At 47.6% G+C, this 55,315-nt stretch carries 64 protein-coding genes and 10 tRNA genes (1 of these 74 cut by a window edge); 6 read left to right on the top strand and 68 right to left on the bottom strand.

All coding sequences use genetic code 11. The annotated features are described in order from the left end of the window. The 4 genes from DW677_RS09520 to DW677_RS09505 form a co-directional block, all read left to right on the top strand. On the top strand, positions 1 to 692 hold the 3' portion of the coding sequence (locus DW677_RS09520; RefSeq protein WP_015553811.1) for an Nramp family divalent metal transporter. The gene continues 550 nt to the left of window position 1, outside the view; the window shows 692 of its 1,242 coding nt (coding positions 551-1,242); its start codon lies beyond the left edge, outside the window; its stop codon occupies positions 690 to 692. 39 nt (positions 693 to 731) lie between these two features. Continuing rightward, complete coding sequence (gene glsA / locus DW677_RS09515; protein WP_117470165.1) at positions 732 to 1,664, top strand: glutaminase A; 933 nt, start codon at positions 732 to 734, stop codon at positions 1,662 to 1,664. 118 nt (positions 1,665 to 1,782) lie between these two features. Continuing rightward, positions 1,783 to 2,775: an agmatinase family protein gene (locus DW677_RS09510; RefSeq protein ID WP_117567043.1), complete on the top strand. Its 993-nt coding sequence runs from the start codon at positions 1,783 to 1,785 to the stop codon at positions 2,773 to 2,775. A 130-nt stretch (positions 2,776 to 2,905) separates the two neighbouring features. Then, the gene (locus tag DW677_RS09505; protein WP_117567041.1) at positions 2,906 to 3,376 is read left to right on the top strand and encodes an L-2-amino-thiazoline-4-carboxylic acid hydrolase; all 471 of its coding nucleotides are present in this window, start codon (positions 2,906 to 2,908) and stop codon (positions 3,374 to 3,376) included. A gap of 256 nt (positions 3,377 to 3,632) precedes the next feature. On the opposite strand, the gene tsaB is transcribed toward DW677_RS09505, so the two are convergent. From tsaB to DW677_RS09480, 5 genes are all read right to left on the bottom strand, one after another. Continuing rightward, the gene (gene tsaB, locus DW677_RS09500; protein ID WP_117567039.1) at positions 3,633 to 4,346 is read right to left on the bottom strand and encodes a tRNA (adenosine(37)-N6)-threonylcarbamoyltransferase complex dimerization subunit type 1 TsaB; all 714 of its coding nucleotides are present in this window, start codon (positions 4,344 to 4,346) and stop codon (positions 3,633 to 3,635) included. Next, a complete protein-coding gene (tsaE, locus tag DW677_RS09495; protein ID WP_117514264.1) occupies positions 4,347 to 4,772 on the bottom strand; it encodes a tRNA (adenosine(37)-N6)-threonylcarbamoyltransferase complex ATPase subunit type 1 TsaE in 426 nt (141 codons plus the stop codon). Further along, positions 4,769 to 5,263 carry a YcxB family protein gene (locus tag DW677_RS09490; protein WP_117567037.1) on the bottom strand — a complete coding sequence of 165 codons (495 nt, stop codon included), beginning with the start codon at positions 5,261 to 5,263 and terminating at the stop codon, positions 4,769 to 4,771. Before DW677_RS09490 ends, tsaE begins: the two co-directional genes overlap by 4 nt. Beyond that, positions 5,260 to 6,450 (bottom strand): MalY/PatB family protein, encoded by a 1,191-nt coding sequence (locus DW677_RS09485; protein WP_117567035.1) that lies wholly within the window; start codon positions 6,448 to 6,450, stop codon positions 5,260 to 5,262. Before DW677_RS09485 ends, DW677_RS09490 begins: the two co-directional genes overlap by 4 nt. A gap of 96 nt (positions 6,451 to 6,546) precedes the next feature. Then, on the bottom strand, positions 6,547 to 8,697 hold the full coding sequence (locus DW677_RS09480; protein ID WP_117567033.1) for a Tex family protein: 2,151 nt from the start codon (positions 8,695 to 8,697) through the stop codon (positions 6,547 to 6,549). Positions 8,698 to 8,947: 250 nt separating this feature from the next. Between DW677_RS09480 and DW677_RS09475 the strand changes: the two genes are divergently transcribed. Next, positions 8,948 to 9,568 (top strand): DUF4190 domain-containing protein, encoded by a 621-nt coding sequence (locus DW677_RS09475; RefSeq protein WP_117470159.1) that lies wholly within the window; start codon positions 8,948 to 8,950, stop codon positions 9,566 to 9,568. Positions 9,569 to 9,850: 282 nt separating this feature from the next. Here DW677_RS09475 and DW677_RS09470 read toward each other — a convergent pair whose 3' ends face one another. The 63 genes from DW677_RS09470 to DW677_RS09160 all read right to left on the bottom strand — a co-directional run bounded on the left by DW677_RS09470 (position 9,851) and on the right by DW677_RS09160 (position 54,063). Beyond that, positions 9,851 to 10,387, bottom strand: a complete 537-nt coding sequence (locus tag DW677_RS09470; protein WP_015553821.1) for a L17 family ribosomal protein — start codon at positions 10,385 to 10,387, stop codon at positions 9,851 to 9,853. 145 nt (positions 10,388 to 10,532) lie between these two features. Then, positions 10,533 to 11,495, bottom strand: coding sequence for a DNA-directed RNA polymerase subunit alpha (locus tag DW677_RS09465; protein WP_117470158.1), 963 nt, complete (start codon positions 11,493 to 11,495; stop codon positions 10,533 to 10,535). Positions 11,496 to 11,607: 112 nt separating this feature from the next. Beyond that, entirely contained in the window at positions 11,608 to 12,201 is a 594-nt protein-coding gene (gene rpsD, locus DW677_RS09460) for a 30S ribosomal protein S4 (RefSeq protein ID WP_015553822.1), read from the bottom strand. Between the two features lie 15 nt (positions 12,202 to 12,216). Further along, on the bottom strand, positions 12,217 to 12,618 hold the full coding sequence (gene rpsK, locus DW677_RS09455) for a 30S ribosomal protein S11 (RefSeq protein WP_015553823.1): 402 nt from the start codon (positions 12,616 to 12,618) through the stop codon (positions 12,217 to 12,219). 87 nt (positions 12,619 to 12,705) lie between these two features. Continuing rightward, positions 12,706 to 13,074: a 30S ribosomal protein S13 gene (gene rpsM, locus DW677_RS09450; protein ID WP_015553824.1), complete on the bottom strand. Its 369-nt coding sequence runs from the start codon at positions 13,072 to 13,074 to the stop codon at positions 12,706 to 12,708. 108 nt (positions 13,075 to 13,182) lie between these two features. Further along, entirely contained in the window at positions 13,183 to 13,296 is a 114-nt protein-coding gene (gene rpmJ / locus DW677_RS09445; protein ID WP_003022746.1) for a 50S ribosomal protein L36, read from the bottom strand. A gap of 232 nt (positions 13,297 to 13,528) precedes the next feature. Next, the gene (infA, locus tag DW677_RS09440; protein WP_015553825.1) at positions 13,529 to 13,747 is read right to left on the bottom strand and encodes a translation initiation factor IF-1; all 219 of its coding nucleotides are present in this window, start codon (positions 13,745 to 13,747) and stop codon (positions 13,529 to 13,531) included. 5 nt (positions 13,748 to 13,752) lie between these two features. Further along, positions 13,753 to 13,926 carry a hypothetical protein gene (locus tag DW677_RS18305; RefSeq protein ID WP_015553826.1) on the bottom strand — a complete coding sequence of 58 codons (174 nt, stop codon included), beginning with the start codon at positions 13,924 to 13,926 and terminating at the stop codon, positions 13,753 to 13,755. A gap of 11 nt (positions 13,927 to 13,937) precedes the next feature. Beyond that, positions 13,938 to 14,702 (bottom strand): type I methionyl aminopeptidase, encoded by a 765-nt coding sequence (map, locus tag DW677_RS09435; RefSeq protein ID WP_015553827.1) that lies wholly within the window; start codon positions 14,700 to 14,702, stop codon positions 13,938 to 13,940. 4 nt (positions 14,703 to 14,706) lie between these two features. After that, entirely contained in the window at positions 14,707 to 15,351 is a 645-nt protein-coding gene (locus DW677_RS09430; protein WP_117470223.1) for an adenylate kinase, read from the bottom strand. Positions 15,352 to 15,458: 107 nt separating this feature from the next. Continuing rightward, positions 15,459 to 16,781: a preprotein translocase subunit SecY gene (gene secY / locus DW677_RS09425; protein ID WP_117470157.1), complete on the bottom strand. Its 1,323-nt coding sequence runs from the start codon at positions 16,779 to 16,781 to the stop codon at positions 15,459 to 15,461. Position 16,782: 1 nt separating this feature from the next. After that, positions 16,783 to 17,223 carry a 50S ribosomal protein L15 gene (gene rplO / locus DW677_RS09420; protein WP_015553829.1) on the bottom strand — a complete coding sequence of 147 codons (441 nt, stop codon included), beginning with the start codon at positions 17,221 to 17,223 and terminating at the stop codon, positions 16,783 to 16,785. Positions 17,224 to 17,249: 26 nt separating this feature from the next. Beyond that, positions 17,250 to 17,432: a 50S ribosomal protein L30 gene (gene rpmD, locus DW677_RS09415; protein ID WP_015553830.1), complete on the bottom strand. Its 183-nt coding sequence runs from the start codon at positions 17,430 to 17,432 to the stop codon at positions 17,250 to 17,252. A gap of 15 nt (positions 17,433 to 17,447) precedes the next feature. Next, positions 17,448 to 17,957, bottom strand: coding sequence for a 30S ribosomal protein S5 (gene rpsE, locus DW677_RS09410; RefSeq protein WP_015553831.1), 510 nt, complete (start codon positions 17,955 to 17,957; stop codon positions 17,448 to 17,450). Positions 17,958 to 17,975: 18 nt separating this feature from the next. Continuing rightward, positions 17,976 to 18,344: a 50S ribosomal protein L18 gene (gene rplR, locus DW677_RS09405; protein ID WP_015553832.1), complete on the bottom strand. Its 369-nt coding sequence runs from the start codon at positions 18,342 to 18,344 to the stop codon at positions 17,976 to 17,978. An 18-nt stretch (positions 18,345 to 18,362) separates the two neighbouring features. Then, on the bottom strand, positions 18,363 to 18,905 hold the full coding sequence (rplF, locus tag DW677_RS09400; RefSeq protein WP_015553833.1) for a 50S ribosomal protein L6: 543 nt from the start codon (positions 18,903 to 18,905) through the stop codon (positions 18,363 to 18,365). Between the two features lie 165 nt (positions 18,906 to 19,070). Next, positions 19,071 to 19,472 (bottom strand): 30S ribosomal protein S8, encoded by a 402-nt coding sequence (gene rpsH, locus DW677_RS09395; protein WP_117470156.1) that lies wholly within the window; start codon positions 19,470 to 19,472, stop codon positions 19,071 to 19,073. A 251-nt stretch (positions 19,473 to 19,723) separates the two neighbouring features. Continuing rightward, entirely contained in the window at positions 19,724 to 19,909 is a 186-nt protein-coding gene (locus DW677_RS09390; protein ID WP_008396318.1) for a type Z 30S ribosomal protein S14, read from the bottom strand. Positions 19,910 to 19,925: 16 nt separating this feature from the next. After that, on the bottom strand, positions 19,926 to 20,465 hold the full coding sequence (rplE, locus tag DW677_RS09385) for a 50S ribosomal protein L5 (RefSeq protein WP_021905519.1): 540 nt from the start codon (positions 20,463 to 20,465) through the stop codon (positions 19,926 to 19,928). Positions 20,466 to 20,488: 23 nt separating this feature from the next. After that, the gene (rplX, locus tag DW677_RS09380; protein ID WP_015553835.1) at positions 20,489 to 20,794 is read right to left on the bottom strand and encodes a 50S ribosomal protein L24; all 306 of its coding nucleotides are present in this window, start codon (positions 20,792 to 20,794) and stop codon (positions 20,489 to 20,491) included. Between the two features lie 14 nt (positions 20,795 to 20,808). Continuing rightward, positions 20,809 to 21,177, bottom strand: a complete 369-nt coding sequence (gene rplN, locus DW677_RS09375) for a 50S ribosomal protein L14 (RefSeq protein ID WP_015553836.1) — start codon at positions 21,175 to 21,177, stop codon at positions 20,809 to 20,811. A 25-nt stretch (positions 21,178 to 21,202) separates the two neighbouring features. Beyond that, positions 21,203 to 21,457, bottom strand: coding sequence for a 30S ribosomal protein S17 (gene rpsQ / locus DW677_RS09370; protein WP_021905520.1), 255 nt, complete (start codon positions 21,455 to 21,457; stop codon positions 21,203 to 21,205). 107 nt (positions 21,458 to 21,564) lie between these two features. Beyond that, complete coding sequence (rpmC, locus tag DW677_RS09365) at positions 21,565 to 21,774, bottom strand: 50S ribosomal protein L29 (protein WP_021905521.1); 210 nt, start codon at positions 21,772 to 21,774, stop codon at positions 21,565 to 21,567. After that, positions 21,764 to 22,201, bottom strand: a complete 438-nt coding sequence (gene rplP, locus DW677_RS09360; protein WP_015553837.1) for a 50S ribosomal protein L16 — start codon at positions 22,199 to 22,201, stop codon at positions 21,764 to 21,766. The genes rpmC and rplP overlap by 11 nt, the downstream gene beginning before the upstream one ends. Further along, complete coding sequence (gene rpsC / locus DW677_RS09355; protein ID WP_015553838.1) at positions 22,201 to 22,857, bottom strand: 30S ribosomal protein S3; 657 nt, start codon at positions 22,855 to 22,857, stop codon at positions 22,201 to 22,203. The genes rplP and rpsC overlap by 1 nt, the downstream gene beginning before the upstream one ends. Before the next feature lie 12 nt (positions 22,858 to 22,869). Then, positions 22,870 to 23,256: a 50S ribosomal protein L22 gene (gene rplV / locus DW677_RS09350; protein ID WP_015553839.1), complete on the bottom strand. Its 387-nt coding sequence runs from the start codon at positions 23,254 to 23,256 to the stop codon at positions 22,870 to 22,872. A 29-nt stretch (positions 23,257 to 23,285) separates the two neighbouring features. Next, positions 23,286 to 23,567 (bottom strand): 30S ribosomal protein S19, encoded by a 282-nt coding sequence (gene rpsS / locus DW677_RS09345; protein ID WP_015553840.1) that lies wholly within the window; start codon positions 23,565 to 23,567, stop codon positions 23,286 to 23,288. Between the two features lie 18 nt (positions 23,568 to 23,585). After that, positions 23,586 to 24,431: a 50S ribosomal protein L2 gene (rplB, locus tag DW677_RS09340; protein WP_117470154.1), complete on the bottom strand. Its 846-nt coding sequence runs from the start codon at positions 24,429 to 24,431 to the stop codon at positions 23,586 to 23,588. Positions 24,432 to 24,506: 75 nt separating this feature from the next. Continuing rightward, entirely contained in the window at positions 24,507 to 24,806 is a 300-nt protein-coding gene (gene rplW / locus DW677_RS09335) for a 50S ribosomal protein L23 (protein WP_117470153.1), read from the bottom strand. Beyond that, entirely contained in the window at positions 24,806 to 25,426 is a 621-nt protein-coding gene (gene rplD / locus DW677_RS09330) for a 50S ribosomal protein L4 (protein WP_117470152.1), read from the bottom strand. Before rplD ends, rplW begins: the two co-directional genes overlap by 1 nt. 27 nt (positions 25,427 to 25,453) lie before the next feature. Next, the gene (rplC, locus tag DW677_RS09325; RefSeq protein ID WP_117470151.1) at positions 25,454 to 26,089 is read right to left on the bottom strand and encodes a 50S ribosomal protein L3; all 636 of its coding nucleotides are present in this window, start codon (positions 26,087 to 26,089) and stop codon (positions 25,454 to 25,456) included. Between the two features lie 222 nt (positions 26,090 to 26,311). Next, positions 26,312 to 26,629, bottom strand: a complete 318-nt coding sequence (gene rpsJ, locus DW677_RS09320; protein WP_015553845.1) for a 30S ribosomal protein S10 — start codon at positions 26,627 to 26,629, stop codon at positions 26,312 to 26,314. A gap of 485 nt (positions 26,630 to 27,114) precedes the next feature. Further along, positions 27,115 to 28,512, bottom strand: coding sequence for a S41 family peptidase (locus DW677_RS09315; protein ID WP_117567031.1), 1,398 nt, complete (start codon positions 28,510 to 28,512; stop codon positions 27,115 to 27,117). Positions 28,513 to 28,646: 134 nt separating this feature from the next. After that, positions 28,647 to 29,879, bottom strand: coding sequence for a M23 family metallopeptidase (locus DW677_RS09310; RefSeq protein WP_117567030.1), 1,233 nt, complete (start codon positions 29,877 to 29,879; stop codon positions 28,647 to 28,649). A 13-nt stretch (positions 29,880 to 29,892) separates the two neighbouring features. Then, the gene (locus tag DW677_RS09305; protein ID WP_117514248.1) at positions 29,893 to 30,807 is read right to left on the bottom strand and encodes a permease-like cell division protein FtsX; all 915 of its coding nucleotides are present in this window, start codon (positions 30,805 to 30,807) and stop codon (positions 29,893 to 29,895) included. Then, complete coding sequence (ftsE, locus tag DW677_RS09300) at positions 30,797 to 31,483, bottom strand: cell division ATP-binding protein FtsE (RefSeq protein WP_015553848.1); 687 nt, start codon at positions 31,481 to 31,483, stop codon at positions 30,797 to 30,799. The genes DW677_RS09305 and ftsE overlap by 11 nt, the downstream gene beginning before the upstream one ends. Positions 31,484 to 31,486: 3 nt before the next feature. Next, positions 31,487 to 32,575 carry a helix-turn-helix domain-containing protein gene (locus tag DW677_RS09295; RefSeq protein ID WP_015553849.1) on the bottom strand — a complete coding sequence of 363 codons (1,089 nt, stop codon included), beginning with the start codon at positions 32,573 to 32,575 and terminating at the stop codon, positions 31,487 to 31,489. 216 nt (positions 32,576 to 32,791) lie between these two features. Continuing rightward, positions 32,792 to 33,892, bottom strand: a complete 1,101-nt coding sequence (locus DW677_RS09290) for an ABC transporter ATP-binding protein (RefSeq protein WP_117567028.1) — start codon at positions 33,890 to 33,892, stop codon at positions 32,792 to 32,794. Between the two features lie 340 nt (positions 33,893 to 34,232). Beyond that, the gene (locus DW677_RS09285) at positions 34,233 to 34,607 is read right to left on the bottom strand and encodes a RidA family protein (protein ID WP_015553851.1); all 375 of its coding nucleotides are present in this window, start codon (positions 34,605 to 34,607) and stop codon (positions 34,233 to 34,235) included. A 22-nt stretch (positions 34,608 to 34,629) separates the two neighbouring features. After that, positions 34,630 to 35,472, bottom strand: coding sequence for a S1-like domain-containing RNA-binding protein (locus tag DW677_RS09280; RefSeq protein ID WP_117503166.1), 843 nt, complete (start codon positions 35,470 to 35,472; stop codon positions 34,630 to 34,632). Between the two features lie 29 nt (positions 35,473 to 35,501). Beyond that, a complete protein-coding gene (locus DW677_RS09275) occupies positions 35,502 to 36,221 on the bottom strand; it encodes an acyl-ACP thioesterase domain-containing protein (RefSeq protein WP_117567026.1) in 720 nt (239 codons plus the stop codon). A 189-nt stretch (positions 36,222 to 36,410) separates the two neighbouring features. Beyond that, positions 36,411 to 36,483: transfer RNA gene (locus tag DW677_RS09270), tRNA-Gln, on the bottom strand. Positions 36,484 to 36,526: 43 nt separating this feature from the next. After that, a tRNA-Gln gene (locus DW677_RS09265) sits at positions 36,527 to 36,599 on the bottom strand. Between the two features lie 72 nt (positions 36,600 to 36,671). Further along, positions 36,672 to 37,964 (bottom strand): hypothetical protein, encoded by a 1,293-nt coding sequence (locus DW677_RS09260; RefSeq protein WP_147324950.1) that lies wholly within the window; start codon positions 37,962 to 37,964, stop codon positions 36,672 to 36,674. Beyond that, complete coding sequence (gene truA / locus DW677_RS09255) at positions 37,961 to 38,728, bottom strand: tRNA pseudouridine(38-40) synthase TruA (protein ID WP_117484616.1); 768 nt, start codon at positions 38,726 to 38,728, stop codon at positions 37,961 to 37,963. Before truA ends, DW677_RS09260 begins: the two co-directional genes overlap by 4 nt. Positions 38,729 to 39,054: 326 nt before the next feature. Further along, a complete protein-coding gene (locus tag DW677_RS09245; protein ID WP_181968337.1) occupies positions 39,055 to 41,709 on the bottom strand; it encodes a cation-translocating P-type ATPase in 2,655 nt (884 codons plus the stop codon). Positions 41,710 to 41,801: 92 nt separating this feature from the next. Beyond that, positions 41,802 to 43,523 carry a single-stranded-DNA-specific exonuclease RecJ gene (gene recJ / locus DW677_RS09240; protein ID WP_117484615.1) on the bottom strand — a complete coding sequence of 574 codons (1,722 nt, stop codon included), beginning with the start codon at positions 43,521 to 43,523 and terminating at the stop codon, positions 41,802 to 41,804. 39 nt (positions 43,524 to 43,562) lie between these two features. Further along, the gene (locus tag DW677_RS09235; RefSeq protein ID WP_117567023.1) at positions 43,563 to 44,111 is read right to left on the bottom strand and encodes a SprT family zinc-dependent metalloprotease; all 549 of its coding nucleotides are present in this window, start codon (positions 44,109 to 44,111) and stop codon (positions 43,563 to 43,565) included. A 113-nt stretch (positions 44,112 to 44,224) separates the two neighbouring features. Then, positions 44,225 to 44,298 (bottom strand) — tRNA-Arg (locus DW677_RS09230). Positions 44,299 to 44,474: 176 nt separating this feature from the next. Beyond that, positions 44,475 to 46,082, bottom strand: a complete 1,608-nt coding sequence (locus DW677_RS09225) for an ABC transporter substrate-binding protein (RefSeq protein WP_181968336.1) — start codon at positions 46,080 to 46,082, stop codon at positions 44,475 to 44,477. A gap of 51 nt (positions 46,083 to 46,133) precedes the next feature. Beyond that, the gene (locus tag DW677_RS09220) at positions 46,134 to 47,852 is read right to left on the bottom strand and encodes a M28 family metallopeptidase (protein WP_117567020.1); all 1,719 of its coding nucleotides are present in this window, start codon (positions 47,850 to 47,852) and stop codon (positions 46,134 to 46,136) included. Between the two features lie 299 nt (positions 47,853 to 48,151). Then, positions 48,152 to 49,588, bottom strand: a complete 1,437-nt coding sequence (locus DW677_RS09215) for a M20 family metallopeptidase (RefSeq protein WP_117470219.1) — start codon at positions 49,586 to 49,588, stop codon at positions 48,152 to 48,154. 170 nt (positions 49,589 to 49,758) lie between these two features. Then, a complete protein-coding gene (locus DW677_RS09210; RefSeq protein ID WP_117470139.1) occupies positions 49,759 to 51,195 on the bottom strand; it encodes a M20 family metallopeptidase in 1,437 nt (478 codons plus the stop codon). Between the two features lie 119 nt (positions 51,196 to 51,314). Beyond that, a complete protein-coding gene (locus DW677_RS09205; RefSeq protein WP_165860002.1) occupies positions 51,315 to 51,797 on the bottom strand; it encodes a pyridoxamine 5'-phosphate oxidase family protein in 483 nt (160 codons plus the stop codon). 281 nt (positions 51,798 to 52,078) lie between these two features. Continuing rightward, positions 52,079 to 52,402 (bottom strand): branched-chain amino acid transporter permease, encoded by a 324-nt coding sequence (locus tag DW677_RS09200; protein WP_117567019.1) that lies wholly within the window; start codon positions 52,400 to 52,402, stop codon positions 52,079 to 52,081. A gap of 143 nt (positions 52,403 to 52,545) precedes the next feature. After that, complete coding sequence (locus tag DW677_RS09195) at positions 52,546 to 53,238, bottom strand: AzlC family ABC transporter permease (protein WP_165860003.1); 693 nt, start codon at positions 53,236 to 53,238, stop codon at positions 52,546 to 52,548. Between the two features lie 113 nt (positions 53,239 to 53,351). Next, positions 53,352 to 53,435, bottom strand: a tRNA-Leu gene (locus DW677_RS09190). A 37-nt stretch (positions 53,436 to 53,472) separates the two neighbouring features. Beyond that, a tRNA-Val gene (locus DW677_RS09185) sits at positions 53,473 to 53,545 on the bottom strand. Between the two features lie 35 nt (positions 53,546 to 53,580). Continuing rightward, a tRNA-Asp gene (locus DW677_RS09180) sits at positions 53,581 to 53,654 on the bottom strand. A gap of 40 nt (positions 53,655 to 53,694) precedes the next feature. Further along, positions 53,695 to 53,768: transfer RNA gene (locus DW677_RS09175), tRNA-Ile, on the bottom strand. A 17-nt stretch (positions 53,769 to 53,785) separates the two neighbouring features. Further along, positions 53,786 to 53,858, bottom strand: a tRNA-Thr gene (locus DW677_RS09170). Between the two features lie 7 nt (positions 53,859 to 53,865). After that, a tRNA-Glu gene (locus tag DW677_RS09165) sits at positions 53,866 to 53,937 on the bottom strand. Positions 53,938 to 53,990: 53 nt separating this feature from the next. After that, positions 53,991 to 54,063: transfer RNA gene (locus DW677_RS09160), tRNA-Asn, on the bottom strand. A gap of 433 nt (positions 54,064 to 54,496) precedes the next feature. Here DW677_RS09160 and DW677_RS09155 point away from each other — a divergent pair. Next, a complete protein-coding gene (locus DW677_RS09155) occupies positions 54,497 to 55,084 on the top strand; it encodes an HD domain-containing protein (protein ID WP_015553866.1) in 588 nt (195 codons plus the stop codon). Positions 55,085 to 55,315 lie beyond the last annotated feature (231 nt).

Below are 55,315 nucleotides of genomic sequence, written 5' to 3'. Positions count from 1 at the left end.
GCGAACTGCTCCGAGGCTGCATCCCGACAGTCCCGAAGGGCGGACTGATGACATGTCTTTCCCTCATCGGAACGACCGTTGTTCCGTACAACATGTTCCTGCATGCTGCAAGTGCCCAGAGAACATGGCATACAAAGGAAGAACTTCCGCTCTGTATGTTTGGCACAACCGTACCGATGATCATCGGCGGTGTTATCACAGGTTCCATTATGATCACATCCGCAGTGGTTATGCGCGGCATGAGCGTTAACAACGCAATGGATATGGCTGTACAGCTTGAAGGTACACTCGGACGTTTCGCTCAGCCTTTCATGGCATTAGGACTTCTCTCCGCAGGTATTTCCAGTGCGCTCTGCTCTCCGATCAGTGTCTCTTACGTATTAGCCGGACTTTTTGACTGGAAGACAGACGGCTCCGATAAACGTTTCTTAGGAACAAGCGCAATCATTCTGATCGTCGGAATTATTATTTCCGCAATTGGCACCAACCCGTTAGCACTGATCATGACTGCTCAGGCTGTAAATGGAATCGCACTCCCGGTCGTTGTAGGTGTTACTCTTTACCTTGCAAGCCGTCAGAGAATTATGGGTGAATATAAGAACTCCATGCTCCAGAACATTATTGGCCTGATGATCTTTGCGATCTCACTGATCCTTGGTATTTCAAGTTTTATTGGTGTTTTTGCCGGTTAAAGCATTAACACATACATGCACATGAGAGGAGGTGAATATATGCTGGAGGAAGTTGCGAAAGATGCCTGGGAGTATGGGCGAAAATTTCTGCTGCAGGGAAAAGTCGCAGATTATATCCCTGAGCTTGGGAAAGCAAATCCAGTACATTTTGGACTATGTATTAAAACAGAAGATGGCCGTCATATCGAATTTGGCGATTCCGAATGCCGTTTTACTATACAGAGTATCTGTAAAATTGTTTCCCTCGCAGCAGCACTGCAATACATCGGTGAAGAAAAGGTCTTTAAGAATGTGATGATGGAACCGTCCGGGGATGCGTTCAATTCAATTTTAAAGCTTGACACAGCGAGCAACCGCCCGTTCAATCCAATGATCAATGCTGGGGCCATTGAAGTTGTAAGTCTTCTGGCAGGGCGTTTCTCTTTCGAGAAGATGCTGGAATTTATCCGCACCTTATGTAATGACAATGAAATCGTTCTGGATGAATCCGTCTACCGCTCCGAAAAAGCGACCGGCGACAGGAATCGGGCGATCGGATATCTGTTAAAGAGCAAGGGCGTGTTAAAGGGGGATGTTCTCCAGACTCTGGATCTCTACTTTAAGCTTTGTTCCTTAAGTGTAAACGCCAGATCATTATCCGAATTAGGTCTTCTTCTTGCAAACGGAGGTATTTCCACCACTACCGGAAAACGCCTTCTCGACAAAAAAGTCGTCCGAACATTAAAAACCCTTATGCTGACCTGCGGCATGTACGACCGTTCCGGAGAATTTGCCGTTCGTGTGGGAATCCCATCCAAAAGCGGTGTCGGCGGCGGAATCCTGTCCTGCGTGGGAGGCCGTATGGGAATTGGAATCTATGGACCGGCACTTGACGAAAAAGGCAACAGCATCGGCGGCGGATATACACTGGAATATCTCTCTGAACATTTGAATCTTCACATCCTTGATTCCGCCGATGCAAAAGAAGCATAAAATTAAGTCTTTTAATGCGACATATACAGTTTTCATGTAACTGTTGACTGCTTCATAACCATAAGTAAAAAATTGCCCTCGACAATGGGGCAATTGAGCAAAGAAAGGAAATGACATTATGAAAAACAGCAAACCAACTATTTATGATCCGGCATTTTTACCAAACAACATTTACAGCGGAGTTCCGTCCTGGCTGAATCTTCCGGTTCTTGAAAATGAAAGTGAACTTTCCTCCATGGATGCCGTTGTCACCGGTGTTCCGTGGGAAGGCGGATGCACGATCGGCGGATACTCTTCCTGCACAGAAGGACCGAAAGCAATCCGTTCTGTATCGATCCGCTATACCGGCTATCTTCCGGACTTTGACCTTGATGCATTCGATTACTTAAAAGTCGGTGATTTCGGCGATGTCGCATGCAGAAACGGCGACTATCCGCTCACCTTTGAAGCGATCAGAGAGAGGATCGGCCAGATTGAAGATGCCCACGCACTCCCGATCACATTCGGTGGTGACCATGGAATCGCTTATCCGATCATCAGTGAGATTGCAAAGCGTCATCCGAAACGCGTAGGTGTTCTCCACATTGACGCTCATCTCGACAACTACTCCATCTTCGGCGACGATGAATACTCCAGATGCTCTCCATTCTATCAGCTTTACAACGATCCAAACATGGACTCCACAAAGATCGTCCATATCGGTATCCGTGGTCCGCGTAACCATAAGGAAGAATTCGCAAACGCAAAGAAATACGGTGCAACTGTCATTCTTGCAAGAGAAATTAAAGAGAATGGCTGGAAAGAGTCCATCCGTAAAGCAATCGAGATTGCATCAAAAGATACTGATCTGATGTATATCACTGTTTGCGCTGACTGTCTTGACGCAGCAAGCATGCCGCAGGGACCGCAGGATATGTGCGGATTAACATCTTATGAATTATGCATGATGCTTCACGAGGCCGGACTCGCAGGTGCAAAAGGCATGGATTTCGTGGAGATCTATCCAGATACTCTGAGCTACCAGACCGCCGCACACGATGCATGCTGGGCAACTCTCTATTACCTGAATGGACTTGCAGAGAGAAAGAAAAACGAGGGCGCACAGAAATAGCTTCTGAAAGACGCAGCAGTTCAGCCAATCCCTGGTCGGACTGCTGCTTTTTTATAAAAAGAAACAAAAAATTAATTTTCTTACCGGTCTGTAGCAGCCGGGACTATGTACACATGAAGGAGGAAACCACATGAAGACAATTTACGATGTACCGATCATTTTGAGAAGAGAAATTGAAGCGCTTATGGTCAAGCCATTTATCGACGCGTTTGAAAAGGAACTCGGACATGAAAAAACATATGAGATCGTAAAAAAAGTCATCTACGACATCGCCTTTAAGGAAGGTCAGGAATATGCGGAGCTCTTCGGAAGAAATGACCTGCAGGCGATCCGTATGCAGATGGAACCCTGGTCCTCGAACGGTGCCTTAAAACTTGCATGGAGTGGCGATGGTAAAAAACATCTTTGTGAAGATGTTCTGGAATGTCAGTATGTTGCCATGTATGAACGTATCGGGATGAAGGATCTCGGAGCTGTCTTATCCTGCGGACGCGATGAACCGTTTTATAAAGGCATGAATTCCAAGATCAAAATGACAAGAACAAGAACTCTGATGGAGGACGGTAAATGCTGTGATTTTGTATTTGATCTGGAGGAATAGCTGTGGACGTTCTGAAATTCGTAAAAGCGAAAAATGACTATCTCGGCAAGATCGAGGGCGGTGGACTTTCTTGAAAATTCAAATAACGAATGACATCATATTCCCCTATATCCCCCATTCCTTGCTGGGGAAATTTTCAGAATTCCATGACAGTTAAAAAGTGGGACTACTCACCGACGCTTTGCTCGCCGGACAGCAATCCCACTTTTTATTTATTGATTTCTCTGTATATGATTTTTATTATTTTTGCGAAATATCAGGCGTTCTTTTCCTTCTCTTCTCTCTCCTCGCGCTCCCGCTCCGCCTGGGACTTTCTCAGGTAGTCCGGCTTATGCTCCATGGCAGTCTCCGTCTTTCCCTCCGCAAAATAGACAGCACCGAGAGCGGCCACAGATGCGGCTCTCTGGCGGTTTACATGCGCCGGGGCAAGATCATAAGGCACGGTCATCTTCTCCGCGATCTGCTTCTCGTAAACAGGCACACCGTCACCTAAGAAGATCACGCGCTCGCCCATCGCGTTCAGTTTTTCGATCAGCTCGCCCATATCCATCGCATCCTGATCCATCACGGTCTCAAATTTCTTCTCAAAGCGATAGATTCCCGTGTAGACCTGGTTTCTTCTCGCATCCATGATCGGACAGATCAGTCCGGATGCACCGAACAGGTTGTACGCTGTCGCGTCAAGCGTCGGAACATGGATCAGCGGCTTATTTAATGCCAGTCCAAGTCCCTTCGCAGTCGCAGAGCCGATCCTGAGTCCCGTAAAGGATCCCGGACCGCCTGACACCGCGATCGCATCGATCGTGTTCAGATCGATCCCGACAAATTTTACCATCTCATCGATCATCGGCAGCAGAGTCTGGGAGTGGGTCATCTTGAAATCCACCGTATACTCCGCCATCGTGATCCCGTCCTCATAGATGGCCGCCGATGCCACCAGTGAGGAGCTCTCAATTCCTAAAATCCGCATCTATTTGTCCTCCACCGTGATCTTTCTGTAATCAAAACCTTTCTCCAGGTTCTTTTCGATGGTGACAGTCTTCACATGTTCCGGCAGGATCTCCTCGATCATGTTTGACCACTCGATGAGCGTCACGCCTTCCCCGTAGAAGCAGTCTTCGTATCCGACTTCATCCATCTCGCTGATGTCGCCGATCCGGTACACATCGAAATGGTACAGCGGCATTCTTCCGCTGTCATACTGCTGGACGATCGTGAAGGTCGGGCTGTTTACCGGCTCCGTGATTCCGAGTCCCTCAGCAAAGCCCTTCGTAAAAACTGTTTTCCCGACGCCAAGATCACCGTTCAGGCAGATCACTTCGCCTGGCTTTGCCTGTTCCCCAAGCATTTTTCCAAAGGCGAAGGTCTCCTCCGGTGCGTTTGTTTCCTTTATCATACCTTTAATCCTTTCGTCTTCTTCGGCGGAAGATTCCGCTTGCAGAAATCGACAAACTCCTGTTTTCTCCCTTCAATGGACCGGAATGGCACAAGATATCCGTTTGTCGGTCCGACCTTGATGATATACATATTCGGGATCCGAACGACTTTCCAGATCTGATCCCATTTCAATTCTCCGGTCACACCGGCCTGTTCAACCCCGATCTGCTCATCCGAAACGTCAAGATTGATCGGCGTTGAGTATCCGGTCGTTTTCGCATGCGCCTTTGCCTTCATCCAGATCATGATCGGCTGGACAAACACAAAAAGGATGATACAGCCCAAAAGCATGACTCTCTGCATCACCGCCACCGAGCTCCATGCGTATCCGAGGATCCCGATGACCAGGATCAGGAACACGAATGTAAAGATCCCGGCAAATCCCGAATACGCGCTGTACATGGAGAAATCAAAAATATCTCTCGCTGTCATTTTTACCTGAATTTTCATACCAGTTTTTCCTCTTCAAATGCCGTCCGGATCCGGTTCATACACTCCTCGATGACGCTGCGCGGGGAAGCGACGTTGATACGCTCAAATCCGCGTCCCTCCTCACCGAAGATATATCCCTCATCCAGAGCGACCTTTGCTTTCTTCTGCATCAGTTCTTCCAGTTTTTTCTCATCCCGGTCAACGTATCCGTTGAGATCAAGCCACGCGAGGTAGGTTCCCTCCGCCTTGACGAGATGGGCCTTCGGAAGGTATTTCTTTAAATATTCGTCGATATACGCGAAGTTTCCATCCAGATAGTCCTTCAGCTGCTCCAGCCACTCTTCCCCCTCTGTGTAGGCCGCGATCATCGCCGTCATACCCAGAGCGGAAGCGCCATCCATGGACAGGCTGCCATTCACATAGTCTTTCCATTTTTTCTGAAGCTCTTTATTGTGGATCACAATGTTGGAGGTCTTCATTCCGGCAAGGTTGAAGGTCTTGCTCGGCGCCGTGCAGACAACGATACGGTCCGCATACTCCGGAGCTACATTCATGATCGGTGTGAAGGTCACGCCGCGGCGGATGAGATCGCAGTGGATCTCATCGCAGATGATCCATTTGTCATATTTTTTACAGATCTCAACCGTCTTTTTAAGCTCATCTTCTGTCCAGACACGGCCTGTCGGGTTATGCGGGCTGCAAACCACGAGAACCTTGTTTGCCGGGTCCGCCATCTTTCGATCGAGATCTTCAAAGTCGATCCGGTAAGCGCCGTTCTCATAGATCAGGGCATTGTCCACCGGAATGCGGCCGTTGCTGTTGGCCTTATTCGTAAATGGATAATAGATTGGGCGCTGGAGGACGATCCCGTCCCCCGGTTCCGTGAGGAGGTTGATGAGCGCTGCATAGGCAGCCACAACGCCCGGACAGAAGAACAGGTTCTCTCTGCTCTCATTCCAGCCGTAGCGCTTTTTCATCCAGCCTGTCACCGCATCCATGCACTCGTCCGCATCGTACATGGTGTATCCGAAGATTTTCCGGTCGATCCGCTCATGGAGAGCCTTTAAGATCGGTTCTGCGCAGGCAAAATCCATATCCGCGATCCAGAGGGAGAGTGAATCCTTGTCCGCTCCCTTTGGCAGGCGCTCAACCTTCACTGCATGGGTTCCTTTACGGTCGATCACTTCATCAAAATTATACTTCATGAATGACTCCTCCATTTCTTCGGCTCGCCGGAATATTCTCCGTCTGGCCCGTGTATTCCGTCAACTAAACGTTCCTTCGTATCGATAGTTTAAAATTTATTCCTCATCCAATATCATAGATAAGGAAATCCTCTTCTTCGCCATATCCACTCCGAGAACCTTCACCTCAACGATATCCCCTACGCTGACCGCCTCAAGCGGATGCTTGATGTACTTCCTGGAAAGCTGGGAAATATGCACCAGACCATCCTGATGGACACCGATATCCACGAAAGCACCGAAATCGATGACGTTTCTTACAGTTCCCTTCAAGATCATTCCCGGCTTTAAATCCTTCATATCAAGGACATCGGTCCTTAAGACCGGCTTCTGCATCTCCTCACGCGGGTCGCGGGCCGGTTTTTCCAACTCTTTCACAATATCCTTTAAGGTCTCCTCACCGACTTCAAGCTCCTCGGAAAGTTTCTTGTAATCTGTGATCTTTTTGCTGATTCCGGCCGCGCCGCCCTTCGCGATCTCCTCCGGTTCAATCTTTGCACGCTTTAATAACTCCAGCGCTGCCTTATAAGACTCCGGATGTACAGAGGTTCCGTCAAGCGGATTGTCCCCGCCTGCAATTCTCATAAATCCGGCACACTGCTCAAATGCCTTCGGGCCAAGCTTTGCGACCTTTAAGAGCTGGCGGCGGTTCGTAAACGCGCCGTTCTCCTCACGGTATGCGACGATGTTCTTCGCGATCACCTTGGAGATACCGGAAATATACTCTAAAAGAGATGCGGACGCCGTATTTAAGTCGACACCCACCTTATTTACGCAGTCCTCAACAACGTTTCCAAGAGCCTCGCTCAGATGTTTCTGGTTCATATCATGCTGATACTGGCCGACACCGATGGACTTCGGATCGATTTTTACGAGCTCCGCAAGCGGGTCCTGGAGACGTCGTGCGATGGAGACGGCACTTCTCTGTCCCACGTCGAATTTCGGGAATTCCTCTGTGGCAAGCTTGCTGGCAGAATATACGGAAGCTCCTGCCTCATTTACGATCACGTACTGGACGTGTTCCGGGATCTCCTTGATAAACTCCGCGATGATCTGCTCGGACTCTCTGGAAGCCGTTCCATTTCCGACGGAGATCAGGGAGATCTTGTATTTCTCGATGAGCTTTTTTAAGGTCTTCTTCGCGTCCTCCACCTTGTTCTGCGGTGCGGTCGGGTAGATGACCACGGTATCCAGGACTTTTCCTGTGGCGTCAACGACTGCTAACTTACAGCCGGTACGGAACGCCGGATCCCATCCCAATACCACGCGGCCTGCGATCGGAGGCTGCATGAGAAGCTGCTCTAAGTTCTTTCCGAAGATCTTGATGGCACCGTCCTCCGCCTTCTCGGTCATGAGATTTCTCACCTCACGCTCAATTGCCGGGGCGATGAGACGGTTGTAGCTGTCTGCGATCACTTCCTGTAAGACCGGAGTTGTCACCGGGTTCTCTCTGGTGATGACCATCTTATTTAAGTAGCGTAAGATCTTCTCCTCCGGAGCCGCGATCTTTACAGTCAGGATCTTTTCCTTCTCACCGCGGTTTAAGGCGAGAATCCTGTGTCCAGCGCACTTTCTTACAAGCTCCTCGTGATGATAGTACATCTCGTAAACGGACTCTGTCTTCTCGTCCTTCGCCGCGGAGACGATAGAACCTTCCTCTTTTGTCACATTGCGGATGTATGCACGGTATTTTGCCACCTCGGAGATGCGCTCCGCAAGGATATCCTTTGCGCCGTCAATGGCCGCTTTCGCGTCTGCAACGCCTTTTTCCTCGGAGACATACTGGGCAGCCAGTGTTTCAATCGGTTCTTTTGTCACCTGCAGCAGGATCGTATCGGCCAGCGGCTCCAGGCCTCTCTCCTTCGCCATGCTGGCTCTTGTCTTTCTCTTCGGGCGGAACGGCAGGTATAAATCCTCCACCGCCACCATAGTCTCGGCTTCCTCGATCTTCTTCTTTAAATCAGCCGTCAGTTTTCCCTGATCCTCGATCGATGCGAGGATCTGAGTCTTGCGGTCTTCAAGACCTCTCAGATATTTTAATCGTTCATCCAGGTTTCTTAATACCTCATCGTTTAAGGAACCGGTTACTTCCTTCCGGTATCTGGCAATAAACGGAATCGTGTTTCCCTCGTCAATGAGCTTCACAGCCGCCTCGACCTGGCTCATTTTCACTCCCAATTCCGCAGTCAGTACGCCTAAAATGTCCATGTTCTTTCTCCTTCTAGTTCTACCCCGGAAAGCATAAAGCCGCCGGAGATGTCATTCTCCATTATAATTCAATCCATGCTCTTATGCAACTTAAATGTGGACATGGACGGCGTTTCATGTTAAACTATACGATAACTGTTCCGTATTATTTTTCTTAAACATCGAGGAGCTGACCAGCCTTTTTTATCAGGGAACAGTGCTATGAGCATTTTGGCGGCAGCGCCGCAGAATTACAACAGGAGGAATTTTCATGGCAGATTACGAAGATCAGAATTCATCTGAATATAAAGATATGAACCAGGAAACACAGGCTGCAGATCAGAATCCACAGAACGGACAGCCGATCCCGCCTCAGAATAACGGACAGGATCCATACTGGCAGAATCCACAGAATGACGGACAGATCCCGCCTCAGAATCCTGGACAGAATCCATACTGGCAGAATCAGCAGAACAGCGGACAGTTCCCACCGCAGAACGGACAGCCGCCGTATTGGCAGAATCAGTACAATAACGGACAACCGCCCTACTGGCAGAACCAGCCGCAGCGCCCGAGACGCGAAAAGAACTCCTTCGCGACGATCTCCCTGATCAGCGGGATCTTCGCTCTCTTAACGCTCTGCTGCTTCGCCTTCCCGGTCGCTATCATCTGCGGCGTCGGGGCAGTCTGCTTCGCCATCATCTCCAAAAAAGGCCAGCCCTTCAGAGGCACCGCAGCAGCCGGAATCATCCTCGGCGTTATCGCCATTCTTCTCGGCATCGGCGAGTTCTTCTATGTACTCACCATCACAAACTTAATGAAAGACCCGGCAAACGCCGCGGCATTCAACGAGTTCTTTGAGCAGTTCCAGCGACAGCTCGGAATAAACTAAACACGAAAGTCACAAAGACCATAGACACATTATTTATCAGATAGTGTCTATGGTCTTATTTCGTACTATAAGTCCGCTCAACCTGGCCACCCGCTCACTCGCAAACTCGCGATTACGCGCTCTATTGCCTGCTTCGCAGGCTGTTTGCACGTTAGTAGCGCAAGGAAAGTAAATCTCTGCTTCGCAGCCGCTTGTATTTCCTCTGCACTCACCAAAAGAAGACCGGCAGAACACGCTCACACGTATTCTACCGGTCTTCAACGATTTCGTATTAAATTAGAATTAAACGAGCTCGATCAGAACTGCCATAGCACCGTCGCCCTTACGCTGACCGATCTTGATGATTCTTGTGTAACCACCGTTACGGGAAGCGTACTTCGGAGCGATCTCGTTGAACAGCTTGTTTGTAAGATCAACTTTCTTTGTGTTTTTCTTCTTACCAGCTGCTGCTGTCGGAACTTCTGTTACGTCATAAAGAGCTTTTACCATCTGTCTTCTTGCATGAAGTCTGGACGGCATGTCCTTCTTGATTTCCTTCTCAACTTCGTCGTATACAGTAACTTTCTTACCGTCAACAACTTCTTTTACTCTCTTGCCGTCAGCGTCCTTGCGGGCAACCTTAGCTGTAACTTTAACAGTCTCGAAGTTATCTTTCTCTTTTACTGCAAGAGCGATCAGGCTCTCAACGATCTTTCTTACTTCTTTAGCTCTAGCCTCAGTTGTAACGATCTTTCCATGATATAAAAGGTTTGTAGCCTGGATTCTAAGTAATGCTTTTCTCTGACTGGAAGTTCTTCCGAGTTTTCTATAACCTGCCATGATTTAATTTCCTCCATTTGTGGAACAGCCGCCCACGCTTCTTTGGACTTACTGGGCTGCCGCCTTTTTCTCCATAATGAGTCGCTCTACGCCCCTTCTGCGCCCTTCGGACTTACCTTCCGGGTGAATGTATCACAACCAAAATTTACTGTTCGTCACTGGAATTGAGCTGTAAGCCCAGTTCTTTTAACTTTGCAAGTACTTCCTCGAGGGACTTGCGACCAAGGTTTCTAACCTTCATCATATCCTCAGAAGTGCGGCTGCAAAGCTCTTCAACGGTATTGATACCTGCTCTCTTGAGACAGTTGTAGGAACGAACGGATAACTCCAGCTCGTCGATGTTCATCTCAAGAACTTTTTCTTTCTCGTTGTTCTCCTTTTCAACCATAACCTCTGCAGTCTTTGCATTCTCAGAGAGGTCGATGAAGAGATTCAGATGCTCGCTTAAAACTTTAGCAGCAAGGCTGACTGCCTCGTCCGGATCCAGTGTTCCGTTTGTGTAGATCTCAAGTGTGAGCTTATCGTAGTCTGTCTGCTGACCAACACGGGTGTTCTCAACAGACATATTGACACGCTCAACCGGTGTATAAATGGAATCTACAGCGAGAACTCCGATCGGAAGATCGTCGCTCTTGTTCTTATCAGCGCTTACGTAGCCACGGCCGTTGGTGATCGTAAGTTCCATGTAGAACTTGCTGTCTGCGCCGCCGCTTAAGGTTGCGATAACCTGATCCGGATTCAGGATCTCGATATCAGCATCTGTCTGAATGTCAGAAGCGTGGATCACACCCTCACCCTCGAACTCGATGTACGCAGTCTTCGGCTCGTTTGTATCACTGTTGTTCTTAATTGCTAAGCTCTTGATGTTCATGATGATCTCAGTTACATCTTCCTTAACGCCGGCGATGGAACTGAACTCATGAAGTACACCATCAATTTTCACCTGGCTGACAGCAGAACCCGGTAAAGAAGAAAGCATGATTCTTCTCAGGGAATTTCCCAGAGTTGTGCCGTAACCCCTCTCAAGCGGTTCTACGACAAACTTTCCGTATCTTTTATCTTCGGAAATCTCAGCAATCTCAATGTTTGGTTTCTCAAAATCGAACACAAAAAGCCCCTCCTTTTGGGTATGCTTTGACAAATGCCACGAAGCGTTCTTTTAGAACACAAAGCATCCGGCCGGAAATGGCCAGATACTTTGTAAAAACCGCTCCGGTGAATTATTTGGAGTATAACTCGACGATGAGCATCTCGTTTACAGGAACGTCGATCTCTTCTCTTGTCGGAAGAGTTTTGATCTCGCCCTTTAAGTTCTCATGGTCAGACTCTAACCATGCCGGAACAAGACGGCCAGCTGTGGTCTCGAGAACCAGCTTGTAGTGGTTGTCGCCTTTGTTCTTTTCTCTGATCTCAACAACATCTCCAGCCTTTACAAGGTAGGACGGGATGTTTACGCACTTGCCGTTTACAAGAACGTGCTTGTGGTCAACGATCTGTCTTGCTTCCTTTCTTGTTCTTGCGAAACCAAGACGGAAGATAACGTTGTCAAGTCTGCGCTCAAGAAGGATCATAAGGTTTTCACCTGTCTGTCCGTTTAAACGCTCAGCCTTATCGTAGTAGTTACGGAACGGCTTCTCCAGAACGCCATAGATGAACTTAGCTTTCTGTTTTTCTCTTAACTGAAGACCATACTCACTGATCTTCTTGTTTGCTCTTTTAGATTCTCTGTTGGATTTTTTATCTATTCCTAAATAAATGGGATCAAGGTCAAGGGATCTGCATCTTTTAAGAACAGGAACTCTATCAACTGCCATTTTACTTCCTCCTAATTAGACTCTTCTACGCTTTGGCGGACGGCATCCGTTGTGCGGAACCGGTGTTACGTCCTTAATGCTTGTTACTTCAAGACCACATGCCTGAAGGGCACGGATAGCAGCCTCACGGCCAGATCCCGGTCCTTTAACCATAACGTCTACGGATTTTAAACCATGTACAAGAGCTGCCTTAGTTGCAGTTTCTGCAGCCATCTGTGCTGCATATGGAGTAGATTTCCTTGAACCTCTAAATCCCAGACCGCCTGCACTTGCCCAAGATAAGGCATTACCCTGTGCATCTGTTAATGTCACGATTGTGTTGTTAAAAGATGACTGGATGTGCGCCTGTCCGCGTTCAACGTTTTTCTTTACACGCTTTTTTGTCACTTTTTTAGCAGTGGACACTTTTTTAGCCATTTTAAACTAACCTACTTTCTCATTTACTGAACCCTGTTTCCTGTCTTTAAAACATGCAACGTGATTCAAAACATTTGTTACTGATAATTATTTCTTCTTGTTTGCAACAGTCTTTCTCGGACCCTTGCATGTTCTTGCGTTTGTCTTGGTCTTCTGACCACGGCAAGGAAGACTCTTTCTGTGACGAATACCTCTGTAGCATCCGATCTCCTGAAGTCTCTTGATGTTTAAAGCGATCTCACGACGTAAGTCACCTTCAACAGTCTGAGTCTCAGCGATTACTGCTGCAATGTTCTTTACTTCGTCATCGGTTAAATCCTTTACACGTGTGTCAGGATTTACACCAGCCGCAGCAAGAATACGGTCTGCACTTGCTCTACCGATACCGTAGATATAAGTTAAGCCGATTTCGACACGTTTTTCCCTTGGTAAATCAACACCTGAAATACGAGCCATGAGTGGTACCTCCATTTAAATATTGTAGAAATAGTTATTGCCGACACAACAACGCACTCTCGCGTTTCATGTCAAAGCCGCGCGAAAAAATACAGGCAAATTGCGGCATCAGCCCTGTCTCTGTTTGTGCTTAGGATTTTCACAGATAATTCTGATACTGCCTTTTCTCTTAATAACCTTGCACTTCTCGCAAATCGGTTTTACTGATGATCTTACTTTCACAGTAATTCTCCTTTCCTTCGTAGTCCGCTTCCCTTTACTGCCGGAAACACACCGATTCCGTGCCATCTGGGAACGGCATTACGGGTTGCTATACCTGTATAAAAAGCACCTGAAAATGGGCATAATACAAGCGTTCCAACAAAGTTCGCTTGAGCATTATAACACTTCCTTGCCGGAAAATCAAGCGTTTTTATTGGTTTTCTTCAACTTTTTTAGCCCTTTGTCAAGGATACTATTTATCTCTCCAAATAATACGTCCCTTGGATAAATCGTAAGGGGACATCTCTAATGTTACCTTATCACCCGGAAGAATACGGATGTAGTTCATACGCAGTTTTCCACTGATGGTAGCTAATACCTTGTGACCATTCTCAAGTTCAACCTGGAACATAGCGTTCGGCAGCTTCTCAACAACGACGCCTTCGATTTCGATTACGTCAGCCTTAGACATAAAATTTACCTCCTGTTTCGTTTCTTAATGATCTGGACATGCTTTTTATTTTTCCGGAGGACCCGGCCGTTTTCTGCAAGCAGAGAAACGTATGTTCCAAGATCCTCCGATATGACATAAATTTTATCCTTGTCATTTCCGGCAATCGATCTTGCCAGGAATCCCGGGGTCATTTCCATGCTGGACCCTCCTATTCAAGGCCCGGGCGCAGGGAAAGGATCTCCGGCTCGCCCTCAGTGATGAGGATCGTATTCTCATAGTGAGCGGACAGGGCATGATCTGCTGTAACAACGGTCCAGTCATCGTCCATCCAGATTACATCCGGTGTGCCGGCATTGATCATCGGTTCAATGGCCAGAGTCATACCCGGCTGTAAAAGGATTCCCCTTCTCTTTGTCGCAAAGTTCGGGACCTCCGGATCTTCATGAAGGTGGGTACCAATTCCATGTCCAACCAACTCGCGGACAACGCCATAGCCGAATTTTTCGGCGTATGCCTGGATTGCCGTGGAGATATCATTCAGATGATTGCCTGCTTTCGCAAATTTAATACCTTCGTAAAAGCACTGTTTTGTGACATCCATCAGTTTCTGTGCTTCCGGGGAGACGTTTCCTACTGCCCAGGTGCGGGCTGCGTCGGAATGGTATCCCTTATAGATCGTCCCCGCATCAAGGCTGACGATATCGCCATCCTTTAAAATACGGTGCTTATTCGGGATTCCATGTACGATCTCATCATTTACGGACACGCAGATGGATGCAGGATATCCATTGTAATTTTTAAAGGAAGGAATACATCCATGGCTGCGGATCAGACGCTCTCCCAGCTTATCGATGTCCAGAGTGGACATTCCCGGGTGAACAGCTGCATGCAGCTCCTCGTGCACCTGCGCCAGAATTTCTCCGGCTTTTCGCATCAGTTCGATCTCTCTCGGCGATTTAATTGTTACTGCCATTATTTTAAGCTCCTAAAATCTTTGTGATAGCCTCAAATACCTGTTCCATATTCTGCGTTCCGTCTACGGTGTAGAGAACGTGCTTATCCGCATAGAAGCTGATGAGCGGGCGCGTCTGCTCATGATAAACAGAAAGACGTTTTGTAACAGTCTCCGGCTTATCATCGTCTCTTAAAATGAGTTCAGCGCCGCACTTGTCGCAGATGCCTTCCTTCTTCGGAGCAGCATATACGATGTGATAAGTCATTCCGCACTTTACGCATGCACGGCGGCCTGCCATACGGGTAACGATCTTTTCGTCCGGTACGTCAACATCGATCGCGAAATCGATCGCCTCTCCCTTTTTGGCAAGAGCCTCTGTGAGGGCCTCTGCCTGCGGGATCGTACGCGGGAAACCATCGAGAATGTATCCCTTTTCGCAGTCCGGCTGGCTGATTCTGTCCATAACAAGATCAACCGTCAGTTCGTCCGGAACAAGAAGTCCCTGGTCCATGAATGCTTTTGCCTTCTTGCCAAGCTCTGTTCCGTTCTTAATGTTTGCCCGGAAGATGTCTCCGGTGGAAATGTGCGGGATTCCGTACTTTTCCGCGATTCTCTGTGCCTGGGTGCCTTTTCCGGCTCCCGGTGCGCCCAACATAATGATTTTCATAATTGTAATTTCCTCCACTCGTCCTAAAAAACCGAAAAAGCGGGCGAAAAGCATCTTTCCGCCCGCTCCGATTTTCAGCACGCAGCTGCTGCTATTTCTCTATTTGATCAATCATTTAAGAATCCCTTGTAATTTCTTACAAGCATCATAGACTCCACAGCCTTGATCGTCTCGAGGATTACACCTGCAATAATGATCAGGGATGTGCCGCCGAAGGAAAGATTGCCGACAGAGAAGAGACCGGATGCGATGATCGGGATAATGCACACGATCACCAATCCGCAGGCACCGATAAATACAATATAGTTTAAGATATTGTTGAGGTAGTCTGAGGTTGGCTTACCTGGGCGGATGCCCGGGATAAAGCCGCCGGACTTCTTCATATTATTAGCAACTTCCAGCGGGTTAAACGTAATGGACGTATAGAAATACGCGAACAGTACGACTAATACGATATATACGAGCATACCAATGGAGTAAGCCGGAGCTTCCGGTTTAAACCAGTTGGATGAGCTCAACGCTAACAGGATCTTTCCACCGATGGTTGAATAATCAACGTGGAAGAACTGAGCGATCATAACCGGCATTGACATGATGGAAGAAGCGAAGATGACCGGAATAACGTTCGCGGTGTTTACCTTCAACGGAATGTAGGTAGACTGTCCGCCGATCATTCTGCGGCCCTGCATCTTCTTGCTGTACTGTACCGGGATCCGGCGCTCTGCATCGTTTAAAACGAGGACAAAGACAACGATCGCAACGATAATTGCCAGTACAATGATGCCTGATACAGTTGCGACTGCAACTGATCTGCCTGCCATAAAGCGCTCATATAATGTCATCATATCCTGCGGAGTACCAGATACGATATTGATCAGAAGTACGATGGAAATACCGTTTCCTACTCCATTGTCTGTAATCCTCTCGCCAATCCACATCAGAAGAGCGGAACCTGCGGTCATAGCGGCTACGACCGTAAGATATCCCCAGATGTTACGGTGGTCTTCGAGAAGAAGTCCCTTTCCGCCAAGGCCAACTGCCATTGCGCAGGACTCAAAGAGAGCCAGGCCGACGGTAAGATATCTGGTGTACTCTGCAATCTTCTTTCTTCCATCCTCACCGTCCTTCTGCATTTCCTCAAGCTTCGGAATTGCAATTGTGAGTAACTGCATAATGATGGAAGATGTGATATACGGGGTGATACTCAATGCGAAGATAGACATGGAGGAGAAAGATCCTCCTGTGATCGCATTAAAGAATCCCATTCCAGAGTTCTGCAGATTTGAAAAGAAATCATGCAGATAGCTCGGATCAACGCCCGGTATCGGAAGACAGCAGCCGATTCGGATGACTACAAGCATCATAAAGGTGTAAAGAAGTCTGTCGCGGACTTCTTTCACCTTAAATGCTTTCTGTAAGGATTTTAACATATTAGATCACCTCGCAGGTTCCACCTACTGCCTCAATTTTAGCTTTTGCGCCTTCACTGAAAGCATTGGCTTTAACGACAAGTTTCTTTGTTAACTCTCCGTTACCAAGAATCTTAACGCCGTCCTGCGGGTTTTTGATCACACCTGTCTCCAGTAATGTCTCAACGGATACTACGGAGTCATTCTCAAATCTCTCTAATACACTTACATTAATTCCAACGATCTCCTTGGAGTTGATGTTTGTAAATCCTCTCTTCGGAAGACGTCTGTATAACGGCATCTGGCCGCCCTCGAAACCAGGTCTCGGTGCGCCGGAACGTGCCTTCTGGCCCTTATGTCCCTTACCAGCTGTCTTACCATTTCCAGAAGCGTGGCCACGACCTCTTCTGAAACTATCACTATGCTTAGATCCTTCAGCAGGATGTAAATTAGATAAGTTCATCACTGCACCTCCTTACTTTATATCAATTAGATTTCTTCAACTTTAACCAGATGTCTGACATTCTGGATCATGCCTCTAACTGCACCATTATCCGGCATCTCGACAGTCTTGTGCATCTTCTTTAAACCAAGTGCTTCGATTGTCGCTCTCTGCTTCGGAACAGCGCCGATAGGGGATTTTACTAATGTGATTTTTAACTTCTCTGCCATTTTATTATCCTCCTATTAGCAAACAACGTCTTCAACAGATTTGCCGCGGTTCTTAGCAACCTCTTCTGGAGTCTTTAACTTTGTAAGACCTTCGATTGTTGCGAGAACTACGTTTGTCTTGTTGTTGGAACCTAAAGACTTTGTACGGATGTTCTTGATGCCTGCAAGCTCTACTACGGAACGAACCGGACCACCAGCGATGATACCAGTACCTTCCGGAGCTCTCTTGATCAGTACGGAAGCGCTTCCGAACTCGCCAAGGAAGTCGTGCGGGATGCTCTTGTTCTCATCCATCGGGATCTCTACAAGGTTCTTCATAGCAGCTTCTTTACCTTTACGGATAGCTTCCGGAACCTCACCTGCTTTACCAAGGCCTGCGCCTACGTGACCATTGCCGTCTCCTACTACTACCAGAGCGGAAAATCTCATGGTACGTCCACCTTTAACAGTCTTGGATACGCGCTTAATGGCAACAACTTTGTCATTTAACTCTAACTGACTTGCGTCAATGATTGTACGCTTCATGCTGTTTTCTCCTCTCTATTAGAATACGAGACCAGCCTCACGGGCTGCATCTGCTAATGCCTGAATCTTACCCTGATAAATGAAACCGCCTCTATCGAAAACGACCTCTTTGATGCCTTTCTCGATTGCTCTCTTAGCTACTACGGTTCCGATATATGCAGCTGCATCAACGGTATCTGTGTTCTCTAACTCTGCTTTGATCTCTTTCTCAAGAGTGGAAGCAGATACTAAAGTATGTCCAACGGAATCGTCGATGATCTGAGCATACATATGATTATTGCTTCTGAACACTGCTAAACGCGGTCTCTCTGCTGTACCAGCAAAGCGATTGCGTAATCTATAGTGTTTTTTTCTGCGGATTTCGCTTCTTGACTGCTTGCTAACCATTTTTACACTCTCCTTAAATTATTTCTTACCAGTCTTACCAACTTTGCGTCTGATAACCTCATCAGCGTACTTGATACCTTTGCCCTTATACGGCTCCGGTCTTCTCTTCTCTCTGATTTCAGCTGCATACTGGCCGACTTTCTCTTTGCTGATGCCCTTAACGATGATGATGTTCTGTCCATCAAGAACAGTCTCGATACCTTCCGGATCTTCCATCTCTACCGGATGGGAGTAACCAAGGGAAAGTGTGAGCTTCTTGCCCTGCTTCTGAGCTCTGTAACCAACACCGTTTACCTCAAGCTTCTTCTCGTAGCCTTCAGTAACACCCTGGATCATGTTATGGATTAGCGTTCTTGTAAGACCGTGTAAAGATTTCATCTTCTTTAAATCGTTCGGTCTTGTTACGACGATGTGTCCATCTTCTTCTTTGATTTCCATCTCTACCGGTAAATCTCTTACCAGTGTTCCCTTCGGACCTTTAACGGTCACATTGTTGTTCTCTGCGATTGTTACAGTTACGCCTGCTGGAATCGCTACCGGCATTCTACCAATACGTGACATGCCTTTTACCTCCTACTTAGATTCTCGGAAAGTGCTTTTACACTTTCTGTTTTCAGTTTCTATGTTATATCTGGTCTGAAGTTGCCTCCAGACGCACGCAAACTCCGCCCTGCTGGATCAATGTTCAGCTTTGCAGGCGGGGTGCGATAACATCAATGGGAATAATTACCAAACAAATGCAAGAACTTCGCCGCCGACACCAAGCTGTCTAGCCTGCTTGTCAGTGATTACGCCCTGGTTTGTGGATACGATAGCGATACCAAGTCCGCCAAGTACCTTCGGCATATCTTCCTTGCCAGCGTATACACGTAAGCCCGGCTTGGAGATCTTCTTGATTCCGGAGATGATCTTCTCGTTCTTGTCAGCGCCATACTTTAAGGAGATGCGGATTGTCTGGAATGCACCGTCCTCAACGATGTCATATTTCTTGATGTAGCCTTCTCTTACAAGGATATCAGCGATAGCTAATTTCATCTTGGAAGCCGGAACATCTACTGTATCATGTTTAGCAGTGTTTGCGTTACGAATTCTTGTAAGCATATCTGCAATCGGATCGCTCATTGTCATGATTATATTTCCTCCTAATGGATTGTTGGTTTGTCACTGTGGTTCGCGAATCATTCGCGCTGCACAGGAGTGTTGTTCGGCCTGGGGAAAACAAGTTTTCCTTATAGGCGTTGTTACGATGTATAGGGAAGTTCTTTTCCCTGTGGTCGAAGAACGGGACCAGTCAGCCTATTAAGCGCTTCTCTGCACGGCCAGGCGGGGAAACACGATGTTCCCACCTGACTTCTGACGCTTTTCTAAGCAGCTAAATCCTACCAGCTTGCCTTCTTTACGCCCGGGATCTCGCCCTTGTAAGCGAGCTCACGGAAGCAGATACGGCAAATGCCATATTTTCTCAGATATGCATGTGGACGACCACAGATTCTGCAGCGGTTGTATTCTCTTGTGGAGAACTTTGCCGGACGCTGCTGTTTAATCTTCATTGAAGTTTTAGCCATGGATAAATCCTCCTAATTACTTTGCAAACGGCATGTTGAATAATGTTAACAGTTCACGAGCTTCCTCGTCAGTCTTAGCGGTTGTAACGAAGATGATGTCCATACCTCTGACCTTGTCAACTTTATCATATTCAATTTCCGGGAAAATTAACTGTTCCTTGATGCCGAGTGCGTAGTTACCTCTGCCGTCGAATGCGTTAGCGTTAACGCCGCGGAAGTCACGTACACGCGGAAGAGCGAGGTTGATCAGACGATCAGCGAACTCATACATCTTCTCGCCGCGAAGGGTAACTTTGCATCCAATAGCCATGCCCTCTCTGAGTTTGAAGTTTGCGACAGACTTCTTAGCCTTTGTAAGGACTGCCTTCTGACCTGTGATGATCTCAAGGTCACGAACTGCAGAGTCAAGGACTTTCGCGTTGTCTTTTGCTTCGCCTACGCCCATGTTGATAACGATCTTATCGAGCTTCGGCACTTCCATGATATTCTTATAACCAAATTTCTTGATCATTGCTTCAACGATCTCGTTCTGGTACATTTCTTTTAATCTAGCCAACTTGTGTTTCCTCCTCTCTGCTATTAGTCAATTACTTTACCGGTTGCCTTAGCAACGCGGACTTTCTTACCGTCTTTAACTTCAAAGCCAACTCTTGTAGCTTTTCCGTCAACGAACAGCATTACGTTGGAGATGTCGATCGGAGCTTCCTGATGAACAATTCCGCCGTTCTGGTTTGTCTGGCTCGGTTTGGTATGCTTTGTTACCATGTTGCAGCCTTCAACGACAACTTCGTTCTTCTTGGTGTCTACGCTCAGAACTTTACCAGTTTTATCTTTATCTTTACCTGCGATGATCTTTACCATATCATCTTTTTTGATTTTATGCATTACCTGGCACCTCCTTATAATACTTCCGGAGCCAGAGATACGATCTTCATGAACTGTTTCTCACGAAGCTCTCTTGCGACCGGCCCAAAAATACGGGTTCCTCTTGGAGTCTTGTCATCTTTGATGATAACTGCTGCGTTCTCATCAAATTTAATATAAGAACCGTCTTTACGACGTGCGCCTTTTACAGAACGAACTACAACGGCTTTGACTACATCGCCCTTCTTAACAACGCCGCCTGGTGTTGCTTCTTTAACGGAGGCTACGATTACATCACCGATGTTAGCATATCTTCTTGTAGAACCGCCCATAACGCGGATACAAAGCAGTTCTCTTGCACCTGTATTATCGGCAACCTTTAATCTGGATTCCTGCTGAATCATGCCTGATACTCCTTCCTCGAATCAATTATCTTGCTTTCTCGACGATTTCAACAAGTCTCCATCTCTTATCCTTGGATAACGGTCTTGTCTCCATCACTTTAACTGTATCGCCGATATTGCACTCATTCTTCTCATCATGAGCTTTTAACTTATATGTCTTCTTAACGATCTTTCCGATTAACGGATGTTTTACGTGGTTCTCGATAGCAACGACGATTGTCTTGTCCATCTTGTTGCTAACTACCTTACCAGTACGTGTTTTTCTAAGATTTCTTTCCACGACGGATAATCTCCTTTCAAAATCGATTTGTTACACGCATCGGCGTGTGTCATAATGACAACTAATCAACCCGCAAGCATGCCTTGGGGTTCTTCACCGATACGGGATTAGTTAGCAACTCTTGCCTTCTCTGTGATAACAGTCTGAATTCTTGCGATGTTCTTGCGAACCTCTTTGATTCTACTTGTGTTATCTAACTGGTTGGTTGCGTTCTGGAATCTCAGGTTGAAGAGCTCCTTCTTTGCTGCAACTAATTCTTCATTTAACTCTGCAGCGGTTTTCGCTTTTAATTCTTCTACATACTTATTAGTTTTCACTGTTATCACCGCCTTCTAAATCTGCCTTGGAAGCAATTTTACACTTACACGGGAGTTTGTGCATAGCAAGACGAAGAGCTTCCTTTGCTGTTTCCTCCGGAACGCCAGCGATTTCGAACATAACACGGCCCGGTTTAACTACTGCTACCCAGTACTCAAGAGCGCCCTTACCGGAACCCATACGAGTCTCAGCCGGTTTAGCTGTTACCGGTTTGTCCGGGAAAATCTTGATCCAAACTTTACCACCACGTTTGATGTAACGAGTCATGGCAACACGGGCTGCCTCGATCTGATTAGATTTGATCCAGCACGGCTCAAGGGCAACAAGGCCATATTCACCGTTGGAGATTGTATTTCCTCTTAAAGCTTTACCGGCCATAGTTCCACGGAACTGTTTGCGGCGCTTTACTCTTTTCGGCATTAACATTATTTATCGCTCCCTTCCTTATTTCCCTTAGTCGGAAGAACCTCGCCTTTGTAGATCCAAACTTTAACGCCAAGCTTGCCGTAAGTTGTATCTGCCTCTGCGAAACCATAGTCAATATCTGCTCTTAATGTCTGAAGCGGGATTGTTCCCTCGCTGTAAAACTCTGTACGTGCGATATCAGCACCGCCAAGACGTCCGCCAACAGCTGTCTTGATACCAAGAACGCCAGCCTTCATGGATCTGGACATTGTGGACTTCATAGCACGACGGAAGGAAACACGGTTCTCAAGCTGCTGAGCGATGGACTCTGCAACAAGCTGAGCTTCACGGTCCGGTCTCTTAACTTCCTTGATGTCTACAAATACCTTCTTAGCAGTCATCTTCTGAACTTCAGCTTTGACCTTCTCGATCTCAGATCCGCCCTTACCGATAACTACGCCCGGTTTTGCTGTGAAAACGATAATTTTAACTCTATCAGATGCGCGCTCGATCTCGATCTTGGAAACGCCAGCGCTGTATAATCTCTTCTTCAGGTAAGTTCTGATTTTATGATCCTCGATGAGGTTGTCAGCGAAATCAGCTTCAGCGTACCATCTGGAATCCCAGTCTTTGATAACGCCGACTCTCATGCCGTGTGGATTAACTTTCTGTCCCATAACTGCCTCCTATTATTTCTCGTTCAGCACGATGGTGATGTGGCTCATTCTCTTTTCGATTCTGTAAGCTCTACCCTGTGCTCTCGGTTTTACTCTCTTCATAATCGGTCCCTGAGATGCGTAGCACTCCTCCACATACAGGTTCTCTGCGTTCATGCCGTTGTTGTTCTCAGCATTTGCGATTGCAGATTTTAATAATTTCTCGATTAAGCTGGAAGCATATCTAGGATTGTAAGTTACAATACCAAGTGCTGTCTGAACATCTTTGCCTCTGATGGCATCTAATACGAAACAAGCCTTCTGAACGGATACTCTTGCGTAAGACAGCTTTGCAGACGGTCTTGTATCCTTCTGGGCATTTCTCTCTCTCTTAATCTGACTTCTATGTCCCTTAGCCATTACTGGAACCTCCTTTCAAAGCGTATCTATTATTTACGTCCGGACTTTTTCTCGTCTTTGCCGTGGCCTCTGTAAGTTCTTGTAGCAACGAACTCACCAAGTTTGTGACCAACCATATCTTCTGTTACGTATACCGGTACATGCTTTCTGCCGTCATGTACTGCGATTGTATGACCAACCATCTGCGGGAAGATTGTAGAACGGCGGGACCAGGTCTTGATAACCTGTTTCTGTCCTGCCTCGTTCATAGCGTCTACCTTCTTCAGTAAGCTAGCGTCTGCAAATGGTCCTTTTTTAAGTGAACGAGCCATCGTTTTACCTCCTATCGATTATGAAATCGCCTTACCATTTCTTCTTCTTACGATTAACTTGTTAGACTGTTTGTTTTTCTTTCTAGTCTTAAGACCAAGAGCAGGCTTGCCCCACGGTGTGCACGGACCCGGACGGCCGATACCAGTCTTACCTTCACCACCACCATGCGGATGGTCATTCGGGTTCATAACGGAACCACGGACTGTCGGGCGGATACCCATGTGACGTTTTCTACCTGCTTTACCAATCTTAACAAGGTTGTGGTCGCCGTTGCCTACAACACCGATTGTTGCGCGGCACTCGATCGGAACCATTCTCATCTCGCCGGACGGTAAACGAAGTGTAGCGTATTTTCCTTCTTTAGCCATTAACTGTGCAGCGTTTCCTGCAGAACGAACCATCTGGCCGCCCTTGCCCGGGAAAAGCTCGATATTGTGAACCTGTGCACCAACCGGAATTAAGGATAACGGTAAGCAGTTGCCGACCTTAGCCTCTGCGTGCTCGCCGCTCATAACCTTCATGCCGTTTGTAAGGCCCTGCGGTGCAAGGATATAGGACTTCTCACCATCTGCGTAGCAGATTAAAGCGATGTTAGCGCTTCTGTTCGGATCGTACTCGATACCGATTACAGTTGCCTGAATTCCGTCTTTGGAATTTCTCTTGAAGTCAACCATTCTATATTTCTGTCTGTTTCCACCGCCCTGATGTCTAACGGTGATCTTACCCTGGTTATTACGACCAGCGTTCTTCTTTAAAGAAACTACTAAGGACTTCTCCGGAGTTGTCTTTGTGATCTCGGAGAAATCAGAACCTGTCATATTTCTTCTGGAAGGTGTATATGGGTTATAGGTTTTGATTCCCATTTCTGACTCCTTTCAACGCCTTCTGGCGTTTCTATTTTTCGTATCGCGGCTTTGGTTGCCGCATAGTTTCAAAAATTACAGACCCTGGAAGATTTCGATATCTTTGCTGTCTGCTGTAAGCTTAACGATTGCTTTCTTAGTCTTAGCAGTCTTGCCTACTACCATGCCACGTCTGCGGTTCTTACCGTCAGCGTTCATTGTGTTTACGCTGTCAACCTTTGTTCCTGGGAACATTTTCTCAACAGCTTCTTTGATCATGGTCTTGTTTGCTTCCGGATGTACGAGGAATGTGTATTTCTTCTCGCTCATAGCGTTCATGCTCTTCTCAGTTACAACCGGTTTGAGGATTACGTCGTAGTACTGTACGTTTGCCATTATGCGTATACCTCCTCGATAGATGCTACAGCAGCCTTAGTAGCTACTACAGTGTTGTATTTCAGAATGTCGAATACATTGATTGTATTAACAAGGGAAGTCTTAACTTCCGGGATATTTCTTGCGGAAAGAACTGTGTTCTGATCGTTGTCAGCAAGAACAACAAGAGCCTTGGAAACTTTGAGGTTGTTCATAACAGCCTTGAAGTTCTTTGTCTTGATCTCGTCGAACTTTAACTCGTCAACAACTACAAACTTGTTCTCGTTTACTCTGCTTGTAAGAGCGGACTTAAGAGCAGCTCTCTTCTCTTTCTTGTTAAGAGTGATTGTGTAATCTCTCGGAGTCGGAGCGAATACCATTCCGCCGCCTGTCCACTGCGGAGATCTTGTGGAACCCTGTCTAGCGTGACCTGTTCCTTTCTGTCTCCACGGTTTTCTGCCGCCACCGGAAACCTCAGAACGTGTTTTTGCTTTCTGTGTTCCCTGACGTTTATTTGCAAGCTGTGCAACAACAGCCATGTGTACGAGATGCTCGTTCACTTCAACGCCGAATACAGCGTCATTCAGCTCGATTGTGCCAACTTCTTTACCTTCCATATTGTATACGGATACGTTTGCCATTTCTGTTTCCTCCTTTCCTGTAAAAGCTTATTTGTTAGCCTTTACTGTTTCCTTTAATGTTACTAAGGACTTCTTCGGTCCCGGTACAGCGCCTTTAACAAGGATCAGGTTGTTCTCAACGTCAACCTTGACAATCTCGAGGTTCTGAGTGGTAATCTTCTTGTTACCCATCTGACCCGGCATGCCTTTGCCCTTGAATACGCGGCCCGGAGTTGTTGCGGAACCATTGGAACCCTGATGACGATGGAATTTAGAACCATGAGCCATCGGTCCTCTGCTCTGTCCAAGTCTCTTAATAGCGCCCTGGAAACCTTTACCTTTGGAGATAGCAGTTGCATCAACCTTATCGCCAGTAGCGAAGATATCAGCTTTGATTTCGTCTTTTACGTTATACTCTTCAGAATTCTCAAAACGGAACTCTCTAACGAATCTCTTGTAAGATACGCCAGCCTTGTCGAAGTGACCCTTTACCGGCTTGTTTACAAGTTTCTCTCTCTTATCTACAAAGCCAACCTGTACAGCTTTGTATCCATCGTTCTCCTCTGTCTTAACCTGTGTTACTACACACGGACCAGCCTGAAGAACAGTTACCGGAACAAGAACGCCTTCATCGTTGAAGATCTGAGTCATTCCGACTTTTGTAGCTAAAATCGCTTTCTTCATTGTTTTTACCTCCTGTTACTAATCTACAGCGGAACGCAAAACAGAATTTACTGTGCGTTCATCCTAGAGCAGCCCAACATAGGTGGAACACTATGACATTACATATTGTAATGATGTTGATTCCCTTTCAGGATGAGTAGTGTTGCTTTTATATCAGAACCATTCAGGATTTCTAATTTTAGTGGCTACATTTCAGTAGCATGAAAAGTAAATATTTTTCAATTATTTATTTTTCATTTTGATGTCGATATAAACACCAGCCGGCATTTCCAGTCTGGACAGTGCATCTACTGTCTTCTGGCTCGGGCTTGCGATATCGATGAGTCTCTTATGAGTTCTCTGCTCGAACTGTTCTCTGGAATCTTTGTACTTATGAACAGCTCTTAAGATTGTTACAACCTCTTTCTTTGTCGGCAGCGGAACCGGACCACTCACCTGTGCTCCTGTTTTCTTTACTGTCTCGATGATCTTTCCAGCGGACTGGTCGATCAGCTGATGGTCGTAAGCCTTTAATGTGATTCTCATAACCTGACTTGCCATAAAAAAAGTCGCCTCCTTTTCGCACTTTTAATCGAAGTACGACAAGCGGTGACTGTACACGGTCTCGTGTGTATCATGCCGATTCACACGTTGTTACTGCCCCTTACCCTGAGCAGCTGTTAATTTGGTACAGTGACTTGTCGCCAGTTTCCTAACTTGACATTCGCTCCACGGAACACCTGCCATTCTCAGGCAGCAACCTCTCGTTTCAACGCTATCATGTCACAGCCAGATAAGAATAACACATCGAAATCGAAAAATCAAGCTTTTTTTGCTTATTTTTCAAGGGTTTTTTCAATTTGTGGATAACCGGCAGGAGCATGTTCAAATCATGGTTTTCCATGCACAGATTGAAACGAAAAAGAGGAAAAAGTACACTTCATATTAATTTTCAAGTGTCTTTTTCCTCTTTGATGAGCTGTATAATGCACTGTTTCTTCTATATATAATATAGTAGAAACGCAAATTTATCTGCCGGGCAGATTCTACTGCGCAGCCCCTGCTTCTTTCTCGATCTCCAGATTCTCCTTCACCTTCGCCTCAAAATCATCGTCCGCGGTCGCTGTCTCCCCGTTCTCTGCGGAGATCTTTTCATTTACGGCATCCACGCCTTCATCGAAGACCTCCAGAGCTGTCTGAAGCTGGTTGTCCTCATCCTTCGGGATCTCGATCTTTGACTTTAAGTCTTCGTCGAGAGCTACGGTCACATCCGGCTCAATGCCAAGTTTGTGGATGCACTCGCCTGACGGGGTGTAGTAGTATGCCGTTGTGAGCTTCAGACCGCTGCCGTCCGGCAGGTTGAAGATGCCCTGAGCGATTCCTTTTCCGAAGGTCTTCTCGCCTACAATCGTTGCCCAGGCATTGTCCTTTAAGGCACCTGTCAGAACCTCGGACGCACTGGCGCTTTCACCGTTTACAAGAAGAATGATCGGGACATCTACCTCATGTCCGTCATCGGAAGTATAGACGCTGTCATCGATTCCTTTTCCCTTGAAGCTTACAATGGTCTTTCCATCCGGAAGCAGGTAGTCCGCAATATCCTTCGCCGCCTGAACAACGCCGCCGCCGTTGTTTCGAAGATCGATGATCAGCTTGTCCATTCCCTTGGATGCCAGATCATCCACAGCGCTCTTAAACTGTTCAGAGCTTACCTCCTCAAAGGAAGAAAGTGAAATGTAGCCGGCATGTTCATCCAACAGCTCATACTCTACCGTCGGGTTCTCCACCATACGGCGCTCCACGTCCATCTCCACATACTCATCCGTGGACAGGCGGTACACGGTCAAATGAACCTTCGTTCCCTCCTCACCTCGGATGTGGTCGCTGACGAGAAGAGACAGATCCTCTCCGGTAGCCTCGATATCTTCCACTTTATAGAGGATATCTCCCGGCAGCATTCCGGCTTCCTGGGCCGGGGAGTTCTTGAACACCTTGACCGCTGTGATGATTCCTGTGTATACATTCTGGCTCACTTGTACACCAATTCCGCAGTAAGTTCCGGAAGTCTCCTCATTCAGGCTTGTGTACTCGTCCTTATCGTAATATACGGAATACGGATCGTTCAACGAGGACATGTAACCGCGGTAGATCCAGTCTTCCGCCGTTCCGTTCTTTGCCTGTTCTTCCTCCGTCATGTTCTCATCGAACAGGAAGTACTTATCGATCAGTGCCTCCATATACTGAAGCTTCGGCGTGATCTTGTTCATATCCAGCTGAGTGCCGGATGTCTCCGCGGTCTGTGTGCTCTGGCTCTCAGATGCACGCCTTCCTACGGTCCAGATCCCCGTTGCAACACCTACGACTGCAAGTCCGGAGAATGCTGTCACAAGGACTCCGACAAGGACGCCTTTCCAAAATTTATTTTTTGTCTCTTTCTCTTCCAATGTCTTTTCTCCTTCATCCCAGGGCAGCCAGATCTCATCCGATAAAAACTGTGCCAGGATCTTTATGTAAAAAGTCTACAGGTCATATTTCCCTGCATTCAGCACCGCAGGCTCTCTTTTCTGCCTGTCAGTCCCTACGGGCTCACATATTTCGTCGGATTCACATAGGACCCGTTCACCCGGACTCCGAAGTGGAGATGGGACCCGGTGGAGTATCCCGTCGAACCGACCTTCGCGATGGTCTGTCCCTTTTTCACACTCTGCCCCTGTGATACAAGCAGGCTCGATGCATGCATATAAACTGTATACACGCCGCCGCCATGGCTTATCATCACATAATTTCCTGCAGAAGAACTGTAAGTCGCGATCACGACCTCACCCGCAGCAGCAGCCACGATCGATGTTCCCGTCGGCGCGCTGATATCAATTCCCTGATGGTTCGAGGACGCGCCCTTCGTCGGGGATTTTCGCCCTCCAAAGCCGGAAGTAATCCGCCCGCTGGCAGGACACGGCCATGTAAAGCTAATGTCCCCAAGACTCACGGTTTTATACGTCTGTGCCGCCTTGTTTGCCGCTGCGGCCTTTTTCTTTTCTTCCTCGGCTTTCTTTCTCGCTTCCTCTTCCTTCCGCTTGATCTCTGCCTCGATGGACTTGATCTGGTTCTCCTGGGCCGCGATGGACTTCGCGTACTCGGAGATCTGTCCCTCCGCGGAGGCGATCTTCGTCTCGTAGTTCTGAAGCTCCGTCTGTTTTGCAGCCAGAAGCTTCTCCACGGACGCCTGTTTTGCCTCCGTCTCGTCCTGAAGCATCAGGAGCTCGGCATGTTCACTCTCTAAACTCTTTTCCTTCTCCGCGATTTTCTCCTTCGTAGCGGCATATTCATCGAGCTTCTGCCGGTCGTAGGACGAGATCTTTGTGATGTACTCCGCCTTGCTCAAGAGCTCCGAGAGGGAGCCGGACTCCATGAGTAGGTCCACATAGGTGCTGTCGCCCTTCTCATACATATATTTTATCCGCAGCTTCATGGATTCATACTGGCTTTTCTCTGTCTCCTTCGCCTCGGATAATTCCTGTTTCGTCGTATCGATCTGTTTTTCCTTCGCGTCTATGTCATCGCCAAGCTTTGAAAGCTCATTTCCGATGGACTCCAGGCTGGAATCCAGCTTTTTGACATAGGCCGTCGTATCGCTTTTAAGGTCTTCCAGGTTCTTTAGCTCCTGTTCCGTCTTCTTTTTTTCCGCCTCCAGCGCCGTCTTTTTGCTCTTCGCGTCACTCAATCCGCTCTTTGTCGCCTGGGCAGAAAGCGGTGTCGCAAGAACCAGGGCAAAGGACAGGACCGCAGCCAGAAATCTTCCTGATTTTCTCATATGCTGTCCCCTCCTACACGCGCAGCTCTTTGCGGATCGTAAAGAAGCTTACAAAAAATCCAAGTCCGCCGCCCAGCGCCAGGGCGATCGCCGCCATCATCGGATAGAAGGTTCCAAGCGGCAGGAACTGGATGATTCCGGAGAGAAGTTCAAACCGGTTCATCACATACTCCACCGTCTGTCGGTAGACAAAAAGCATGACCCCCAGCGGGATCGCCGCTCCGACAAGCCCCAGGATCGTTCCTTCTACCACAAATGGGGCCCGGATCATAAAGTTCGTCGCTCCGATAAGACGCATGATCCTGTTCTCGTTCTTCCGGAATTCAGCCGCAACGGAGATCGTATTGCTGATCAGGAATACCGCAACAGCCAACAGCATGGCGATCAGGACGCCGAACAGCAGGCCCAGGATCTTATTGAAGCTTGCAAGTCCCGTAGCCGCACTGTTGGAATAGTTTACTTTCCGCACACCATCAATACTTTCCAGGTATGCCACCATTCCATCCTGATCCGTAATATTGTTCAGGCGGATCTCGTAGGAAGAGGAGCCTGCAAGCGGGTTGTCATCCGCAAAACCTTCCGCTAAGGCTTCATCCTCACCGAAATACTCTGTCTTAAAGCCGTCCCACGCCTCCTCAGCGGAGACGAATTTTATCTCTTTTATCATTCCCGACTTGTCCGACTCGATCTTCGCGCCGATGTCTTTGATCTCGTCCTCCGTCAGGTTCTCATCAAAAAATACCGTGATTCCCATTGTGGTCTCCGCCGTGCGGACCATATATTCGATGTTGGTGATCACGGAGAAAAATACGCAGAATAAAAAAATACATGCAGAAATGATCGCGGTCGACGCAAGGGAAAACCAGATATTTCTGCATATATTTACCAGTCCCTGCTTCATGCAGAACCAGAATGTACTAATCCTCATAACGGTACCCACTTTCCTCCTCATCACAGACCACCATTCCGCGGTCGATCGTGATGACGCGTTTCTTCATCAGGTCCACGATCTCATGGCTGTGTGTGACAACGATCACCGTTGTTCCACGCCGGTTGATCTTCTCCAGGAGTCCCATGATCTCCATCGCATTGTGGGGATCCAGGTTTCCTGTGGGCTCATCGGCAAGCAGGATCTCCGGGCGATTGATCAGTGCCCGGGCAATCGCCACGCGCTGCTGTTCTCCGCCGGAGAGCTGATGCGGGAAAAACTTATACTTGGAAGAAAGGCCTACCATCTTTAACATCTGCGGAACCGATTCCCGGATCGTCCGGCTGGACTCCCCGATCACCCGCTGGGCAAATGCCACATTCTCATAGACCGTCTTGTCCTTTAAAAGACGGAAATCCTGGAATACGACACCGAGACGTCGGCGATACTTCGGAACATATCTTCGCGGCATCTTTCTGAGGTCCATGTCATTAACGACAACACGACCGGAGGTCGGCTCCACTTCCTTCAAGAGGATCTTGATCAGTGTAGATTTTCCGGAACCGCTCCGGCCGGTTATGAAGACAAATTCCCCGTCATCGATGGTGATGTTCACGTCCTTCAGGGCTTTCGTACCCCTGTCATAGGTCTTTGTCAGTTTTGAAATTTCTATCATAATTTAGTAGTCCAGATTCTCCATGTACTTCATGTACTTTACAACCATCAGGGCAATTTTGAAGGTGATCGCATCCTCAAATACTCGCAGATCCAGTCCGGTGCTCTTCTGGAGCTTATCCAGACGATAAACAAGCGTATTTCTATGGATGTAGAGCTGTCTTGATGTCTCGGAGACATTCAGGCTGTTCTCAAAGAATTTGTTGATCGTTGTGAGTGTTTCCTCGTCGAACTCATCCGGGTTCTTTCCATCAAAAATTTCTTTGATAAACATCCGGCAGAGTGGAAGCGGAAGCTGATAGATCAGACGGCCAATACCGAGGTTGGAGTACGCTACAACGTTCTTGCTGCTGTAGAAGATCTTTCCGACATCGAGAGCCATCTTTGCTTCCTTGTAGGAACGGGAAACATCCTTGATCTCGCCAACGATGGTACCGAACGCGATGCGCACTTTGGACATCGCCTCTGTGTTCAGCATATCTAAAATCGTATTTGCTGTCTTCTCGAGATCTTCATAGGTCTCACCCGGTTTCACCTCACGGACAAGAATGATATTCTTCTCGTCGACTGCGGTGATAAAGTCTTTTGTCTTTGTGGAGAACAGGCTGCGCATGGTCTCCAGGGCATTCGTATCTTTCTCATTCTTTGTCTCGATCAGGAATACGACACGCTTTACATTTGTCTCGATATGAAGTTTCTTCGCCCGGTTGTAGATATCAACGAGCAGAAGATTATCAAGAAGCAGGTTCTTGATGAAATTATCTTTATCGAATCTTTCTTTGTAGGCCACCAGAAGATTCTGGATCTGGAATGCTGCCAGTTTGCCTACCATATACACGTCATCGCTGCCGCCTTTTGCAAGCAGGATGTACTCAAGCTGATGTTCATCAAATACTTTAAAGAACTGATAACCGGAAATCACCTGGCTGTCCGCCGGAGAATCCACAAACGCAAGTATGGAGCTTTCATACTCTTCCGCATGCTCGAATGTGGAAGCCAGGACCTTTCCCTCCACATCACAGACGCACAGGTCAATTCTTGTAATCTCTTTCAGTCCTTCGATATTCGACTGTAAAATCTGATTTGAAATCATAGCGCCCTCTCCTTTTCGCAGTATGGACATATCCACATTTATTCTAATGCAAAATCACAAAAAAGAAAAGATTTTTTTTGTATTTTTTACTAAAAAACATGGAAAAAGGCAGACCGGATTTCCCATCTGGAACCGGTCTGCCTGATATTTTGGTTATTCGTAACTATTCAGTACCTTCATATGTTTCCTTACGGTCAGCGCAGCAAGTGCGCAGACCTACTGAACAGTTACAATAATTTTTTCTGTTTCTTTGTCGAAAAGGTACACATCATCTCCGGAGACCGCAAAGGACATTTTCTTTCCGGACGGCTTTTCACCGTCGGATGCTTTTGCAAGAAATTCGTTTTCTCCAACATGGAAACGGATGTATGTGGCATCCTCAATCTCCTCGCTGCCAAGAATGTCTCCGGTGATCTCACCCTTTCCATCTTCCGCCGGAACGATCTTTTCCGGTCGTACGCCTGTGAAGACTTCTTTTCCGACATAGCCGAGTTTCTTTAAAAGTTCAGCCTTTTCTCCGGAAAGCCGGATCTTTCCTGACGCAAACTTCAAAATAATATTTCCGTTCTCCTCCAACACCTTGGCAATGGAAAGATCCATTCTCGGTGTTCCGAAGAATCCTGCCACAAACAGACTCTCCGGATGGTCATAGATATTCTGCGCGGAGTCTTCCTGGCAGATCTCGCCCTCGTTCATGACGATCGTTCTCGTTCCTAATGCCATAGCGGTCTTCTGGTTGTCCGTCGCGTAGATCACGGTAATTCCAAGCTCACGGTTGATATTTGCGAACTCTTTTCTCATCAGTTCCTGGACATCCGGGTCTGCCTCCGCGATGGTGCGGTCCAAGAGCAGGATCCCCGGGCGGCGCATCAGGGCGCGTCCGAGAAGAACACGGTATGTATCCGCTGCCGAAAGTTCCTCCGGCATTTTTTCAAGGATTCCATCGATTTTCAGGATCCCCACAGTCTCATCCACTCTTTTCGCGATCTCTGCAGCCGGCATCTTTGCCATTCTGAGGGAGAATGCAAGGTTGTCCTCCACACTCATTCCAGGATAGAGCACGCTGTTCTTGAAAAGCATTGCGACGTTTCTCTCTTTCGGGTCCGCATCCGTCATATCCATTCCATCGATCATCAGACTGCCGGAGGTAATCTCCTCCAGGCCGCCGATCATCCGAAGCAGTGTCGATTTTCCGCATGCCGTCGGTCCCACCAGGATCAAAAATTCCCTGTCCTTCACTTCCAGATTGAAATCCCGGATTGCCTGCTGGTCACCCGGGAATGTCTTGTTGATATTCTTTAACGTTAAACCGGACATTGACTTCCTCCTGATCTGTATTCTTCATGGTTAACTGGAAAATTGCAGACTTAACCTATTTTTATATCGGTTGTATTCATCATACACAAATAACACTTGTTTTTCCATATGGTTATTCCACAAAAAATTCCGTTTTTTCCATGCATATTCCATATAGTGAATTTAAGTTTTTGACAAATATACTCTTTTTTCATAAAAACAGGCAGGAAGATAGTTAAATCATTATCAAAATTGCCAAAAAGCGGCGGCTGTCTTTTTCTGACAGCCGCCGCTTAGGTTCCAAAAATTTCATAACTGCTAATTCCATTCACAGTCACACACAAATCCATTCCAGCCCCGCTTATTTTACAGCAATTGCCTCCATCTCAAGCAGAACATCCTTCGGAAGTCTTGCAATCTCCACGCAGGAACGTGCCGGGCAGTCTTTTTCGAAATATTTCGCGTAGATGCCGTTGATGGTTGCGAAATCATCCATATTTTTGATAAATACACTTGTCTTTACGACCTGGTCGATGGATGTTCCTGCTGCCTCAAGAAGATTCTTCATGTTCTTCATAACCTGCTCCGCCTGTGCTTCGATTCCCTCCGGGATCACACCTGTCTCCGGATCTACCGGGATCTGTCCTGACGCGAATACGAAGCCGTTTGCCTCAATTGCCTGAGAATACGGTCCGATTGCTGCCGGTGCTTTTGTTGTGCTGATTACTTTCTTCATGTGATTGTCCTCCATATTTTCCTTATTTATCGATTTTTCGGATGCTCTTCTCCGTGATCTCGATCTTTCCTTCTTTTAATAAGTGACCTACCGCGCGCTTGAACGCATTCTTACTGAGTTTAAATTCTCTCGCGATAACTTCCGGTGATGCCTTATCGTTGAACGGTAAAACTCCGTCAAACTCTTCGATGACCTTCATGACAAGATCGGAGTCAGAAAAGATCTGGCTGCCTGCCTTGTCGCGTGTTGTGAGGTCAAGCTTTCCATCCCCACGGACTCTCGTCACACGGACGCGGACCTCATCGCCCACCCGGTATCCGGAAAAGAGTTCCTTTTTCGGAATCAGGCCGTGATAGATGCCATCGACTGCAACAAAGGCACCGATATCCGGATTGATCTCAAATACGAAGCCGTCCGCCTCGTCACCGGTGTGATACGGGGAGTCGCTTCTCAAATACTGGTATGCCTTCATAGTTGCGGCAAGGCGCCTGCTCTTATCGACGTAAAGAGCCACAAGGCACTTCTCACCTTTACGCACCTGATGGGTCTGCTCCTTAAACGGGAGAAGAAGATCCTTTTCCAGTCCCATATCGAGAAACGCACCGATCTTGGAAACTTCCTTGACCTCAAGGACAGCCGTCTCACCGAGAGTCACCTTCGGTTTTGATGTGGTGGCGATCAGGCGGTCCTCAGAGTCCTTGTAGAGGAATACCTCCAGCTCATCACCGATCTTTGTTCCTTCCGGCACCTGTTTTTTGGGGAGAAGAACACCCTGGGCGTCCGCCTTGTCCCCGTCAGAAAGGTAAATTCCGAAGTCTTTCTCCTTGATCACCTTTAGTTTCTGAATTTTTCCAATTTCCATCATGTCTTTCGTCCTCCCGCAGCCGGATACTTTTACGGCTGCGTCCTCTCTTTTAACTCAACATTCGCGAACACATCACCATTTGCATTGCAAAGAGATACGAGATGCGACATCCCCTCTCTTGCGCGCTTGACAACGATCTCGTCCCCGAGCACCGCCGCCTTCCGGTACTCTGCCCGGATCTCGCCGATCTCGGTTCCCGAAGGGACAAGCTCTCTCGCGATATCCACATACTGGGCGTTATTTACATGGAGATTTGTATCCAGAAGATGTTTCATGACCACCAGACGTCCAGTCTCTTCCATCTCCTTCGGCACGGCGATCTTTCGTCCCGCGTCCTCCATCTCGATCTTCGGATTAAATTCGCCGTACGGATCAGTATCCGCATCCGTAATCCTCATAGGCCGGCCAGTCTCCGTATTCATCAGGAACCAGTAGGAATTGGCTTTTACCAGATATTCTCCTTTTTCATCGAGGATTGCGAAATTTCTCAGCGCATAAAGTCCCTTGACTGCATAGGGCCATGTCAGAACCTTGATCCGTTCCCCGAGGACCGGACGGCGTCCGATCACGATCTGCCAGGAGGATAAAAGCCACGCCTTCTTTTCCCGTCCAAGATATCCGATCCCGACCCCCGCATCCTCCGACTGCATCGTCGAACAATCCTGCATATAATTCATAATTCCGGTCAGGGACAGCTTCGCGTCAATATCCGTCTCGCTGTACCGGACCCGGCTGTTTAATTCGTACATAGTCTAACCTCATGTTGTTGTCTCAATCTGTCTCGAACTTCCCGCTCATAAACACGGGCCTTCAATGCTCAGATGTCTGTCAATGCAAACCGTCCTTTCGCACCACTACCTTAACACAAATGCCTGCCAAGCGCAAGAAAAAAAGACCATTAAGCCTTGCATTCACAAAGATTAACAGCCTTTCGTTAGCTGGGCTACAAGGATTCGAACCTTGAAAATGACGGAGTCAGAGTCCGTTGCCTTACCATTTGGCGATAGCCCAATAATATGTATCTGAAACACTTGGACAATATTTAGTTTTTAAACTGGGCTACAAGGATTCGAACCTTGAAAATGACGGAGTCAGAGTCCGTTGCCTTACCATTTGGCGATAGCCCAATGCATCAACAGGTTGTATTATAACGCAACGACTCTGATCCGTCAACTGTTTTTTTTAATTTTTTTACTTTTTTAATTCTGATTTTTCGGATTATCCGGATCTTCAAATCCCGGTCCCCTTAAGTACGCCGGTGTTTTCGTCTCCGGCGTCAGCATTCCGGACGCGGCGGTAGTCTCTGTAACCACTGCTGTTGTCTCCGGGGCTGTCGGCGGTGCAGTTTCCGGCGGCACAGTTTCCGATGCTGTAGTTCCCGGTTCCGCAGTTTCCGGTTCCGCAGTTTTCGGTTCCTCAGTTTTCGGCTCCGTAGTTTTCGGCTCCGCAGTTTTCTGCGGCACAGTCTCTGTCGGAGAGGTCCGGGAATTCGATGAATGCCGATCTTTCTCATCCGGATCGCCCAGCTCCCTGTTCGTCTCCTGATCCACCCAGTCCACGCTCTCCCCGGCCTCCAGAGCTTTTCTCCGTCTCTGCATCTCGGAAAGTCCGTCATTTTTCGTGGATTCTCTCTCGTCACCCGTATCCAAAGCCGCAGATTTCTGTTCCGGCACAGCTTCTGTTGTCTCTAAAGCTGCTGTCTCCTCCGTGGTCTCTTCGCTTGCTTTTTCGAAAGTTGTCTTTACGACCACCGGTTTTAAGGATATCTGATATTCCTGCTCATTGATCTCCCGGATCAGGCGTTTTGAGGAATGCCCGGCAAGTTCTTCCTGCTTTCCTATCGTGATCCCCGGATTTTCCGAAAAAAGATGCTTTAAAAATTCTGCCTTCGTCACCGTGATCCCATATTTTTCCGCAATCTCCCGGGTTTTTGTGTCCTCTTCTGACTCAAACACATAGACCGTCGCCCTGGACTCCTTTTTCTGAAGCTCGGATTCCGTCTGCTTTTGCAGCTCTTTTACGATCTTTTCCGGTGACGCCTTTACTTCCGCGCCGGACTTCCGGACGGAGATCAGGATTCCCCCATCCTCTCCGAGACTGTTGTTATCCGCAAGCCTGTCAAAGATCTTCCCCACTGCGATTCCAAGGCTTTTCCCCTCAAACACGGTCATGGAGACTGCCTCATTTGATCTGGCCATCATTCCCTTTGCAGATAACACGGATCCCCGCCGGTTCATGGTAAATTCCATCATAATATCCGAATTTACTTCCATGATCAGTGACTCCTTCCGGTTCTTCCCCATCATCAGCACCGCCATCAGGCATACTGCTGCCGCGCAGATTGACAGAGCTCCTCCGGCCCGTCTGAACCACTTTTTCAGGGAGTCCATAGAGAATTCACCGTTTACGTCCATCCCGGCTTCCCGTAACTCCTGCTTCTTTTTCTTTTCCTTAACTGGCATGTCCTCATATTCTTTGTTCTGATTCATCATACCGTTTCCCTTTCGCCCTCATAGCCCACGTGGAGAAGGAATAATCCCTCGGGCGGAGCTGTTCTTCCCGCCATATCACGGTTTTTCGCTGCAATGATCTCCTTCATTTTCTCCGGTCTCCGCGTTCCACTGCCGACCTCCAAAAGCGTTCCCGTTAAGATCCGCACCATGTTATAGAGAAAGCCGTTTCCTGTATACAGGAATTCGAGCTTCGTTCCATGTTCCACGATCCGGATCTCATCGATCCGGCGCACCGTGCTTTTTTTCATTCTGCGGTTCGCGCAGAAGCTTTTGAAGTCATGTTCGCCGATAAGAAATTCCGCCGCCTGTCTCATCGCTTTCACATCCAGCTTCTTCCCGCAGCCATAGACATATTTTCGTTCGAATACGTTTTTCTTATCCCCGGTCTCCACATAATATCCATATGTCTTTGATGTGGCAGACAGGCGGCTGTGAAACCGTTCCGGCACAATCTTCGCAGAGAGGACCCTGATATCATCCGGAAGATACCGGTTCAGATATTCCCGTGCTGACTCTCCGTCCGGACAGATTTCCGCATTAATATGGAAATTAGCTACCTGACCTCTCGCATGGACCCCCGCATCCGTTCTTCCGGAGCCATGGACCTCTATCTCTTCTCCAGCCATTCTGAAAAGCACGTTTTCCAGTTTTCCCTGAATCGTATTGTCGGTATTTCCCTGTTTCTGCCACCCATCATACCGGCTTCCGTCGTATTCCAGAGTAATGCGGATATTATTCTTCATGATTGTTCCTTCCTGATCTCCAACTGAATGCGGCCCGTCACATTCAGATGTCCCCGCGGCCGCTTATTTTCTTTTAAACAAAAATTCCCGGCAGAAATTACTCCTTATCCGCCGGGAATGTCTGGCTCATCTGCCTGTTACCGTCTGAAAAAGACTACTGATCTTCCAGAACCGATGTACAATGCGGACAGCGTGTCGCATGAATATTGATTTTCGTTTTGCAGTACGGGCATTCTTTTTCCGCAGATTTCACCATTATTTTACCAATTTTTTTCTCTGTTGGGAATACCCGGAGACCGTTTTTTTATCTCTGTGCCTGTTTTTTATCATTCCGCCGTTTTAGACGGGTTGAATATATGTGTCAGGAAAATAAACATCTCATGGGCGAACAGCGGCATGGCCGCAAGCACGAGCAAAGTTTTCCATTCCCCGGCATTCAAACGCACCGTCTGAAATGCCGCAACCAGAGCCGGCTGTTCCGTCACCATAAGCTGCAGAGCAAATCCAATGAATACTGCAGCGATCATCAGAGGGTTCCCTCCATGATCCATCCGAAATACAGATTTTTCCACATCACGCATTCCGATCGCATGAAAAAGCTGTGACAATCCAAGAACCGTAAATGCGTATGTCTGGCAGCATGCAAGAAGCTTTGGAGACTGTAAGACGTCCGCCACCGCTGCCGGGGTCAGCTGCCGTCCGCTGCTTACAAGAAGCTTTGCAGGAACGATCAGAAACGCGGTCAGACTGATCAATGCGATCAGGAAACCGTAAAACAACGTACAGACTCCGCCGCCATGCGCAAACAGGCTCTCTCCTTGCTTTCTCGGTTTTTCTTTCATCAGTTCTCTCCCGTCACATACATCTGTCCCCAGGGCCAGAGCCGGCAACGAATCCGTGATCAGATTGATCCACAGGATATGACTTGCCTTAAGAGGTGCCGGAAAGGAAAAAAGGATCGCAAAAAACATGGTCATGATCTCACCAAAATTCGATGATAAAAGAAAAATGACCGTCTTTTTAATATTGGCATAGATCTCTCTTCCTTCCCGGACAGCTTCCCGGATCGTTGCAAAATTGTCGTCTGTCAATACTATATCTGCTGCCTGCTTTGCCACATCCGTTCCGCTCATTCCCATCGCGATCCCGACATCCGCCGCTTTTAAAGATGGGGCATCATTGACTCCATCCCCGGTCATCGCCACGATTCCGCCGTTTTTTTTCAATGCCCGGACGATCCGTACCTTATGATCCGGAGAAACTCGTGCAAATACCCGGATCTCCGAAATCTTATCAGCAAGCTCCCCATCGCCCAGGCAATCCAGCTCTGACCCTGTCATGCACTGAGAGGGAGAATCCGCGATCTTAAGCGTTCTTGCGGTCGCAAGTGCCGTATCCTTATGATCCCCTGTAATCATGACGGTCGTAACACCTGCATGGCGGAATTCTTCCACTGTTCCGGAAACCTCCGGACGGACCGGGTCCTCAAGCACTGACATTCCCAGAAAGGTCATTCCCTTCTCGGAAAGATCCTTTCCCTCCTTTACCGCCGCCCCAAGAACACGCCCACCGGACGCAGACATTTTTTCTGCCCGCCTCATGTACCATGTTCGTTTCGATGCTCCCATCGGATGAACTCCCATTTCGTCTCGGTAGGAGGTGCAATTTCCAAGAATCATGTCCGGTGCACCTTTCGTGAACGAAACTGTCCGCATTCCGTTTTGATGCACCGTCGTCATACACTTTCTCTCCGAGTCAAACGGACGCTCCGCAATTCTTTTCCACGCATCCCGGATCTGTTCGGACTGTTTTTCCCCATTCCTTGCATTTTTATCCGCATATAAAAGAAAAGCTGCTTCTGTAGGATCTCCGATGATTCCGCGCTTTCCCCATCTTGCATCATTGCAGAGTAAAAATGTTCGTAAAAGCCACTCTCTGTCCCCATCCAGATTCCGCACCGTCATCTGATTTTTTGTCAATGTCCCCGTTTTGTCCGAGCAAACCACATTAACCGCTCCAAGAGTTTCCACAGAAGGAAGACGTCTCACGATCGTATGTACCTTCGCCATCCTCGAAACAGAAAGCGCAAGGACGATCGTCACCACAGCCGGAAGTCCTTCCGGAACTGCTGCCACAGCCAAAGAGATCGCTGTCAGAAACATCTCCCCAACATCCCGCTTCTGCCAGACTGCCGCCAGAAAAAGGATCGTACAGAGACCCACAGCCAGAATACTAAGAAATGTTCCCAACTCTCCCAACCGTTTCTGAAGCGGTGTAATCTCTTCCGGTGTTTCATGGATCATTTTCGCGATTCGTCCGATCTCAGTTTGCATCCCGGTATCTGTAACAATCCCTTCACCGCGTCCGGCAGTCACAAAGGTTGACATATATGCCATATTTTTTCGATCACCGAGAGGTGTTCCGGTCGAAGCCACATACTGCGCATCCTTTTCCACCGGTACAGACTCTCCGGTAAGTGATGCCTCCTGTACCTTCATATTTTCCGAACGGATCAGTCGGAGATCCGCCGGTACCTGCTGCCCGGCATTTAAAAGCACCCTGTCGCCCGGCACCAGCTCCGCCGCGTCCATCTCCAAAAGCTTTCCGTCCCGCCGGACAAGCGCCTTCCTTGTTGTCAGCTTTTTTAATGACTCCAGCGCTTTCTGGGCCTTTCCCTCCTGAATCACACCAACCGTTGCATTGAGCAGCACAACTGCTGCAATGATCACCGCATCTCCTCGTTCTCCAAGAAATACAGAAATTCCTCCTGCCGCCAAAAGTACATAGATCAGCGGATCCATCAATTGCGAAAGCATCCGTTCTGCCACAGACGGAGGCCTTTTCTCCTCCAGCTCGTTCCGCCCATACTCCCGAAGCCGCTTTGTCGCTTCCTTCCCACTCAATCCCCCGTCATCCGACGATCCCAGCAGCATTTTTGTCTCAAAAACAGAGCACCGTTCAAAATCCCCCGGCTTTTCCATAAAAAAATTTCTCTCCATCCTCTTTTGCTCAAAGCAAGTTTATGAGGATGGAGAGGAAATCATGCCTGCATTCCCATTCTCCGACTGACCGATCAACGAAATTTATAATTTTTTATGATCGCCTGCAAGGTACGTGTCCCATTATATTCATTTACATCCGGATAATAGATCATGTCGATCGTATTCTGCCCTGTCTGCTCTTCCAAAAAACGATCTCCATCTGCAAACAGCAGACCATCGAACGGATGTCCAGTGTTCGTCACCAGATTCATTTTCACGACATTTCGATTTTTTCCAAGAACACGTACATTTCGAATCGTCAGACTTTTCTGGGCAAACAACGGTTTTTCATTTCCCTGCCCGAATGGTTCCAGACCTTTGAGCTCATCCACGATTTTTTCATTCACATACTCAAACGGCATCGGAACATCGATCCAGATCTGCGGAACGAAATCATCTTCCGTAAGCTTTGCATTTTCATTCAGTCTTCTCCTGAACTCATCAATATCACTTTCCTCAATGGAAAGTCCCGCTGCCATTGGATGCCCGCCAAATTTCACCAGCAGATCCGACACCTCGCAAAGCCCCTGGTACATATGGTATGCCTCTATGGAACGTCCGGATCCCTTCGCACTCTGCTCGCCTCTCGTCAGCACAAAGGATGGCTTATGGAAATGCTCCCGGAGTCTTCCGGCTATGATCCCGGCAAGTGATTCATGGCACTCCGGCAAGAACACCACCAGCACCTTATCCGACATGTAGAAACGTTCTACCTGTTCGATAGCCTCTGTTTCTCCCTTTGCCGTCATATCCTTTCTCACATCATTGAGTTCCTTTAATTCATCCGCCAGCCCACTGACCCGGTCCGGATCCTGTTCTAACAACATCCGGAGCGCAACCTTCGCACTTTTCAACCGTCCACCTGCATTTAAGCACGGTCCGATCACAAAACCAATGTGATATGCGCTCAGATTGTTTATATCCAGATTATTTTTCTCTACAAGCATTCTGAGACCGGTGTTCTTCGTCGAACCGATCTTTTTCAGTCCATATTTGACGATCAGACGGTTTTCATCCTGCAGCTTCATGACATCTCCCACGGTCGCAATGGCCGCAAACTCCAGAAGCTCCATCCACTCATGCTCCGGAATTCCAAGATCCTCATAGATCACGTTTATAAGCTTCCATGCTACGACCGCACCGCAAATTTCATGGTACGGATACGTCTCCCCGTCCTGCTTCGGATCAACCACTGCATCTGCCGGCGGCAGAATCTGTCCATAAACATCTACCGGTACTTCATGATGATCGGTCACCACAACCGTCATGCCAAGCTGCTTTGCGATGCTGATCTCCTTTAATGCCGCGATTCCATTATCACAGGTCACAAGTGTATCGATCCCGTCCTCTGCTGCCTGACGGATGATGGATTCATTGATCCCGTAGCCATCCCGGATCCGGTCCGGTATCTCATAATCAATCTGCCCATTTCCGGCAGCACGGTGAAATCCCTTGAGAAGAATATATGTTGAACAAACACCATCAATATCGTAGTCGCCGATGATCCGGATTTTTTTCCCTTCTATCAACTTCTTTTCAATGATCCCCGCAGCGGTCTCCATTCCCTTCATCTGTCGCGGATCATAAAGATCATCCAGTGTCCCGTAAAGATACTTTCTCATCTCACGTTCATCCAAAAGACCTCGGTTTCGCATGATCCGAACAGCCACCGGACTCACCCCCAGACGCATCGCAAGCCCGTTAAAATCTGCCCGTTTTGTCTGAAGCATCCAGATTTCTTTCTTTTTCTGCATCGTTTCTCTCCCTCTTTGCGCTTCCTCATTCCGGCACGTTCAATACTTCTGGCCATTTTCCTTCAGCCATTGCCGCCGTTTTCGATAATCCGGCAGAATCTTCTCCACTTCATCCCAGAATTCCGTGCTATGGTTCATCTGGAGCCGATGGGCAAGCTCATGGACCACAACATAGTCCAGAATCTCCTCCGGCATCAGAACCAGCTTCCAATTAAAATTCAGGTTTCCCTTTGCACTGCAGCTCCCCCAGCGCGTCTTTTGCTCCCGGACCGTGATCGATCCATAGGAAACGCCCATGAGCCCTGCGTAATAACAGCATCGTTCTTTTAACACGTTTTCCGCTCTTTTTTTTCCTTCAAGACGTTCCGTTTCTGTGTAGGACGGACGCACTGCAAGGATCTGTTCTCCGGCACGGAGCCTCACCTCGATCCAATCCCGATGACTCTCCACAAACCAATCTGCAGTCTCCGGCGGTGTCCGGAAAGGAGCACGCACCGTAATCGTTCCGTCAAGCTCCACCTTCAAAGACATGGAACGGCGCCTGGACCGGAGCAGCTCATATGTAAAATGTTCCGTTCTTCTTTTCATGATTTCCTCCAGAAGCTTCTTCCTTTTTCACTGCACAAGTTTCACAGAAAGTTCCATCAAAAGTTCCCATGAAATCGAAAAAAGGCATCTGCAATTGCAGATGCCTTAATCAGCGCGCCAGAGAAGATTCGAACTCCCGACACTACGGTCCGTAGCCGTATGCTCTATCCAGCTGAGCTACTGACGCACGCTCTCTGAGTTTCAGATGTCTGTCACTCAACAAAGAATATTCTACTATATATTTTCTTCTTTGTCAACACTTTTTAAATTTTTTTAATTTTTTTCTTTTCCCTTGCACCAATATCATAAGCCGCAAAAAAGCTTTGGGGCCATCACGCCAAAGCGTAACAGCCCCGTCTTTTTTTACTTCTCGTAATAGCAATCTCCCAAATAATGGAAGGACGTATTTTTGTTAAATTTGAATCCCTTAAGGTCTGCTCTTCTTCCTACCATGCTATATTTGTAATACAGAGGTACCCACGGACAGAGCTCATTTAAGCGAACCTGAAGGTCTTTATATATCTGGAGGCGTTTTTCTTGATTTGTTTCCACCGCTGCAGCATCGATCATTTCATCTACCTTATCATCTTTGAGATATGCACGATTGCCGCTCATTCCACAGTTTCTTGAATGGAATAACTGAGTTACACTATATGCCGGATCACAAGTAGTATTTACCCAGCCAAGAATCAGGAGATCATGTTCTCCGGCATTGATCGCATCCTGAAATGCTCCCCATTCATACACATTGATGTCTACATTAATGCCAACCTGAGCTAACTGAGCCTGAACTACCTGTGCAGCACGACTTCTTACTTCTCCGGATACGTACATCTTAAGATCCAGTCCATTTTCATATCCTGCTTCTGCAAGAAGTTCTTTGGCTTTTTCCAGATCCTGAGGATATGGCTTTACGTCCTCATTCCACCCAGGCACAGTCTTTGCAACAACGGAGGTGGCTACTTCGCCGCGACCTTCTACAATCGTATCTACGAATTCCTGACGATTCGTGGCATAATTGATCGCCTGACGTACCCGGACATCATCCAATCCTTTTTTAGTTGTGTTCATAGCCATAAATTCTACAGAAGGTGCCGGCCAGCTTTCCAGAACAAGATCTTTACAGTTCTCAATATTGACAGCATCCACCGGATCTACGGCTAAGATCACATCAATCTCCCCTGTTTCCAGTGCGATTGTACGAGCACTTCCTTCCGGAATGATCCGGGTTGTAATCGAAGTGGCTGTAGCAGGTCCATCAAAGTAGTCATCAAACCGGACCAACGTCCAGTGGTCATTCGGAACCCACTCTTTAAACATAAACGGACCTGTTCCGATCGGAGCTTCTCCATATGTATCGCCAGCCTCTGTTACTGCCTTCTCTGATAAGATCTTCATACTGGTATCATTAAGGATATACAGGAATGCTGGACACGGATTTGAAAGATGGATCGTCACCTCGTAATCCCCGTCAACAGAAACATGATCAATGGCTGATGCATTAGACATTGCTTTTGGCATGGTCTTGGCACGCTCTAAACTGAATTTCACATCGCTGGCCTTCAGTTCATCTCCATTGTGAAACTTTACGCCTTTCCGCAGTTTAAATTTGTACTTTGTGTCATCCACAATCTCAAAACTCTCTGCCAGATCCCCTACAGGCTCACGGTTATCATCAATTTTGATCAAACCATTATAAATATGGAAATTCAGCGTTGCAGATGGTGAATCCACCCCCACCTGTGGATCCATAGACCGGATATCGCTGCTATTCGCCGAAATAATGTCTGTCCGTCCAATGGACTCTGGTTTTTTCTCTGACGATGTTTCCGCACCGGATGAAGCTGATGTCTCCGCCTTTGAATCCGCTGTCGATGTACCGGAGTTTCCCCCACTCTGTCCGCAGCCCGACAATACCATAGCCCCGGCCAATGCCAATGCCGTCAGTTTTCCATACATCCTTTTTCTCATGCACATGTCCTCCTTGTTATTATATTGTTACATAATTTTTTCCTTCTCGCTTTATTTCCCCCATCCAGAGATCCATTTCCGGCAATTCTCCGCAACTACGTTCATCTGTCCTGTAAGCCGGTTTCTCTGACGCACAAATCTTGTCTGGACTGCCAAATAATAATCTGCTTCTGTATTTTCCCTTGTCAGACCCTCTGCCATAGCAAGTCCGGCAAACACCGTTCCCTTTACCGCCGGATCCTGATGATATGGGCTGGATGTCGTGTACATGATCCTTGCCAATTCTCCCGCTATTTCCATGATGACATCGTCTGTATGTTTCTGATTCTCCATAGCGTTTTCAAGATCTGCAACCGCTTCCTTCAGGCTGCCGATCGCCCTCCAGACCGGAGAAAGATCAAATTCCGCACTAAGCTTCTGTTCTATAGAACGAAGCTCGTTTTCCATAAAGCTGACAAACCCGCTCATCTCTGCAGGAAGCTTCTCACAATTAGCGAAAATGGCGGTCAACTTTGCAATGACTCTTGTATCTCGCAGTGTCACCTCCGGATCTACCTTATCAAAGGTATCCTCTTTCGTATGCCACCAGGAAAATATTTTATGATCCTGTTTTATAAACTGCGGCATCATAGCAAACGGAATATCCGCTCCCCAGAAGGTCTGATCTGCGAATCGTACCATCGGCGTCGGTGCCTCCGGTTCTTTATCATTAAACTCCCTTAAAAACTCTCGGTCAAAGGCTTCGCCCTCCAGCATAGATGTCCGCATTCCAACCACATCCGAACCTTTACAGCCGCAAATATCCATATTAATGTGGGCCACACAATTTTCTTTCAGATCTTCCCAATGGTGATCATAATACCAGGTCGATCCGGAATAACGGGCATCTGAATGACCGGACCACCAGGCAAGCACTACAGACCGCTCCAGATGTTCCTGATTTTCTTGAAATACCCTGGCAATCTCCATCATAGCAGCATTGGCAACGCCATTATCCGTTATCCCCTCATACCAGGAATCATAATGACCGGAAACCAACACATACTTATCCGATCTTCCCTGAATACGTGCTACCGGCATGGTACTGGAAACGATTGACTGACACATTTCAACGTTAAGGCATGCCGTCAGTGGACTTTCTTCCAGTTTTTTCTGCAATTCCTTTCCTGCACTTTTTGTGATTTCCACAAACGGAATTCTCGGATAATGACAAGCCAGATCCTCCGGCTCAGGTGTTCCCCATACACCTCCAAGCGTTCCATGGTGTGCCAGATCCGCATGCCAGATTGTGATCACGCCCAAAACTCCGGCACGTTTTGCCTCACATGCAAACGCAAAGCTGTTCTCATATGTCAGAACGATCTTTCCGGCAAATTCTGCCATTCTTGCTCTCTGCTCCTTCTGGCTGCAGCCTCCGGTTGCGCTGATCCGGTCGAAAACCAGTTCAGCTTCCAGATTTTCCGCTGTTCCACTATACACATACGGAGTCAGAGGCACGATTGCTTCCGAAGAATCCCCTTGGATCCGTATGGATGCTTCTCCCGGAAGGCTTCTATATACCAGATAAATTTCCCGCTCTACCGGGATTCCCAGTTCTTCCATTCGTTTTGCGATTCGTTCTGCCGCTTTCTCTCCATCCTCAGAACCTGTATAGCGGTCCAGGTGACTGAAACACTCTACATCCTTCATGATTCTGGATGTTTCTAAGGCTTTATCAATTTTTTCAATAAGCTTATTTCCTTCCGATGAACAAAGACTCATACCCTGCATGTTCTAATTTTCCCTTCTTCTTTCCCCATTCATTTGGGCACGATCCATTTCTTGTGTATTTGTCTGTTTTGTTGTAAAATAGTTATTTTCGTCCTCAGTATTTAAGCATATTATACAATGTCGATTCTTATATCGTCTAATGCTTAATTCGAATATTATATATAATTTTTGCGAATACGATATAATATACTGAAATTATATTCAATTTGTACTATATGCAAAAAGCCCCCGGAGAATCCATATCTGATTCTCCTGGAGCTTTTCCCTAACGCTAAAATATCTAAAAAATGACTATGTTTTTACCACAGCCCCGGTTTTACTTCTGGTGGAAGCGGATTCGGATATGTTTCACCGTCCAGCTCTTCCAACCAGTCCTTATGAGCCTTTTTGATGAGCTCCGGATTTTCCAGAAGATCCGCTCCTGTGCATGCCATGACTTTTGCCGCCGTCAGCATGCCCTTATGGGCAACACTTGCCTTTCCCTGAGCAACAGCCTGCCAGGAATGAAGTGCTGTTCCTGCCGCATAGCAGCACACATTTGTCTGCACCGTCGGAACCACCCAGCTCACATCACCGACATCGGTAGAGCCACCACCGCCATATGATTCGCTCCGGTCCAGCTTAAAATCCAACAGTGGCATATCCAGGACTTCCTTCCGCTTGTCCTTTTCAACGACATGAGCGATCATGTCCTTTAAGCCCTCTTTGTCTAACTCCGTAACGACCTCTTTGAATTTTCCCGCGTACGCCAGCTCCTCTTCCGTATATCCGATCGGAATAAAATGGTCAAGATTTTTGTCCATGACCTCTTCCAGAACATCATTTCCGATCACGTTGGAATAAGCGGCAACCTGACGAATATCCACAGTCGTTCCCGTGATCAGCGCCGCGCCCTTCGCGATATCGCACATCCGCTCATAAAGCTTTTTGACCTGAGTTACCTTTGGTGCGCGGATCGCATAGAGTACCTGTGCCTCCGCTGGAATCACATTCGGGGCAATTCCACCGGTGTTTGTGATCGCACCATGAACTCTCGCTGCGTCGATCATATGCTCTCGCATATAATTCACGCCAATGTCCATGATCTCCACTGCATCCAGCGCAGAACGTCCAAGCTCCGGCGCTCCCGCCGCATGGGAGGAGATTCCATGGAAGGTAAAGAACACACGGAAATTGGCAAGGAATTTATCGTCTCCCATTGTTTTGTTCGTCGTGCTTGGATGCCAGGTGATAGCGATATCACAGTCATTGAAATATCCGTCCCGGACCAGATATGCCTTTCCGCCCGCATTCTCCTCCGCCGGACAGCCATAGTAGCGGATCGTTCCCTTCAGGTCTTTTTCTTCCATATAGGACTTTAGTGCATCGACAGCCGCCACAGATGCCGTTCCGAGAAGATGGTGGCCACAGCCATGTCCATCTGTTTTTCCTGCGATCGGACGACGCTCCGTGCAGTCTGCTTCCTGCTGAAGACTGGAAAGAGCGTCAAACTCACCAAGAAATGCGAGGACCGGCTTTCCGCTTCCCCACTCGGCAATAAACGCTGTCTTCTCTCCGGCAAGGTCCGCCCGGATTGAAAATCCGCGAGACGCAAGGTATTCCTGTTGTACCCTCGAAGATTCATATTCCTGAAAACGAGGTTCCGCATATCCCCAGATCTCATCCGCCATAGATGTATATGTGTCCTTCTGTTTCTCCACCAGTTCAGAAATTCTATCTTGATTCTTTGTTTCCATGCTGTCCACTCCTTCCTGTGTAATCCTTGTTCCTGCCACACACATTTCCATCAACAGGCACTATGTGCAACACTTCCATAAGCAGAAGCTTGTTATACCTATTTTTTTAGGCAGTCTTCTGAAAACCATCGCCCTTGATGGTTCTCATTCCGACTGCCTGATCTATCCTATTACCAGATCGATGGTTTTAAATCTGCCGGAAGCGGATTCGGATATGTCTCTCCGTCAAGCTCTTCCTTCCAGTCTGCCTTTGCCTTCTCAATTAATTCCGGATTCAGAAGAAGTTCCGCGCCGACATACGCCATAACCTTCGCTGCCGCCAACATCCCTTTGTGAGCAATCGAAGATTTTCCCTGTGCAACAGCCTGCCAGGAATGAAGCGCTGTACCTGCTGCGTAACAGCTGGTATAGACCTGTGCTGTCGGAACGACCCAGCTGACATCTCCGACGTCCGTGGAGCCGCCACCGCCGTAAGCACTGTTTTTATCGACAATAAGATCCCACATCGGCTGCTCTAAGAGCTCCTGTTTATGCTCTTTTCCTCCGATCACTGCCGCCTGATCCTTCATTCCTTCTTTATCCAGCTCTGTGATCACACCCTGGAATTTCTTTGCATATGCAAGCTCTTCCTCCGTATAGCCGATCGGAACCACATGCTCCAGATTCTCCTGAACAAGATCCGCCAGTGTATCATTATTGATCAGGTTGGAATATGCTGCAACCTGCTTGATATCAACGGTCGTGCCTGTGATCAGAGCCGCACCCCTTGCAATATCGCACATCCGCTCATAAAGCTTCTTGACCTGTGTTACCTTTGGTGCACGGATCGCATAGAGGATCTGTGCCTCAGCCGGGATCACGTTCGGAGCGATTCCGCCGGAGTTTGTGATCGCGCCGTGAACTCTCGCTGCATCGATCATATGCTCTCTCATATAGTTCACACCGATATCCATGATCTCAACGGCATCCAGCGCGGAACGTCCAAGCTCCGGCGCCCCGGCCGCATGGGATGAGATTCCGTGGAAGGTAAAGAATGCCCGGAAGTTTGCCAGATGGAATCCGCCCTTCATAACTTTATTCATTGTGTATGGATGCCAGGTAATCGCGATATCACAATCATCAAAATATCCATCCCGGACCAGATATGCCTTTCCACCCGCATTTTCCTCCGCCGGACAGCCATAGTAACGGATCGTTCCGCTCATGTGATTCTCTTCCATATAAGTTTTTAACGCATCAACAGCCGCTACCGACGCTGTTCCGAGAAGGTGATGACCACAGCCATGTCCGTTTGTCTTTCCCTCGATCGGGTGACGTTCTGTGCAGTCTGCCTCCTGCTGAAGGCTGGAAAGTGCGTCAAACTCACCTAAAAATGCGAGGATCGGCTTTCCGCTTCCCCATTCCGCGATAAATGCGGTCTCTTCTCCTGCGAGATCTGCCTTGACGGAAAATCCTCTCGCTTTTAAGAACTCCTGCTGAAGCTTCGTGGACTCGTACTCCTGAAATCTCGGCTCCGCAAAACCCCAGATCGCGTCACTGATTTTTGTATATTCATCGCGTCTCTGATCGATCGTCGTGCCGATCTCTTTTCTAAAATCTGTTCCCATATGTATATGCTCCTTTCTATGTTTCCCTTATCCATCAGAACCATACAGGCACGTTTCCGGCTCTCTTCACCTCTTTGTCCCTCATGGGCTTCCATTCGTGCACACACCCGTCCCTCATGTTATTCATGTCTTTTTCCGGTGACGTTCTCAGTTACGATCTTCCAGACCGTCACTGCGTTCACCATTGCCTCCGCGAACGCGTTCTCTTCGAATGCCTTCTTCTGACTCATCTGATTCATGAGGCTCGCCAGAGCTTTTTTCTTCGATGTGAGATCTTCCACGAAATATGCAGTTCCGTTTCCGCAGATACTCTCAAAGCTTGTCGTCGACTTGCAGGCTGCGTCATAATCGATCTCCAGGCTATTTTTCCCGTAAATACAATATGAAACCTGAGGATTCTCTCTGATCTTATCGATCTTCGTCCCTTCCTTCGCTCCGTGAAAATACAGAACCAGCTTTCCTTCTTCCACTTCTGCACCATAATTCAATGGAATTAAATAAGGACATGACTCATCGTGGAACGCAACGGTGCACACAGTCTCCCGTTTCGCGATCGCCACAATATCAGCCATGTCCTTCAATTCTCTGTCACTTCGTCTCATCCAGACCTCCATTCCAGTCATAAAGATCCTACACTTTTGCCATTCTCCATTTCGATCCTTCAGGATTTTCATCGAAATTCCGCATTCAGTGCCATCCGCCAGACTTCCCGTAAGATGAGACTATCATATCATAATTTTTTTAATATCTCAAGTAATATACCGTTATCTTGTTCCTTCTGTCTGAAATTATCCCTCAATTCAGAATACTAAATTGCAGTTCCAGCACCACCGCAGACTGATCATGACCCATGATCACAATTCCAGAGCTTTCTCCTCTTATCCTAAAATACGGCCTGAATCAAAAACATATAAAGTACAGTTCCTGCCGCAATACTGAGCAGTGTATTCCTCTTCCATACGTGCAGCCCGACAACCGCTGCGGAAGCTGCAATCTCCGGAATTCCATGAGATCCCGCAAAAAAGCTCACATTTTTCAGGCAGTACACCACCAGCATCCCCATGATCGCATACGGAAGAACTCCCGATAAATATGTAATGTATCCGGGGATCTCCTTCTTCCTGCCGAATATCACAAACGGAAGAATTCTTAAAACAATCGTTACTGCAACGCATACCGCGATCAGTGTGACCGCCCTCAAATCCATCCTCTCTATTCCTCCTAAATCAAGCAAAATCCACCGCTACCGCTGTATTGTACGGAATTTTCAGTTCGGAAATTTCCTACCCGTGTGCAGCAACCTGGGCACTGTTTTCATACTATTTCCTGTCCTTCGGAAAATGTCATGAATTATGCCGTCATCTGGCTGCTCTCAGTTTTCTTACTCCCACGCATCAGCGTCAAAATCACCGTGATAGAGATCATCGACGGGATCAGAAAGGCTGATGCCCCAAAGATCAACAGACAGATCACGGATGCAGCAACACCTGCAACGGCGCTTCTGTGATCCTTCGTGCTCATCCACTGTTCCGTAAATACCACCAGAAACAGAGCTGTCATCGAGAAATCGATCCCTTCCGTATTGATATTCAATACACTCCCGAGCACCGATCCCATCACGCTTCCAATTACCCAGTAAATCTGGTTCAACAGCGAGACAAGGAAGAAATATTTCTTCTCCTCGACCCCCTCCGGTACATCTCCACTGCACACCAGCGAATACGTCTCATCCGTAAGCGCAAAGATCAAATACGGCTTATATGGTTTTGTGTCCTTATATCGCTCCACCATGGAGATTCCATAAAATAAATGTCTTGCGTTGACCATCAGTGTCATAAGTGCCGCTGAGATCAGCGACGCGCCACCTGTTATCAGATCAATTGCCACATACTGCATTGACCCCGCATAAATGAACACACTCATCGCGAGCGCCCAGGTGATGCCGTAGCCCTTCGCTCCCAGCAGCATTCCAAATCCGATTCCCAGAACGATATATCCCGCCATTACCGGAATTGATCGTTTCAACGCATATCGAAATGTCATATCTGTTCTCCTATCCATATTATTTCGAGATCTCTCCTGTTCATCTCCATCACGCTCCCATAATTCGGGTTTTTCGTTAAACAAAAAAGAGCTTGCAAAACAAGCTCTTTTCATGCCGGTGACCGGACTTGAACCGGTACGAGGTTGCCCCCGAGGGATTTTAAGTCCCTTGCGTCTGCCTATTCCGCCACACCGGCAGACATATAAATATGTCGATGATGGTTTCCCATCAAATGGGACCTATAGGGCTCGAACCTATGACCCTCTGCTTGTAAGGCAGATGCTCTCCCAGCTGAGCTAAGATCCCAGATATGAAATTAATAATCCTTATTTCTAAGGAAACGACCCGGATGGGATTCGAACCCACGACCTCCGCCGTGACAGGGCGGCGCTCTAACCAGCTGAGCCACCGGGCCAAATATTTTATCAGTTGTATGAAGCTTTTACCAGGTAGAGTGGACCTTCAGGGACTTGAACCCGGGACCGACCGGTTATGAGCCGGTTGCTCTAACCAACTGAGCTAAAGGTCCATAAGTTTAGGACTGAAAGCCGATGATCGGACTCGAACCGATAACCTGCTGATTACAAATCAGCTGCTCTGCCAATTGAGCCACATCGGCACATCAATGACCCCAAGGGGATTCGGACCCCTGTTACCGCCGTGAAAGGGCGATGTCTTAACCGCTTGACCATGGGGCCGCGTTCATTATTTGTACCAGAAGCTCATATCCATGAAACTGGCAAAATAAAAACTCCCCGAGTAGGACTCGAACCTACGACAGCGCGGTTAACAGCCGCGTGCTCTACCGACTGAGCTATCGAGGAATATTTCCTTTGTTCTTAGCTGTTCCTTAAGAACAGTGCTATTATATAATATGTTTTCGCATCTGTCAACCCGTTTTTTATATTTTTTGAAAAATTTCTACACTTTATTTTCCGGTATGTTTTATCCTTATTTTATCAGTATTCTCACCCGTTCATGCCTTGCTTTGAATTTCCAGCAACTATTCAGTACCTTCATAGTTACAAGCAAAAATCCATTTCAGATCGGCTGCACCGATGGGATTTTTGTCTTCCAGATTATGTTTTCTTACGGTCTGCGCAGCAAGTGCGCAGATCTACGGAACAGTTACAATTCCCATTCTAAAAAACCGCTGTACTTTTCTCTCATAAATTGGTAGGATAAACTCATCAATCCTCTGGACTCATCAAAAAACACACCCTATAGGTCAATTTACATATCGGGAGGCAAACATTCATGGATAAACGTTTAAAACAACAGTTAGATTTTGTACTTGAGATTGATAAAGAAAAGAATATCCTGCGCCAGACACATCTCTCCGGCCATGGCCGCCGGGAAAATGACGCAGAACATGCCTGGCATATGGCCATCATGTCCTACCTTCTCCGTGAGTATTCCAATGAATCCGTAGATATCGCAAAGGTCATGCTGATGTGCCTGATCCACGATATCGTGGAGATTGATGCAGGTGACACCTTCGCCTACGACGAGGAAGGTCGCAAGACCCAAAAGGCCCGCGAAGACGCTGCTAAAGAGCGTATCTTCTCCATCCTACCGGAGGATCAGAAAAATGAGCTCATCGCTCTCTTCGACGAGTTTGAGGACTGCGAAACATCTGAATCCAAATATGCCCATGCCATGGACAATCTTCAACCGCTTCTCTTAAATCACAGCAATAACGGTGATGACTGGAAGCAGCACCAGATCACCTCCAAGCAGGTCTACGGCCGCCAGAGCAAGACGAAGCTCGGCTCCGAGCGTCTCTACGAAATTACGGATCATCTGATCCAGGATGCAATCAAGAAAGGTTTTGTGAAAGAATAATAAAAAGAGTCCTCATAATAACACTTCAAATCAATTTAAAGCTACTACTATGAGGACTCTTGCGTCAATCCAATTTAAAGCTACTACTATGAGGACTCTTGTGTCAATTTGCGCTTTGCAAAAAAAGACCAGACATCTCTGCCTGGTCTACTCACACATACCTTCAAAACCACATATTGAAATCATCTTTACCGTTTCATCAACCAACCAGACCTTCCTGGATAAGCCCTC

Source organism: Clostridium sp. AM25-23AC (assembly GCF_003435125.1).
GTDB lineage: Bacteria > Bacillota > Clostridia > Lachnospirales > Lachnospiraceae > Pilosibacter > Pilosibacter fragilis.
The sequence above is the reverse complement of the archived record's forward strand: the minus strand, read 5'-3'. Positions and strand labels throughout refer to the sequence as shown.

Excerpts from the sequence above, each read along its gene's own strand:
- ftsE (WP_015553848.1), bottom strand. The coding sequence starts at position 31,483 with ATGATAGAAATTTCAAAACTGACAAAGACCTATGACAGGGGTACGAAA.
- rplV (WP_015553839.1), bottom strand. The coding sequence starts at position 23,256 with ATGGCTAAGGGACATAGAAGTCAGATTAAGAGAGAGAGAAATGCCCAG.
- rpsD (WP_015553822.1), bottom strand. The coding sequence starts at position 12,201 with ATGGCAGTTGATAGAGTTCCTGTTCTTAAAAGATGCAGATCCCTTGAC.
- DW677_RS09475 (WP_117470159.1), top strand. The coding sequence starts at position 8,948 with ATGGCAGATTACGAAGATCAGAATTCATCTGAATATAAAGATATGAAC.
- rplO (WP_015553829.1), bottom strand. The coding sequence starts at position 17,223 with ATGAACTTATCTAATTTACATCCTGCTGAAGGATCTAAGCATAGTGAT.
- DW677_RS09210 (WP_117470139.1), bottom strand. The coding sequence starts at position 51,195 with ATGGGAACAGATTTTAGAAAAGAGATCGGCACGACGATCGATCAGAGA.
- DW677_RS09225 (WP_181968336.1), bottom strand. The coding sequence starts at position 46,082 with ATGAGAAAAAGGATGTATGGAAAACTGACGGCATTGGCATTGGCCGGG.
- tsaE (WP_117514264.1), bottom strand. The coding sequence starts at position 4,772 with ATGATAAAGGAAACAAACGCACCGGAGGAGACCTTCGCCTTTGGAAAA.
- truA (WP_117484616.1), bottom strand. The coding sequence starts at position 38,728 with ATGAAGAATAATATCCGCATTACTCTGGAATACGACGGAAGCCGGTAT.
- rpsJ (WP_015553845.1), bottom strand. The coding sequence starts at position 26,629 with ATGGCAAGTCAGGTTATGAGAATCACATTAAAGGCTTACGACCATCAG.
- rpsE (WP_015553831.1), bottom strand. The coding sequence starts at position 17,957 with ATGAAGCGTACAATCATTGACGCAAGTCAGTTAGAGTTAAATGACAAA.
- rplF (WP_015553833.1), bottom strand. The coding sequence starts at position 18,905 with ATGTCACGTATTGGTAGAATGCCGGTAGCGATTCCAGCAGGCGTAACT.
- rplN (WP_015553836.1), bottom strand. The coding sequence starts at position 21,177 with ATGATTCAGCAGGAATCCAGATTAAAGGTTGCCGATAATACAGGTGCA.
- DW677_RS09245 (WP_181968337.1), bottom strand. The coding sequence starts at position 41,709 with ATGGAAAAGCCGGGGGATTTTGAACGGTGCTCTGTTTTTGAGACAAAA.
- recJ (WP_117484615.1), bottom strand. The coding sequence starts at position 43,523 with ATGCAGAAAAAGAAAGAAATCTGGATGCTTCAGACAAAACGGGCAGAT.
- DW677_RS09155 (WP_015553866.1), top strand. The coding sequence starts at position 54,497 with ATGGATAAACGTTTAAAACAACAGTTAGATTTTGTACTTGAGATTGAT.
- infA (WP_015553825.1), bottom strand. The coding sequence starts at position 13,747 with ATGTCTAAGGCTGACGTAATCGAAATCGAAGGCGTCGTTGTTGAGAAG.
- DW677_RS09290 (WP_117567028.1), bottom strand. The coding sequence starts at position 33,892 with ATGTCCGGTTTAACGTTAAAGAATATCAACAAGACATTCCCGGGTGAC.
- rpsM (WP_015553824.1), bottom strand. The coding sequence starts at position 13,074 with ATGGCTCGTATTTCAGGTGTTGATTTACCAAGGGAAAAACGTGTCGAA.
- DW677_RS09510 (WP_117567043.1), top strand. The coding sequence starts at position 1,783 with ATGAAAAACAGCAAACCAACTATTTATGATCCGGCATTTTTACCAAAC.
- DW677_RS09195 (WP_165860003.1), bottom strand. The coding sequence starts at position 53,238 with ATGACATTTCGATATGCGTTGAAACGATCAATTCCGGTAATGGCGGGA.
- DW677_RS09430 (WP_117470223.1), bottom strand. The coding sequence starts at position 15,351 with ATGAAAATCATTATGTTGGGCGCACCGGGAGCCGGAAAAGGCACCCAG.
- rplC (WP_117470151.1), bottom strand. The coding sequence starts at position 26,089 with ATGAAGAAAGCGATTTTAGCTACAAAAGTCGGAATGACTCAGATCTTC.
- glsA (WP_117470165.1), top strand. The coding sequence starts at position 732 with ATGCTGGAGGAAGTTGCGAAAGATGCCTGGGAGTATGGGCGAAAATTT.
- rplP (WP_015553837.1), bottom strand. The coding sequence starts at position 22,201 with ATGTTAATGCCGAAAAGAGTAAAGCGCCGCAAACAGTTCCGTGGAACT.
- DW677_RS09285 (WP_015553851.1), bottom strand. The coding sequence starts at position 34,607 with ATGAAGAAAGTAATCAGCACAACAAAAGCACCGGCAGCAATCGGACCG.
- DW677_RS09275 (WP_117567026.1), bottom strand. The coding sequence starts at position 36,221 with ATGTACGAATTAAACAGCCGGGTCCGGTACAGCGAGACGGATATTGAC.
- rplR (WP_015553832.1), bottom strand. The coding sequence starts at position 18,344 with ATGGTTAGCAAGCAGTCAAGAAGCGAAATCCGCAGAAAAAAACACTAT.
- secY (WP_117470157.1), bottom strand. The coding sequence starts at position 16,781 with ATGTTAAAATCCTTACAGAAAGCATTTAAGGTGAAAGAAGTCCGCGAC.
- rpsK (WP_015553823.1), bottom strand. The coding sequence starts at position 12,618 with ATGGCTAAAAAAGTGTCCACTGCTAAAAAAGTGACAAAAAAGCGTGTA.
- DW677_RS09505 (WP_117567041.1), top strand. The coding sequence starts at position 2,906 with ATGAAGACAATTTACGATGTACCGATCATTTTGAGAAGAGAAATTGAA.
- DW677_RS09480 (WP_117567033.1), bottom strand. The coding sequence starts at position 8,697 with ATGGACATTTTAGGCGTACTGACTGCGGAATTGGGAGTGAAAATGAGC.
- rpmD (WP_015553830.1), bottom strand. The coding sequence starts at position 17,432 with ATGGCAGAGAAGTTAAAAATCACATTAGTAAAATCCCCTATCGGCGCT.
- rplX (WP_015553835.1), bottom strand. The coding sequence starts at position 20,794 with ATGCATAAAATCAAAAAAGATGATATGGTAAAGATCATCGCAGGTAAA.
- rpsC (WP_015553838.1), bottom strand. The coding sequence starts at position 22,857 with ATGGGACAGAAAGTTAATCCACACGGCATGAGAGTCGGCGTTATCAAA.
- DW677_RS09485 (WP_117567035.1), bottom strand. The coding sequence starts at position 6,450 with ATGAAGTATAATTTTGATGAAGTGATCGACCGTAAAGGAACCCATGCA.
- DW677_RS09215 (WP_117470219.1), bottom strand. The coding sequence starts at position 49,588 with ATGGAAACAAAGAATCAAGATAGAATTTCTGAACTGGTGGAGAAACAG.
- DW677_RS09310 (WP_117567030.1), bottom strand. The coding sequence starts at position 29,879 with ATGAGAAAATCAGGAAGATTTCTGGCTGCGGTCCTGTCCTTTGCCCTG.
- map (WP_015553827.1), bottom strand. The coding sequence starts at position 14,702 with ATGGCAGTAACAATTAAATCGCCGAGAGAGATCGAACTGATGCGAAAA.
- DW677_RS09200 (WP_117567019.1), bottom strand. The coding sequence starts at position 52,402 with ATGGATTTGAGGGCGGTCACACTGATCGCGGTATGCGTTGCAGTAACG.
- rplB (WP_117470154.1), bottom strand. The coding sequence starts at position 24,431 with ATGGGAATCAAAACCTATAACCCATATACACCTTCCAGAAGAAATATG.
- DW677_RS09305 (WP_117514248.1), bottom strand. The coding sequence starts at position 30,807 with ATGAGGATTAGTACATTCTGGTTCTGCATGAAGCAGGGACTGGTAAAT.
- DW677_RS09470 (WP_015553821.1), bottom strand. The coding sequence starts at position 10,387 with ATGGCAGGTTATAGAAAACTCGGAAGAACTTCCAGTCAGAGAAAAGCA.
- DW677_RS09260 (WP_147324950.1), bottom strand. The coding sequence starts at position 37,964 with ATGATGAATCAGAACAAAGAATATGAGGACATGCCAGTTAAGGAAAAG.
- DW677_RS09390 (WP_008396318.1), bottom strand. The coding sequence starts at position 19,909 with ATGGCTAAAACTTCAATGAAGATTAAACAGCAGCGTCCGGCAAAGTTC.
- DW677_RS18305 (WP_015553826.1), bottom strand. The coding sequence starts at position 13,926 with ATGGAAATGACCCCGGGATTCCTGGCAAGATCGATTGCCGGAAATGAC.
- DW677_RS09205 (WP_165860002.1), bottom strand. The coding sequence starts at position 51,797 with ATGAGACGAAGTGACAGAGAATTGAAGGACATGGCTGATATTGTGGCG.
- rplD (WP_117470152.1), bottom strand. The coding sequence starts at position 25,426 with ATGGCAAACGTATCCGTATACAATATGGAAGGTAAAGAAGTTGGCACA.
- DW677_RS09490 (WP_117567037.1), bottom strand. The coding sequence starts at position 5,263 with ATGAAAATTCAGGTAAAAATGACAGCGAGAGATATTTTTGATTTCTCC.
- rpsS (WP_015553840.1), bottom strand. The coding sequence starts at position 23,567 with ATGGCTCGTTCACTTAAAAAAGGACCATTTGCAGACGCTAGCTTACTG.
- tsaB (WP_117567039.1), bottom strand. The coding sequence starts at position 4,346 with ATGCGGATTTTAGGAATTGAGAGCTCCTCACTGGTGGCATCGGCGGCC.
- DW677_RS09280 (WP_117503166.1), bottom strand. The coding sequence starts at position 35,472 with ATGATGGAAATTGGAAAAATTCAGAAACTAAAGGTGATCAAGGAGAAA.
- rpsH (WP_117470156.1), bottom strand. The coding sequence starts at position 19,472 with ATGACAATGAGCGATCCGATTGCAGATATGCTTACAAGAATTCGTAAC.
- DW677_RS09220 (WP_117567020.1), bottom strand. The coding sequence starts at position 47,852 with ATGCAGGGTATGAGTCTTTGTTCATCGGAAGGAAATAAGCTTATTGAA.
- DW677_RS09295 (WP_015553849.1), bottom strand. The coding sequence starts at position 32,575 with ATGATTTCAAATCAGATTTTACAGTCGAATATCGAAGGACTGAAAGAG.
- rplW (WP_117470153.1), bottom strand. The coding sequence starts at position 24,806 with ATGGCAAACGTACAGTACTACGACGTAATCCTCAAACCGGTTGTAACT.
- DW677_RS09235 (WP_117567023.1), bottom strand. The coding sequence starts at position 44,111 with ATGAAAAGAAGAACGGAACATTTTACATATGAGCTGCTCCGGTCCAGG.